The sequence below is a fragment of the Streptomyces sp. NPDC012466 genome (assembly GCF_042955215.1).
Taxonomy (GTDB): domain Bacteria; phylum Actinomycetota; class Actinomycetes; order Streptomycetales; family Streptomycetaceae; genus Streptomyces.
Genome location: NZ_JBIBEQ010000004.1, coordinates 434,890 through 491,724, shown reverse-complemented (window position 1 = coordinate 491,724; position 56,835 = coordinate 434,890). Strand labels below are relative to the sequence as shown.

At 70.0% G+C, this 56,835-nt stretch carries 46 protein-coding genes and 10 pseudogenes (2 of these 56 cut by a window edge); 22 read left to right on the top strand and 34 right to left on the bottom strand.

Annotated elements, in window-relative coordinates; genetic code table 11:
• The 10 genes from ACFY9E_RS18210 to ACFY9E_RS18165 all read right to left on the bottom strand — a co-directional run.
• Positions 1-492: the 5' end (the start) of a carbohydrate-binding protein gene (locus ACFY9E_RS18210; RefSeq protein WP_390984770.1), read on the bottom strand. It extends 2,346 nt beyond the left edge of the window; 492 of the gene's 2,838 nt are visible here — the first part of the coding sequence; it begins with the start codon at positions 490-492; its stop codon lies off the left edge, out of view.
• A gap of 629 nt (positions 493-1,121) precedes the next feature.
• Positions 1,122-1,757: an LUD domain-containing protein gene (locus ACFY9E_RS18205; protein WP_390984768.1), complete on the bottom strand. Its 636-nt coding sequence runs from the start codon at positions 1,755-1,757 to the stop codon at positions 1,122-1,124.
• Positions 1,754-3,253 (bottom strand): LutB/LldF family L-lactate oxidation iron-sulfur protein, encoded by a 1,500-nt coding sequence (locus ACFY9E_RS18200; protein WP_390984765.1) that lies wholly within the window; start codon positions 3,251-3,253, stop codon positions 1,754-1,756. Before ACFY9E_RS18200 ends, ACFY9E_RS18205 begins: the two co-directional genes overlap by 4 nt.
• Positions 3,250-3,990: a heterodisulfide reductase-related iron-sulfur binding cluster gene (locus tag ACFY9E_RS18195; protein ID WP_390984762.1), complete on the bottom strand. Its 741-nt coding sequence runs from the start codon at positions 3,988-3,990 to the stop codon at positions 3,250-3,252. Before ACFY9E_RS18195 ends, ACFY9E_RS18200 begins: the two co-directional genes overlap by 4 nt.
• Positions 3,981-4,880, bottom strand: coding sequence for an amidohydrolase family protein (locus ACFY9E_RS18190; RefSeq protein WP_390984760.1), 900 nt, complete (start codon positions 4,878-4,880; stop codon positions 3,981-3,983). Before ACFY9E_RS18190 ends, ACFY9E_RS18195 begins: the two co-directional genes overlap by 10 nt.
• A 5-nt stretch (positions 4,881-4,885) precedes the next feature.
• Positions 4,886-5,197: an L-rhamnose mutarotase gene (locus ACFY9E_RS18185; RefSeq protein ID WP_390984758.1), complete on the bottom strand. Its 312-nt coding sequence runs from the start codon at positions 5,195-5,197 to the stop codon at positions 4,886-4,888.
• Complete coding sequence (locus ACFY9E_RS18180; RefSeq protein ID WP_390984756.1) at positions 5,194-6,204, bottom strand: aldo/keto reductase; 1,011 nt, start codon at positions 6,202-6,204, stop codon at positions 5,194-5,196. Before ACFY9E_RS18180 ends, ACFY9E_RS18185 begins: the two co-directional genes overlap by 4 nt.
• Positions 6,201-6,974, bottom strand: a complete 774-nt coding sequence (locus ACFY9E_RS18175) for an SDR family oxidoreductase (protein ID WP_390984753.1) — start codon at positions 6,972-6,974, stop codon at positions 6,201-6,203. The genes ACFY9E_RS18180 and ACFY9E_RS18175 overlap by 4 nt, the downstream gene beginning before the upstream one ends.
• Positions 6,971-8,308 (bottom strand): enolase C-terminal domain-like protein, encoded by a 1,338-nt coding sequence (locus tag ACFY9E_RS18170; protein ID WP_390984751.1) that lies wholly within the window; start codon positions 8,306-8,308, stop codon positions 6,971-6,973. The genes ACFY9E_RS18175 and ACFY9E_RS18170 overlap by 4 nt, the downstream gene beginning before the upstream one ends.
• An 11-nt stretch (positions 8,309-8,319) precedes the next feature.
• The gene (locus ACFY9E_RS18165; RefSeq protein ID WP_390984749.1) at positions 8,320-9,171 is read right to left on the bottom strand and encodes a fumarylacetoacetate hydrolase family protein; all 852 of its coding nucleotides are present in this window, start codon (positions 9,169-9,171) and stop codon (positions 8,320-8,322) included.
• An 860-nt stretch (positions 9,172-10,031) separates the two neighbouring features.
• Here ACFY9E_RS18165 and ACFY9E_RS18160 point away from each other — a divergent pair.
• The 7 genes from ACFY9E_RS18160 (at position 10,032) to ACFY9E_RS18130 (ending at position 18,282) form a co-directional block, all read left to right on the top strand.
• Positions 10,032-11,084, top strand: coding sequence for a substrate-binding domain-containing protein (locus ACFY9E_RS18160; protein ID WP_390984746.1), 1,053 nt, complete (start codon positions 10,032-10,034; stop codon positions 11,082-11,084).
• Positions 11,085-11,213: 129 nt separating this feature from the next.
• The gene (locus ACFY9E_RS18155; protein ID WP_390984743.1) at positions 11,214-12,809 is read left to right on the top strand and encodes an ATP-binding cassette domain-containing protein; all 1,596 of its coding nucleotides are present in this window, start codon (positions 11,214-11,216) and stop codon (positions 12,807-12,809) included.
• 2 nt (positions 12,810-12,811) lie between these two features.
• The gene (locus ACFY9E_RS18150; RefSeq protein WP_390984741.1) at positions 12,812-13,855 is read left to right on the top strand and encodes an ABC transporter permease; all 1,044 of its coding nucleotides are present in this window, start codon (positions 12,812-12,814) and stop codon (positions 13,853-13,855) included.
• 107 nt (positions 13,856-13,962) lie between these two features.
• Complete coding sequence (locus ACFY9E_RS18145; protein WP_390984739.1) at positions 13,963-14,664, top strand: FCD domain-containing protein; 702 nt, start codon at positions 13,963-13,965, stop codon at positions 14,662-14,664.
• Between the two features lie 102 nt (positions 14,665-14,766).
• Positions 14,767-15,003, top strand: coding sequence for a hypothetical protein (locus ACFY9E_RS18140; protein ID WP_390984737.1), 237 nt, complete (start codon positions 14,767-14,769; stop codon positions 15,001-15,003).
• A 638-nt stretch (positions 15,004-15,641) separates the two neighbouring features.
• Positions 15,642-17,594, top strand: coding sequence for an alpha-L-fucosidase (locus tag ACFY9E_RS18135; RefSeq protein WP_390984734.1), 1,953 nt, complete (start codon positions 15,642-15,644; stop codon positions 17,592-17,594).
• A 472-nt stretch (positions 17,595-18,066) separates the two neighbouring features.
• Positions 18,067-18,282 carry a sugar nucleotide-binding protein gene (locus ACFY9E_RS18130; protein WP_390985120.1) on the top strand — a complete coding sequence of 72 codons (216 nt, stop codon included), beginning with the start codon at positions 18,067-18,069 and terminating at the stop codon, positions 18,280-18,282.
• A 129-nt stretch (positions 18,283-18,411) separates the two neighbouring features.
• Here ACFY9E_RS18130 and ACFY9E_RS18125 read toward each other — a convergent pair whose 3' ends face one another.
• From ACFY9E_RS18125 to ACFY9E_RS18070, 12 genes are all read right to left on the bottom strand, one after another.
• Positions 18,412-19,134: an FCD domain-containing protein gene (locus ACFY9E_RS18125; RefSeq protein WP_390984731.1), complete on the bottom strand. Its 723-nt coding sequence runs from the start codon at positions 19,132-19,134 to the stop codon at positions 18,412-18,414.
• The gene (locus ACFY9E_RS18120; RefSeq protein ID WP_390984729.1) at positions 19,125-20,192 is read right to left on the bottom strand and encodes an aldo/keto reductase; all 1,068 of its coding nucleotides are present in this window, start codon (positions 20,190-20,192) and stop codon (positions 19,125-19,127) included. The genes ACFY9E_RS18125 and ACFY9E_RS18120 overlap by 10 nt, the downstream gene beginning before the upstream one ends.
• Positions 20,193-20,199: 7 nt before the next feature.
• A complete protein-coding gene (locus tag ACFY9E_RS18115; protein WP_390984726.1) occupies positions 20,200-21,294 on the bottom strand; it encodes a PfkB family carbohydrate kinase in 1,095 nt (364 codons plus the stop codon).
• Positions 21,291-21,923, bottom strand: coding sequence for a bifunctional 4-hydroxy-2-oxoglutarate aldolase/2-dehydro-3-deoxy-phosphogluconate aldolase (eda, locus tag ACFY9E_RS18110; protein ID WP_390984723.1), 633 nt, complete (start codon positions 21,921-21,923; stop codon positions 21,291-21,293). The genes ACFY9E_RS18115 and eda overlap by 4 nt, the downstream gene beginning before the upstream one ends.
• Positions 21,920-22,681, bottom strand: a complete 762-nt coding sequence (locus tag ACFY9E_RS18105; RefSeq protein WP_390984720.1) for an SDR family oxidoreductase — start codon at positions 22,679-22,681, stop codon at positions 21,920-21,922. Before ACFY9E_RS18105 ends, eda begins: the two co-directional genes overlap by 4 nt.
• Positions 22,678-23,721, bottom strand: a complete 1,044-nt coding sequence (locus tag ACFY9E_RS18100; RefSeq protein WP_390984718.1) for an alcohol dehydrogenase catalytic domain-containing protein — start codon at positions 23,719-23,721, stop codon at positions 22,678-22,680. The genes ACFY9E_RS18105 and ACFY9E_RS18100 overlap by 4 nt, the downstream gene beginning before the upstream one ends.
• Positions 23,718-24,149 carry an RbsD/FucU domain-containing protein gene (locus tag ACFY9E_RS18095; protein ID WP_390984715.1) on the bottom strand — a complete coding sequence of 144 codons (432 nt, stop codon included), beginning with the start codon at positions 24,147-24,149 and terminating at the stop codon, positions 23,718-23,720. The genes ACFY9E_RS18100 and ACFY9E_RS18095 overlap by 4 nt, the downstream gene beginning before the upstream one ends.
• Positions 24,143-25,042 (bottom strand): amidohydrolase family protein, encoded by a 900-nt coding sequence (locus tag ACFY9E_RS18090; protein WP_390984713.1) that lies wholly within the window; start codon positions 25,040-25,042, stop codon positions 24,143-24,145. The genes ACFY9E_RS18095 and ACFY9E_RS18090 overlap by 7 nt, the downstream gene beginning before the upstream one ends.
• The gene (locus tag ACFY9E_RS18085; RefSeq protein WP_390984711.1) at positions 25,035-26,360 is read right to left on the bottom strand and encodes an enolase C-terminal domain-like protein; all 1,326 of its coding nucleotides are present in this window, start codon (positions 26,358-26,360) and stop codon (positions 25,035-25,037) included. The genes ACFY9E_RS18090 and ACFY9E_RS18085 overlap by 8 nt, the downstream gene beginning before the upstream one ends.
• Positions 26,361-26,454: 94 nt before the next feature.
• Complete coding sequence (locus ACFY9E_RS18080; protein WP_390984708.1) at positions 26,455-27,495, bottom strand: ABC transporter permease; 1,041 nt, start codon at positions 27,493-27,495, stop codon at positions 26,455-26,457.
• Positions 27,488-29,053: an ATP-binding cassette domain-containing protein gene (locus ACFY9E_RS18075; RefSeq protein WP_390984706.1), complete on the bottom strand. Its 1,566-nt coding sequence runs from the start codon at positions 29,051-29,053 to the stop codon at positions 27,488-27,490. Before ACFY9E_RS18075 ends, ACFY9E_RS18080 begins: the two co-directional genes overlap by 8 nt.
• Positions 29,054-29,100: 47 nt before the next feature.
• Positions 29,101-30,165 carry a substrate-binding domain-containing protein gene (locus ACFY9E_RS18070; protein WP_390984703.1) on the bottom strand — a complete coding sequence of 355 codons (1,065 nt, stop codon included), beginning with the start codon at positions 30,163-30,165 and terminating at the stop codon, positions 29,101-29,103.
• Positions 30,166-30,608: 443 nt separating this feature from the next.
• Between ACFY9E_RS18070 and ACFY9E_RS18065 the strand changes: the two are divergent.
• The 3 genes and pseudogenes from ACFY9E_RS18065 to ACFY9E_RS18055 form a co-directional block, all read left to right on the top strand.
• Positions 30,609-31,814 (top strand): annotated as a pseudogene (locus ACFY9E_RS18065) (alpha-L-fucosidase); the annotation flags it as partial.
• 513 nt (positions 31,815-32,327) lie between these two features.
• Positions 32,328-34,559 (top strand): alpha-L-fucosidase, encoded by a 2,232-nt coding sequence (locus tag ACFY9E_RS18060; protein WP_390984701.1) that lies wholly within the window; start codon positions 32,328-32,330, stop codon positions 34,557-34,559.
• A gap of 168 nt (positions 34,560-34,727) precedes the next feature.
• Positions 34,728-35,005: pseudogene (locus ACFY9E_RS18055) on the top strand (RICIN domain-containing protein); the annotation flags it as partial.
• On the opposite strand, the gene ACFY9E_RS18050 reads toward ACFY9E_RS18055, so the two are convergent.
• A complete protein-coding gene (locus ACFY9E_RS18050; protein ID WP_390984698.1) occupies positions 34,995-35,135 on the bottom strand; it encodes a hypothetical protein in 141 nt (46 codons plus the stop codon). The pseudogene ACFY9E_RS18055 and the gene ACFY9E_RS18050 overlap by 11 nt on opposite strands.
• Positions 35,136-35,368: 233 nt before the next feature.
• Between ACFY9E_RS18050 and ACFY9E_RS18045 the strand changes: the two genes are divergently transcribed.
• Both ACFY9E_RS18045 and ACFY9E_RS18040 read left to right on the top strand, forming a co-directional pair.
• Complete coding sequence (locus ACFY9E_RS18045) at positions 35,369-36,472, top strand: SPFH domain-containing protein (protein WP_390984696.1); 1,104 nt, start codon at positions 35,369-35,371, stop codon at positions 36,470-36,472.
• Positions 36,469-37,401, top strand: a complete 933-nt coding sequence (locus ACFY9E_RS18040) for a hypothetical protein (RefSeq protein WP_390984693.1) — start codon at positions 36,469-36,471, stop codon at positions 37,399-37,401. The genes ACFY9E_RS18045 and ACFY9E_RS18040 overlap by 4 nt, the downstream gene beginning before the upstream one ends.
• Positions 37,402-38,351: 950 nt before the next feature.
• Here the strand turns inward: ACFY9E_RS18040 and ACFY9E_RS18035 are convergent.
• Positions 38,352-39,623: a helix-turn-helix domain-containing protein gene (locus ACFY9E_RS18035; protein WP_390984691.1), complete on the bottom strand. Its 1,272-nt coding sequence runs from the start codon at positions 39,621-39,623 to the stop codon at positions 38,352-38,354.
• Between the two features lie 243 nt (positions 39,624-39,866).
• The gene (locus ACFY9E_RS18030; protein WP_390984688.1) at positions 39,867-40,430 is read right to left on the bottom strand and encodes a hypothetical protein; all 564 of its coding nucleotides are present in this window, start codon (positions 40,428-40,430) and stop codon (positions 39,867-39,869) included.
• A gap of 538 nt (positions 40,431-40,968) precedes the next feature.
• On the opposite strand from ACFY9E_RS18030, the pseudogene ACFY9E_RS18025 reads away from it, so the two are divergent.
• Positions 40,969-41,182: pseudogene (locus ACFY9E_RS18025) on the top strand (transposase); the annotation flags it as partial.
• Here ACFY9E_RS18025 and ACFY9E_RS18020 read toward each other — a convergent pair.
• From ACFY9E_RS18020 to ACFY9E_RS18010, 3 genes and pseudogenes are all read right to left on the bottom strand, one after another.
• Positions 41,151-41,342, bottom strand: a pseudogene (locus ACFY9E_RS18020) (MerR family transcriptional regulator); the annotation flags it as partial. The pseudogenes ACFY9E_RS18025 and ACFY9E_RS18020 sit on opposite strands and share 32 nt — an antisense overlap.
• Before the next feature lie 98 nt (positions 41,343-41,440).
• A pseudogene (locus tag ACFY9E_RS18015) lies at positions 41,441-41,548 on the bottom strand (CBS domain-containing protein); the annotation flags it as partial.
• Positions 41,549-41,784: 236 nt separating this feature from the next.
• Positions 41,785-42,402: a hypothetical protein gene (locus ACFY9E_RS18010; protein ID WP_390984685.1), complete on the bottom strand. Its 618-nt coding sequence runs from the start codon at positions 42,400-42,402 to the stop codon at positions 41,785-41,787.
• 826 nt (positions 42,403-43,228) lie between these two features.
• Between ACFY9E_RS18010 and ACFY9E_RS18005 the strand changes: the two are divergent.
• Positions 43,229-43,495 (top strand): annotated as a pseudogene (locus tag ACFY9E_RS18005) (transposase); the annotation flags it as partial.
• Between the two features lie 689 nt (positions 43,496-44,184).
• On the top strand, positions 44,185-45,738 hold the full coding sequence (locus ACFY9E_RS18000) for an alpha/beta fold hydrolase (protein WP_390984682.1): 1,554 nt from the start codon (positions 44,185-44,187) through the stop codon (positions 45,736-45,738).
• Positions 45,739-46,234: 496 nt separating this feature from the next.
• On the opposite strand, the gene ACFY9E_RS17995 is transcribed toward ACFY9E_RS18000, so the two are convergent.
• Positions 46,235-46,660: a hypothetical protein gene (locus tag ACFY9E_RS17995; protein ID WP_390984679.1), complete on the bottom strand. Its 426-nt coding sequence runs from the start codon at positions 46,658-46,660 to the stop codon at positions 46,235-46,237.
• A 252-nt stretch (positions 46,661-46,912) separates the two neighbouring features.
• Here ACFY9E_RS17995 and ACFY9E_RS17990 point away from each other — a divergent pair, with 252 nt between their 5' ends.
• Positions 46,913-47,104 carry a transposase family protein gene (locus ACFY9E_RS17990; RefSeq protein WP_390984676.1) on the top strand — a complete coding sequence of 64 codons (192 nt, stop codon included), beginning with the start codon at positions 46,913-46,915 and terminating at the stop codon, positions 47,102-47,104.
• Positions 47,105-47,453: 349 nt separating this feature from the next.
• Positions 47,454-47,693: pseudogene (locus tag ACFY9E_RS17985) on the top strand (transposase); the annotation flags it as partial.
• A 62-nt stretch (positions 47,694-47,755) separates the two neighbouring features.
• On the opposite strand, the gene ACFY9E_RS17980 reads toward ACFY9E_RS17985, so the two are convergent.
• Positions 47,756-49,003 (bottom strand): amidohydrolase, encoded by a 1,248-nt coding sequence (locus ACFY9E_RS17980; RefSeq protein WP_390985118.1) that lies wholly within the window; start codon positions 49,001-49,003, stop codon positions 47,756-47,758.
• Between the two features lie 469 nt (positions 49,004-49,472).
• On the opposite strand from ACFY9E_RS17980, the pseudogene ACFY9E_RS17975 reads away from it, so the two are divergent.
• Both ACFY9E_RS17975 and ACFY9E_RS17970 read left to right on the top strand, forming a co-directional pair.
• Positions 49,473-49,721: pseudogene (locus tag ACFY9E_RS17975) on the top strand (sigma-70 family RNA polymerase sigma factor); the annotation flags it as partial.
• A gap of 775 nt (positions 49,722-50,496) precedes the next feature.
• On the top strand, positions 50,497-50,874 hold the full coding sequence (locus tag ACFY9E_RS17970) for an anti-sigma factor antagonist (RefSeq protein WP_390984674.1): 378 nt from the start codon (positions 50,497-50,499) through the stop codon (positions 50,872-50,874).
• 1,093 nt (positions 50,875-51,967) lie between these two features.
• Here the strand turns inward: ACFY9E_RS17970 and ACFY9E_RS17965 are convergent.
• The 3 genes and pseudogenes from ACFY9E_RS17965 to ACFY9E_RS17955 form a co-directional block, all read right to left on the bottom strand.
• Positions 51,968-52,363: a DUF3618 domain-containing protein gene (locus ACFY9E_RS17965; RefSeq protein ID WP_390984671.1), complete on the bottom strand. Its 396-nt coding sequence runs from the start codon at positions 52,361-52,363 to the stop codon at positions 51,968-51,970.
• The gene (locus ACFY9E_RS17960) at positions 52,360-52,788 is read right to left on the bottom strand and encodes a phage holin family protein (protein ID WP_390985115.1); all 429 of its coding nucleotides are present in this window, start codon (positions 52,786-52,788) and stop codon (positions 52,360-52,362) included. Before ACFY9E_RS17960 ends, ACFY9E_RS17965 begins: the two co-directional genes overlap by 4 nt.
• A 317-nt stretch (positions 52,789-53,105) precedes the next feature.
• Positions 53,106-53,491: pseudogene (locus ACFY9E_RS17955) on the bottom strand (DUF2382 domain-containing protein).
• An 813-nt stretch (positions 53,492-54,304) separates the two neighbouring features.
• Between ACFY9E_RS17955 and ACFY9E_RS17950 the strand changes: the two are divergent.
• Positions 54,305-54,433 (top strand): annotated as a pseudogene (locus ACFY9E_RS17950) (hypothetical protein); the annotation flags it as partial.
• Between the two features lie 73 nt (positions 54,434-54,506).
• Positions 54,507-54,689 carry a hypothetical protein gene (locus ACFY9E_RS17945; protein ID WP_390985152.1) on the top strand — a complete coding sequence of 61 codons (183 nt, stop codon included), beginning with the start codon at positions 54,507-54,509 and terminating at the stop codon, positions 54,687-54,689.
• Between the two features lie 415 nt (positions 54,690-55,104).
• Here the strand turns inward: ACFY9E_RS17945 and ACFY9E_RS17940 are convergent, their stop codons facing one another.
• Positions 55,105-56,550, bottom strand: a complete 1,446-nt coding sequence (locus ACFY9E_RS17940) for an FAD-dependent monooxygenase (RefSeq protein ID WP_390984668.1) — start codon at positions 56,548-56,550, stop codon at positions 55,105-55,107.
• A gap of 169 nt (positions 56,551-56,719) precedes the next feature.
• Between ACFY9E_RS17940 and ACFY9E_RS17935 the strand changes: the two genes are divergently transcribed.
• A protein-coding gene (locus ACFY9E_RS17935; protein WP_390984665.1) for a TetR family transcriptional regulator crosses the window boundary here: on the top strand, positions 56,720-56,835 show its 5' end (the start). Its footprint extends 484 nt past the window's final position; 116 of the gene's 600 nt are visible here — the first part of the coding sequence; the start codon lies at positions 56,720-56,722; its stop codon lies beyond the right edge, outside the window.

The window sequence follows — 56,835 nt, the reverse complement described above, 5'->3', positions numbered from 1 at the left end:
CTGGTTGAGCGTGAAGTCGGCGTTGAGCGTGAACCGGGAGAGCCGGTTGACGCCCTGCCACGTCGACCAGTTGCCGCCGGTGGTCGGGGCGTCGCCGCCTGGTGTGGACAGCGGCGGGGCGTAGTAGAGGTAGATGTGCCGGTTGGTGGCGAAACCCGGGTCGATGCCGATGCCCTGCAGGCCGTCCTCGTCGTGGGCGTACACGGGGATGCTGCCGATCACCTTGGTGGTGCCGCCCGCATCCGTGCGGCGCACGGTCCCGTTGCGAGCGGTGTGCAGCACCGACCGGTCGGCGAGTACGGCCAGCGACATCGGCTCACCGACCTCCGCCACCCCGCGGGCCAGTTGGACCTGCTGGAAGTCGGCGGGGTTGATCGGGTGCGCCGAGGCCGGTGTCGCACTGGACAAGACCGCGCTGAGAGCGGCCGCGACCAGGAGCAGAGCCGAACCGATGGCCGGCCAACGCGCGACCGCAGCCCTTCCGACGATCATGAGCATGACAATGCACTCCCCTTCCTGAACAGGTGGCTGCCAGGCTTGGGGCGCGCGCTGCCGCGCCGATGCCGTAGCGGTTCGGCCCGCTGGGTGTGCTTCAGCAGGCCACTACGCCGAGCGGGGGCAACCGCTCGGAAACATGAGAAGTCGATGGCTACCGCGCTGTCGGGTCACATCGACGACCGTGACGGTCCACCGACAAGGCTAGAAGACTTCAGCCCGATGTGTCCATACTCCCTTCCGGACCAGCCAGGCTTCTGGTCTCTTGTGGAGGAAACGACGAAGGGCCCGACCCGGTCTCACCTTCGCTCCCGTACGGCCGACGTGACCGTACGCGTGGCGACGACCAGAGTCCGTTCCGCGAGCCGCTGACCGGCTGGAGGCGCGGGTTTTGCTGAAGGCGGCCGCCTTGTCCGATCGTGAGCGAAGACGACGGTCACGCGATCGTTCTTCGGTGGCTGGCAACGGCATTGCCGCGTCCTCGCCGACCTCGCCGACCTCGCCGACGCACCACGCCGCCCCCGGGACCCCGGGCCCATTCTCAAGCCCGGGGTCTCGTGCGCCGGTTCGGGACGGGCGCAGTCGCACGGACCGCGTAGGCCGCTGGCAGGTAGGCGATCAGGCCGCTACGTGGCCGCGACGACGATGATGTCCAGCGTCCGCGGGCCGTGCACACCCTCGACCCGGTCGAGCTCGATGTCACTGGTCGCCGAGGGACCGGACACCAGTGTCAGAGGGCGGTACGGATCGAGTCGGCTCAGCGCCTCGGGCACGTCGGGGACGATCTGGTCCTCGCGGACCAGGCAGATGTGCTGGTCCGTCAGGAGGGTCAGGGCCCGGCGGCCCTGGCCGGGGCCGTGGTCGAGGATGACGGTCCCGGTGACGGCGATGGCGGTCGCGCTGGTGGTGAGCACCGCGTCCGCCGCGTCGAGCTGTCCTGGCGTCAGCGGCGGAGTGTCCTCCAGCAGCGTCCAGGGTCCCTCGGGGATGAGATCGGCGGGCAGGCCCGGCGGGACGACCAGCGCACGTGCGCCGGTGCGTGCCAGCGCGTCTTTGACCGCGGCAGCGGCACGTGCCGCCGGAACGACGACCACCGTGGCGCGGTATTCGGCAGTGCGTTCGCTGAAGAGTTGGACGATGTCCGGCCCCGTGTGGTTGTTGCGGTGACCGTGTGGGGGTGGTGGGCCGCCGGGGTTCTCGGAGCGGGGCACGTCGGTCAGTGCGTTTCTGACCGCCCGCAGCACGGTGTCGCGGCCGCTCATCGGCGTCCCTCTTCTTCCGTCGTCGTACGGCCTTGTGTTTCGTTCAAGGTTTTGGTGCGGCGCCACCACGCGCGCAGGGACTCCCGGGCTGGTGCCGGCGTGTCGCGGGTGCCGGTCCAGCGGGCCAGCGGACCCGGCAGGGAACCGATGAGGCCGTCGCGGGCGACGAGGCGGGCGCCGAGTGCGGCCAGCCGGTGGGCTGCCGCGAGCCGCTTCGGGGAGGACATGACCCATCCGGCGGCCTTCATGGCCAGTGCCTCGGCGGTGGGCAGGAGCCGGCTGCGGCGTTTGGCCTCCACGGCCTCGGCACGCAGATGGACCAGCACCTCCGGAATGTTGATCTTCACGGGGCAGGCGTCGTAGCAGGCGCCGCACAGGGTCGAGGCGAAGGGCAGTGAGGCCGCGTTCTCCACTCCGACGAGCTGCGGGGTCAGTACGGCTCCGATCGGTCCGGGGTACACGGAGCCGTAGGCGTGGCCGCCGGTGCGCTCGTACACCGGGCAGACGTTCAGGCAGGCCGAGCAGCGGATGCAGGACAGAGCCTGCCGGCCCACCTCGTCGGTCAGGGTGGCGGTACGGCCGTTGTCGAGCAGCACCAGGTGGAATGTTGTGGGGCCGTCGCCTTCGGTGACGCCGGTCCACAGCGAGGTGTACGGGTTCATCCGCTCGCCGGTCGAGGACCGTGGCAGCAGTTGGAGGAAGACGTCCAGGTCGGCGAAGGAGGGCAGGACCTTCTCGATGCCCATGACGGTGATGAGGGTGTCCGGCAGGGTCAGGCACATCCGGCCGTTGCCCTCCGACTCCACGACCACCACCGTGCCGGTGTCGGCGGCCGCGAAGTTGGCGCCGGAGACGGCGACCTTGCACCGCAGGAACTTCTCGCGCAGATGCAGCCGGGCGGCTTCGGCGAGATCGCGTGGATCGTCGCCGAGGCCGTCCGGGGCCGGTCTGCCCCACTCCCCCATCTCCCGCAAGAAGATCTCCCGGATCTCGGAGCGGCCCCGGTGGATGGCGGGTACGAGGATGTGGGACGGGCGGTCACCGCCCAACTGCACGATGAGCTCGGCGAGATCGGTCTCGTAGGGGCGGATGCCCGCTTCGGCGAGCGCCTCGTTGAGGCCGATCTCCTGGGGGGCCATCGACTTGACTTTGACGACCTCACGCTCACCGGTCGCCTTCACCAGGTGGGTGACGATGCGGTTGGCCTCGGCGGCGTCCGCGGCCCAGTGGACCGTGCCCCCGGCGGCGGTCACCGCCTTCTCCAGCCGCAGCAGATGGTGGTCGAGGTGGCGCAGGGTGTGGCGCTTGATGGCCGCCGCCCTCTCGCGCAGCTCCTCCCAGTCGTCGAGTTCGGCGGAGACCGCCAGCCGCTTGTCGCGGATGGTTGCGGTGGCGCGGCGCAGGTTAGCGCGCAGTCGGGTGTCGGCGAGCGCGGCGCGCGCGGCCTCGGGAAAGGCCGGCGTGCCCAGCCATACGACGTTGTCGGCGCCGCTCACCGTGTGTCCCCTTCCGTGGAGGCCAGGATCTCGGCCAGGTGCAGGGTCCCGATGCCCGTACGGAGCCGGGACAGGCCGCCGCCGATGTGCGTGAGGCAGGAGTTGTCGCCCGCGCACAGGAACTCGGCTGCGGTGCTTTGGACGTGGCGCATCTTGTCGGCCAGCATGGCGTGGGAGACCTCGTGGTTCTTCAGGGCGAAGGTGCCGCCGAAGCCGCAGCAGGAGTCGGCGGCGGGCAGCTCGACGAGGTCGATGCCCCTGACGGCGCGCAGCAGGCGCAGTGGCCGGTCACCGACGCGCAGCATGCGCAGCGAGTGGCAGGTCGGGTGGTAGGTGACGCGGTGCGGGAAGTAGGCGCCGACGTCGGTGACGCCGAGGACGTCGGCGAGGAGTTCCGACAGTTCGTACACCGTGGGGACCACCTCTTCCACGGCCTCGGTGAGGGCGGTGTCCCCGTACTGGGCGGCCACCACCCGGTGGTGGTCGCGCACCATGCCCGCGCAGGAGCCGGAAGGGGCGACGACGGCGTCGTAGCCCGCGAAGACCTCCGCGAAGCGGCGCACCATCGGCAGTGTCTGCGCGCGGTAGCCGGTGTTGAAGTGCATCTGTCCGCAGCAGGTCTGGCCCTGCGGGAACTCCACGGTGTGGCCGAGCCGTTCCAGCAGGGCGGTCACCGCGCGGCCGGTGCTCGGGAACATGGTGTCGTTGAAGCAGGTGATGAACAGAGCTATGCGCATGGTGTTTCCTGGGGTGGGCCCGGGGATCCGGTGACGGTCAGGCCGTAGGTCCGCACGGCGGTGCCGGTGAAAACCTGGTGGCGTTCCGCGGAGGTGAGCTGGGCCGTCAACTCGCGGGCTGCTGCGATGACTTGAGCGTAGTCGGCGGCGAGTCGGCAGACGGGCCAGTCGGAGCCGAACATCAGCCGGTCGGGGCCGAAGGCGTCCAGGACGGTGTCGGCGTACGGCTTGAGATCCCGTGTGGTCCAAGAGCCCCAGTCGGCTTCGGTGACCAGGCCGGAGAGTTTGCAACGAGTGTTGGGGAGGGCGGCGAGCCGTCGGGTCTCCTCGGCCCAGGGTGCGAGGGCGCCGGACGCGATGGGCGGCTTGCCGAGGTGGTCGAGGACGAACGTGAGGTGTGGAAGGCGCGTGGCGGCCTCGGCCGCGGCCTTGAGCTGGTGGGGCTTGACCACGAGGTCGTAGACGAGTCCCGCTTCGGCGACCGCGGTCAGACCACGCAGCACGTCGGGGCGCACCAGCCAGCGGGGGTCCGGTTCTGCCTGTACCTGGTGGCGGATGCCCACCAGGTACTCGCCTCCCGGGCCCGCCCGCAACGACGCGAGCTGGTCGGCGACATCGGGTGCGGTCAGGTCCGTCCAGCCGACGACACCGGCGACCAGATCGCTGCACGCGGCCAGCTGAAGAAACTCCGGGGTCTCCTGCGGCACGGTGATCGTCTGCACCAGCACAGTGGCGGTGACCCCGGCCGTGCGGGCCTCCGGCTCCAGGTCGGCGAGAAGGAAGTCGCGGCGCAGCGGCGCGAGTTCGGGGCCGCTGATCCAGTCCTGATCGCGGACGGACAGGTCCCACACGTGATGGTGCGCGTCGACGACGCCGGGTTCGGTCTCCACGCGGCTCACAACCGCCACACCACCGGGAGGGAGGCGTCCGTGCCCTGCGACGAGTAGTCGTGGACGACGTCCAGCAGCTCGGCCATCCGGGCCTGCCAGGCGATGTTGACCGGCAGCTTCTCCAGTTCGGCGATCATCGCCGCGTAGTCCTCGACCTCCAGGACGTGGAACAGGTCCGTGCCGCTGCGCCAGATCGTCCACTCGCTCGCCCCGGCGGCCCGGATGGCAGCGGTCAGCTCCTCGGGCACCTCGCGGTGGGCGGCCTCGTACTCCTCGATGCGGTCGGCGCGGACCTTGGTGTGCAGGGCGACCCTCATGACGGCTCCTTCGACGGCGTGGCTGCGGGTACGGGGGTGGCCGGGGGCAACAGCCCCTCGGCGCGCAGCTCGTCCCACAGCGCGCCCGGGATCGGGCGGCGTAGCTGCTCGAGGGTGTCGCGTACCTCTTCGGGGGAGCGGGCGCCGGTCAGGACGCCGGCGACCGCCCGGTGGCCGAAGGGGAAGTGCAGAGCGGCGGCGCGCAGCGGGACTCCGTGGCGTTCGGTCACCTCCAGCAGGCGCAGTGCCCGGTCGAGCACCGGCCGGGCCGCCGGGGCGTAGTCGTACGTGGCGCCGGGGCGCGGGGCGGTGAGCAGCCCGGAGTTGAAGACCCCGCCGATGACCACGCTCCGGCCGCGGGCGGCGGCCTCGGGCAGCAGTTCGGCGAGGCCGCCTTGGTCCAGGAGGGTGTAGCGGCCGGCCAGCAGCACCACGTCGATGTCGGTCTCGCGCAGGAAGCAGGCGGGCAGCGCCGACTGGTTCATGCCGACGCCGATCGCCCCGACCACGCCTTCGGCCCGCAGCCGCTCCAGCGCCGGGTAGGCCTCGGTGAGGGCCTGCTCGGCGTGGTCGTCCGGGTCGTGCAGCAGGGCGATGTCGACACGGTCGAGGCCGAGGCGGTCCAGGCTGGCCTCCAGCGAGCGCAGCACTCCGTCGGCGCTGAAGTCCCAGATACGGCGGTGGGTCGCGGAGACGGCGAAGCCGTTCGCGAGGTCGTCGCCGGGGCCGTCGTCCTGGTTCGGTACGAGCAGCCGGCCCACCTTGGTGGAGACGGTGAACGTGCCCCGGGGGCGGCCGCGCAGCGCGGCGCCGAGCCGCCGTTCCGACAGGCCGAGCCCGTAGTGGGGTGCGGTGTCGAAGGTGCGGATTCCGGCGTCCCAGGCCGCCTCCACGGTGGCGAGGGCGGCCTCGTCGGTGACTGGCTGGTAGAGGTTGCCGATGCCCGCGCAGCCGAGTGCGAGTTGCGTGACCTGCACCGCGCTGCCGCCCAGCGTGGTGGTTTTCACGACTGGGCCGTCGGGCGCAGTCGCAGTCCCTGCACGCCGCCGTCCACGGCGAGTACGGTGCCGGTGACGGAAGCGGCGGCGGGACTCGCGAGGTAGACGATGGCGGCTGCCACCTCGTCGGCGGTGACCAGGCGTCCGATGGGCTGCCGGGCGCCCAGGGCGGCGCGCTCGGCCTCGGGGTCGTCCGCGGCGTCGAGGAGCCGGGCCACCCAGGGGGTGTCGGCGGTGCCGGGGTTGACGCAGTTGACGCGGATGCCCTCGCGGACGTGGTCGGCGGCCATGGCCAGGGTCAGGGACAGCACGGCGCCCTTGCTGGCGGAGTACAGGGCCCGCTGCGGGAGGCCGGCGGTGGTGGCGATCGAGCCGGTGTTGACGATCGCCGCAGTGCCCGGACGGGCAGCGGCAGCACGCCGCAGATACGGCAGGGCGGCGCGGGTGGTGCGCACCATGCCGAGGACGTTGACGTCCAGGACGCGGTGCCACTGCTCGTCGGGGTTGTCCTCCACCGTGCCGACGGCGCCGATGCCCGCGTTGTTGACGAGGATGTCCAGGCCGCCGAGCCGCTCGGCGGCCTCTGCCACGGCGGCGCGCACCGAGGTGTCGTCGCTGACGTCGGCCTTGAGGGCGTGCAGCGGCTCGGGCACACCGGCGGGTTCGAGGTCGAGTACGGCCACCGCCGCGCCCTGCGCGGCCAGCGCGCGGGCTGTGGCGAGTCCGATGCCGGACGCGCCGCCGGTGACGAGGGCCGTGAGCCCTGACAGGTCGGTCATGAGGCACTCTCCTGCTGGGCGCGGTCGGCGGTCCAGAACGTTCCGTCCGGGAAGTCGTAGGCGGCGATGGACTCCTCCCGCATGGTGGCGGAGAAGCCCGGGGCGAGGGGGGCGGTGTAGTGCCCGTCGCGCATCACCACGGGTGCGGTGAAGTGCTGGTGGAGGTGGTCGACGTACTCGATGACCCGGTTCTCGGTGGTGCCGGACAGGGCCAGGTAGTCGAACATCGACAGGTGCTGCACCAGCTCGCACAGCCCCACCCCTCCGGCGTGCGGGCAGACGGGTACCCCGAACTTCGCGGCGAGCAGCAGGATTGCGAGGTTCTCGTTGACTCCGCCGACCCGGGCCGCGTCGATCTGCAGCACGTCGATGGCGTCGGCCTGCAGGAGCTGCTTGAAGACGACGCGGTTCTGCACGTGCTCACCGGTGGCGACCTTGACGGGGCCGACCGCCTTGCGTACGGCGGCGTGTCCGAGGATGTCGTCGGGGCTGGTGGGCTCCTCGATCCAGTACGGGGCGAACTCGGCGAGCGCGTTGGTCCACTCGATCGCCTCGCCGACGTTCCAGCGCTGGTTGGCGTCGACGGCGATGCGGATGCCGTCGCCGACCGCGGCACGAGCGATGCGCAGCCGCCGGATGTCGTCCTGGAGGTCGGCGCCGACCTTGAGCTTGATCTGGGTGAAGCCGTCGGCGACGGCCTCCTTGGCCAGCCGGGTGAGCTTGTCGTCGGAGTAACCGAGCCAGCCGGGCGAGGTGGTGTAGCCGGGGTAGCCGCGGTTCAGCAGCACGGTCTCGCGCTCGTCGAGACCCTCGCGGCCCTTGCGCAGGAGGGTGAGGGCGTCCTCGGGGGTGAGGGCGTCGGCGATGTAGCGGAAGTCGACCTGGGACACGAGCCACTCGGGGTCGGCGTGGGCGAGCAGGCGCCACAGTGGCTGACCGGCCCGCTTGGCGGCCAGGTCCCACACGGCGTTGACGACGGCGCCGATCGCCATGTGCATCACGCCCTTCTCGGGGCCGAGCCAGCGCAGCTGACTGTCGCCGATCAGGTCGCGGCTGAGCGAGCCAGGATCGGCGCACAGCTCTTCCACGGAGCGGCCCACGACGTGGTGCCGCAGGGCGCCGATCGCGGCGACCTGCACGTCGTTGCCGCGTCCGATGGTGAAGGTGAAACCGTGGCCCTCGAGGCCGTCGCGGGCGTCGGTGCGCAGCACGACATAGGCGGCGGAGTAGTCGGGGTCCGGGTTCATCGCGTCGGAACCGTCCAGTTCCCGGGAGGTGGGGAAGCGGACGTCGTAGGTGTCGACCGCGGTGATCCGGGCTGAGATGGCAGTCAAGGGGGTGCCTTTCACGCTTGGCCGAAGGTCTGGCGCTGGCTGCCGAGCCTGTCGACGGAGAGTTCGACGGTGTCGCCGGGGCGGAGGTAGGGCGTGCCGGGCAGGCCGAGGGCCACGCCCGCGGGGGTACCTGTGTTGATCACGTCGCCGGGCTCAAGGACCATGTACTGGCTCAGGTAGGACACTATGTGGCCGACCGGGAAGATCATGTCGCTGGTGTGCCCGTTCTGCCGCTTCACGCCGTTGACGCTCAGGTGCAGTCCGAGGTCCTGCGGGTCGCCGACCTCGTCGGCGGTGACCAGCCACGGGCCGAGCGGGTTGAAGGTCTCGCAGGACTTGCCGAGGTCCCACTGCGGCGAGTACTCGAGCTGGTACTCCCGCTCCGACACGTCATGACTGATCGCGTACCCGGCGATCACGTCCCGGGCGGCGTCGGGGCCGTCCAGGTAGCGTGCCCGGCGGCCGATGACGACCGCCAGCTCGACCTCCCAGTCGGTCTTGACCGAGCCACGGGGGACGAGTACCTCGTCGTAGGGCCCGACGACGGTGCCCGGGTCCTTCATGAACACCACCGGCCGCTCGGGGATCGCCGCGCCGGTCTCGGCGGCGTGGTCGCGGTAGTTCAGACCGATGCACACGATCTTGCCGGGGCGTGCGACGGGCGGGCCGATCCGCAGGCCGTCCGCGTCCAGTGCGGGGAGGTCTCCCGCCGCGATGGCGGCACGGGCACGGTCGATACCGTCCGAGGCGAGGAACGCGGCGTCGACGTCGCGGGTCACGCAGGAGAGGTCCAGCAGCCGGCCGCCGTCGGTGCGGACAGCGGGCCGCTCTTCGCCGGGGGCACCGACTCGTAGCAGTTTCACTGGCAGTTCCCTTGCCGTAGGTGGTTTTCGAAAGGAAGGTGGCGGCCGGTCGTACGGGCCGTGCCGCCCGGCCGCGCCCCGACCGGGCCAGTAGGGAGCTACAAGCTCCCGCCCTACCCCCAGTCATCGGATGTATGGCGGCAGCGCGACTGTAGACGCAGACGAGCCGACTGACAACAAATACCTCGGATGTTTCTCCCTGCCGTTGTCAGTTCGCCCGAATTTGCCGGGACTTGACTCCGGCATCATGGAGGGCCAGGGCGGCGCGCGGAGGTTTCATCGGATGCCTGAAACGTCGGCAGTGTGCGGCAGGCATCGCTGGTGGGGGCCCCGCGAGACGGCATGCAGAGCATCCCCGGTGCGGGTGACAGGTCCCCGGGCACGCCCCTCAGCCGCCGCTGCGGCTCAGCGGCCGCAGACGCCGTTGCGGAACCGTGAGCCGGTGCCGGTCCCTGCCGCCCGACCGGAGGACTGGGCGAAGCTGCAGGTCACGAAGGGGTCCTGGCGGGTTGCCGACTCCTTCTGGCGGGGCTGCGGAGCCTTGCGCCGTCGTGCTGCGCAATTCAGTGGCGGCGGAGGCTTGTCAACGTCGGCAACGTCGTCGTAACGTCCTCGGCGTCCGAGAGACATCGGAGGAATGGATCACATTCTTCCGGAATGGGAACTGCGCGCGCTTGACCTCTGTCGCTCGGCACCGGCTGTTCCTCACTTCCGTGCCCATCGGGCGCGGTCCGCACTGCCTCGGTGCCGGGCCACCTTCTGCCCGGCCCGCGTACTCGCCCGTCATCCTCGGCCGGCGCATACGCCTCCCTCCCCGCTGCCCCGCAGTCCTCCGCCCTGCCAAAGGAGACACCACGGCCATGAAGCTCGCTCGCACCCGCTCCACCGCCACAGCCGCCACCGCCGTGCTCGCAGTCCTCGCCCTCGCCACCGCGTGCAACCGCAGCGGCTCGGAAGCGGTCGGCTCGGGCGGTGACAAGCCGGCCATCGGCATCGACCTGCCGCGTTCCGACTCCGACTTCTGGAACTCCTACGCGCAGTATCTGAAGACGGGCATCAAGACGGACGGCATCAACGCCCTGCCGATCAGCAACTCGCAGAACGACGTCACCAAGCTCGTCGCCAACGTCCAGGTCTTCGAGAACACCGGAGCCAAGGCCGTCGTCATGGCACCGCAGGACACCGGCGCCATCGCCTCCACCCTCGAATCCCTCGCTGGGAAGAAGATCCCGGTGATCAGTGTGGACACCAGACCCGAAAAGGGCGACGTCTACATGGTGGTCCGCGCCGACAACCGGGCGTACGGCACCAAGGCCTGCGAATTCCTCGGCAAGCAGCTCGGCGGCAAGGGCAAGGTGGCCGAGTTCCAGGGCTCCCTGGACTCCATCAACGGACGCGACCGCTCGGAGGCGTTCGCCGAGTGCATGAAGACCAAGTTCCCCAAGATCAAGGTCTTCGAGCTCCCCACCGACTGGAAGGGTGACGTCGCCTCCGCCAAGCTCCAGTCGCTGCTGGCCCAGCACCCGGACCTGAACGGCATCTACATGCAGGCCGGCGGCGTCTTCCTGCAGCCGACCCTGGCCCTGCTGCAGCAGAAGGGCCTGCTCAAGCCCGCCGGGCAGAAGGGCCACATCAGCATCGTCTCCAACGACGGCATCCCGCAGGAGTTCGACGCCATCCGCAAGGGCCAGATCGACGCCACCGTCTCCCAGCCCGCCGACCTCTACGCCAAGTACGCGCTGTACTACGCCAAGGCCGCCGCCGAGGGCAAGACCTTCAAGCCGGGTGCGACCGACCACGACTCCACCATCATCAAGCTGCCCAACGGCCTGGAGGACCAGCTGCCCGCCCCGCTGGTGACCAAGGACAACGTGGACGACAAGTCCTTGTGGGGCAACTCCGTCGGACAGTGACCGGCAGGCACCGACGCCGCAGCCGGGGACCTCGCCCCTCCTCCCCCGGCTGCGACTCCCGCCCCGGATCCGGGTCCACTGCCCGCTCCGCGGTCCCCCACCATCCGTACCCGAAGGACGGTACCCACCATGGCGGACACCGCCACCACCCCGGCGGCCGGCTCCGGAACCCGGGCCCCGGTCGCCGAGGCGACCGGCATCAGCAAACGGTTCGGCGCCACCGTCGCACTGCGCGACGCCCGCATCAGCATCGCCGAGGGCGAGTCGCACGCCCTGGTGGGACGCAACGGCGCCGGCAAGTCGACGCTCGTGTCGATCCTCACCGGCCTGCAGCAGCCCGACACGGGCTCACTACGCTTCTCCGGCGCGCCGGCGCCCGCCTTCGGCGACATCGACGCCTGGCGCTCGAAGGTCGCCTGTGTCTACCAGCGGTCCACCATCATCGGTGAGCTGACCGTCGCCGAGAACCTCTTCCTGAACCGGCAGAGCCCCGGCGCGGTGCGCCCCATCCGCTGGAAGGACCTCAGGCAGCGTGCGCAGGAGCTCCTCGGCGAGTACGGCGTGGCCGTCGACCCCGCCGCCCGGGCCAGGGACCTGACCGTCGAACAGCGGCAGTTCGTCGAGATCGCCCGCGCGCTGTCCTTCGGCGCCCGTTTCATCATTCTGGACGAGCCCACCGCCAAGCTCGACGCCCGCGGCATCGGCCGTCTCTTCGACAAACTCCGGGACCTGCAGGAACAAGGCGTCGCCTTCCTCTTCATCTCCCACCACCTGCAAGAGGTGTACGACCTGTGCACCACGGTCACGGTCTACCGCGACGCGGCCCACATTCTGACCGCGCCCGTGGCCGAACTCGGTCACCGCTTGCTCGTGGAGGCCATGACCGGCGAGGCCGCCTCCGCGGCCACCAGCCCCGCGAGCGCGTCCCCGACCGCACCGGCCGACGGGGCGGAGCTGCTGCGCATCGACGCCCTGACCTTGTCCGGCACCTGCGAGGACCTCTCCCTCTCGGTGCGCTCCGGCGAGGTGGTCGGGCTCGCAGGAGCGGCGGCCAGCGGCAACGTACAGGTGGGTGAGGCCGTCGCCGGTCTGCACCGCGCCACGAGCGGCCGCATCTCGGTCGGCGGCAGGAACGTGCGCACCGGCAGCGTGCCCTCCGCCCTGGCCGCCGGAGTGGGCTTCGTCCCCGAGGACCGGCATCTGCAGGGCCTGGTCAACAACCGCAGCGTGGCGGAGAACGCGACCCTCACCGTCACCGACCAGCTCGGCCCGTTCGGCGTCGTGCTGCCCGCCCGCACCCGGGCCTTCGCCCAGCACATGATCCGTGACCTCGACATCAAGACCCCGCAGGCCGCCACCCCGGTCTCCGCGCTCTCCGGCGGCAACCAGCAGAAGGTCGTGGTCGCCCGCGCCCTGGCCACCGACCCGCACGTGCTGGTGGCCATCCGCCCCACCAACGGTGTCGACGTCAAGTCCAAGGAGTTCCTTCTCGGCCGGATCCGACGGGCCGCCGAGGAGGGCAAGGCCGCGCTGATCGTCTCCGACGAACTGGACGACCTCAAAGCCTGCGACCGGGTCGTGGTCATGTTCCACGGACAGGTGGTCGCCGAGTTCGACCGCGGCTGGAAGGACGAGCACGTCGTCGCCGCCATCGAGGGCGTCGCCGACACCACCACCCCACTCGCCGCGTCCACGGCGGCCGGGACTCACCAGCACGGAAGGTAGACATGTCCACCACCACAGACGTCACGGAGCCCGTACCGAGGACGACGGCGCCGGCCGCGGCGGACTCCACCGGGCGCCGGCTGGACCTCGGCCGTTTCCGTGAACTGTCCCTGATCCCGGCCATCCTCGTGCTGGGCCTGATCGGTTTCATCGTCTCGCCGGCCTTCCTCACCGCCGACAACCTCATCGGTGTGGCGCAGCAGTCCACCGAACTGAGCCTGCTCGTCCTCGCCACCGCCCTCATCCTCATCTGCGGGCGGATGGACCTGTCCCTGGAGTCCACCATCGGCGTGGCCCCGGTCATCGCCGTATGGCTCGTCCTGCCCACCAGCGGCGGGCGGTTCAACGGGCTCGGGCTCTTCCCCGAGTGGATGGCCATCCCGCTGTGCCTCCTGGTCGGGGTGGCGATCGGCGCCCTGAACGGCTTCCTCATCCTCAAGCTGCGGCTCAACGGCTTCATCGTCACTCTGGGCGGGCTGACGATGTTGCGCGGTCTCCAGGTCGCCCTCTCCGAGGGCCAGTCGATCGTGGACCTGCCGTCCTCGTTCACCTACCTCGGCAAGGCGTCCTGGTTCGGCGTCCCGGCAGCCATCTGGATCTGCGCGGTGCTGTTCGCGGCGGGTGGCAGCGCACTGGCCTGGCTGCGGCACGGCCGGGCGCTGTACGCCATCGGCGGCAACGCCGAGGCCGCCCGCACCGCCGGCATCCGCGTCGACCGCATCGTGTGGGCCGTCCTCATCCTCGGCAGCCTGCTGGCCGCGTTCGCGGGCATCCTCTACAGCGGGCACTACGGCTCCATCTCGGCGACGCAGGGCAGCGGCTGGATCTTCCAGGTCTTCGCCGCGACCGTCATCGGCGGGGTGAGCCTCAACGGTGGCAAGGGCTCCGTGTTCGGCGCCCTCACCGGTGTCCTCACCCTCCAGCTCGTCGTCAACGTCATGACGCTCGCGGGCGTACCGGCGCTGTGGAACCAGTTCCTGAACGGCGCCATCATCATCGTCGCCCTGATCATCTCGCGCTTCGCCTCCGGCGAGAAGCAGGACTAGTGACGGCCCGCGCGGCGCTCCGCCCCGGCCCGGTGCCGCGCGGCGCGGCGCGGCGCGGCGCGGCGCGGCGGAACCTCTCCCCTCCCCCGGCACAGGAAGGCACCCTCGTGGCACTCACCGACGAGGCGATGGACAAGATCAAGGCGATGATCGTCGCCGGTGAACTGGCACCCGGATCCCGCCTGCCGAAGGAGGAACTCCTCGCCGCCCAGCTGGGCCTGTCCCGCAACTCGCTGCGCGAGGCCGTCCGCGCGCTCACCGCGATGCGCATCCTCATGGTGCGGCAGGGCGACGGCACCTACGTCTCCAGCCTGGAGCCCCACCTCCTCCTGGAGACGCTGTCCTTCGCCTCCGACGTCTCCCAGGGACGGACCGCCCTGCAACTGATCCAGGTGCGCCGGCTGCTGGAGCCGCAGGCGACCGGGCTGGCCGCCGCGCTGCTGACACCCAAAGACCTGCGAGAGCTCGGAGACATACTGGAACGGTCCAAGTCGGCCGCCACCGTCGAGGAGTTCGTCGCCCACGACATCGCCTTCCACGCAAGGATCATTGAAGCCGTCGGCAACCCGGTGCTGTCCATGCTGCTGCGCGTGCTGTCCACCAGCACCCAGCGCGCCCGCATCGTCCGGGGCAGCCAGACCCGGCGCGCCGTGGACAACGCGCACCGGGACCACCAGCAGATCCTCGACGCCCTCCGGGCACGCGACGCCCTGCTCGCCGCCTCGGCCGCGACGGTGCACATCACCGCCGTCGAGCAGTGGCTGGCCACCAGCCTGACCGATGCCCCTGAGGAACCTCTCACCGGCTGACCGCCCTGCCCGCCCCGCTCCCGCCACCGCCCGATCCCCCTCCCACGCCGCTCCGGCGGCGGGCCACCACCTCCCCCAAGCCGCAGCCGGTACACGCTCGGCGTGATCCACGCCGACGGGCGCCGCCCATGTGGACCGGGGCCCGCATCCCCGATTTCCCCCACCATCGCGGTCTTCCTCGACGGCACCTCCAAGGGCACCGTCAACGCGTTCTCCGCGAGCCGCCAGGCCCAGCAGACCGTCTACTCCGTCAGCGGGCTACCGGTCGGACGGCACACCCTCACCCTCACCAAGACAGGAGGCGCCTACATGGTGATCGACCGGTTCGATGTGGGCTGACCGCACGGCGGCCACCGGCCGCGCCACACCGCCCGTGCCGGACCCGCCGGCACGGGCGGTCCGCCACCGCGGCGGCATCCTGCGACACGCACAGAGTACGAGCCCAGCGTGCACGCGCACGACGACGTTCCCCGGGGGGCCGGCGGCGCGTGGCGCGGTCCTGGAGTCACTCACGCCCGGCCTCTGTGAGCGCGTCCGCAGAGGCCCGCCTCCCCAATTCACCCGATCTATCGACTGATCGCATGGCGTTTCGGTGCCTTGCCCCTGACGCCCTAGCGCATCCAACCAGCTCTGTCCTTGAATTCTTGTCGAGGCACTAGACAGATGCCAGATCGATGCCCGTTAATACATCCGATGTCACTCCGGTCAACCCGAACGCCGAGCCGCAAACCTCGGGCTGTCCTGCGAGCACTCGGGAGGAGACTGCGTCGGCGTCGATCACCCGCCGACGATGTCATCGGGCGCCCGCCCTGCCCGCAGGTTCCACGGGAGCGCCGTTCCTCAGCCTTTGCGGCATATCCGTCCCCCAGCGGGTTGCAGATGCCTCCGGCAGGGCGCGTCCCGACACCCAAGCAAACGTCGAATGTCATCTGAGTCTCGTCACCGCAGTCAATGCCATCCGCACACAGGAGTGGGCCATGTCCTCATCAAGAATGACTCGCCGTACGTTTCTCGGTGCGGCGGGCGCGGCGACCGCCGCGACCGCCCTGCCGCTCGTCCCCGGCTTCTCCGGTTTTCTGCCGCAGGCCGCCGCCGCGGACGCACAGACCAACCTGAGCAAGATGGTCGACATGCGGTTCGGTATGTTCAACCACTTCAGCCTGGGCACGTTCACGAACCAGGAGTGGGCCGAACCCAACCAGAGCCCCACCCTCTTCGCTCCCCCGAGTGTCAACTGCGCGCAGTGGGCCGACGCGGCGGTCGCCGCGAAGATGAGGTACGGCATCCTGACCACCAAGCACCATGACGGCTTCGCCCTGTGGCCGAGCGCCTACGGCACCCAGAACGTGGCGAACAGTTCCTACAAGCAGGACGTGGTCCGGGCGTACTGCGACGCCTTCCGGGCGAAGGGGCTGAAGGTCGGGTTCTACTACTCGATCTGGGACCGGACCTTCGGCGTCGAGGCGTGGGAGAGCCGGCACAAGGTGACCGGCCTCGAGATCACCGATGCCATCCAGCCCGGTGACATGACCTTCATACTCGGTCAGATTCGCGAGTTGCTCACCAACTACGGCACCATCGACATGTTCATGACCGATGGTTACGCATGGCAGATGGGGCAGCAGGCCGTCTCCTACCAGAGGATCCGTTCGCTGGTCAAGGAGCTGCAGCCGGACTGCGTCATGATCGACATCGGCGGGCTGTCGGAGCCCTTCCTCAGCGACGCGATCTTCTTCGAGGAGCCGCTGGGCGTGACGGCGCCGACGGGCAATACCTACGCCGGAATGCAGGGGCAGACCATCAGCAACGGCTGGTTCTGGCACCCCTCCACCCCGACCGAGGGCCTGATGAGCAAGGGCGCGATCCTCTCGCACCTGGCCGACCTGGAGCCGAAGTACACCTCGTTCATCCTCAACTGCCCGCCCAACCGCAACGGCTTGCTGGACACCAACATCGTCAACCGGCTGGCCGAGGTCGGCGCGGCATGGAGCCCCGACACCTCCAGGCCGCCGCTGCCCACCCAACTGCTGCGCGCCGAGCACCCCGTCACACCGGTCAACGCGTACGCCACCGCCTTCCGCACCGGCGAGGACCCGCTCCGCGCCATCGACGGACTCAGCGACATCCGCTACGAGACCTGCTGGTCGACCTGGGGACTGCCCTCGCCCCTGCCGCACTCGATCACGATCGATCTGGGCGGGGTGTGGAGCAACGTCTCCACCCTGGAGTACCTGCCCAAGCAGTGGAACCGCAGCAACTCGACCGACGGCGACATCACCTCGTACACCATCTCCACCAGCACCGACGGCACGAACTTCACCCAGGTCGCCACCGGCACCTGGGCCGGCAACCGCGCCACCAAGGTGGCCGAATGGCCCGCCCGCAACGTGGGTTTCGTACGGATCCAGGCCAACGCGGCCACCGGCGGCTACGTCAACATGGGCGGCGTCCACATCGGCGGCCGGACGGCCAAGCCGGCACTGGTGTCCACCACGCTGCCCGGCGACGGCACCGTCTACCGGCTGGTCGCCCGGCACAGCGGCAAGGTCGCCGACGTGGAAGGCGGCGGCACCGCCAACAGCACCAACCTCCACCAGTGGCCCTGGCTCAACAAGACGAACCAGAAGTGGACCTTCGCCAAGACCGGCGACGGCTACTACGAGATCAAGGGTGCGGGCAGCGGCAAGCTCATGGAGGTCGCGGGTCTCTCCCGCGCCGACGGCGGCAACGTGGCCATCTGGTCGGACGCCAACGCCCCCCAGCAGCACTGGGCCGTCACGCCCACCGGTGACGGCCACTACTTCCTCATCAACCGCTACAGCGGACTCTGCCTCGCCGTCGACGAGGGCAGCACCGCCGACGGAGCCAACATCGAGCAGCAGCCGTACGCGTCACTGACGCGGCAGCAATGGCAGATCACCCCCTCCTGACCCCGCCCTCCGTCGCCGCTCTTCCTCAACGGCCTGCTGTTGAGGAAGAGCGGCGACGGTCGTCAGCGGACGCGGGGCACCTGATCACCACCACCCTTCTTCGGACCAGCTCCTGGCTCCGGTGCGGCGGCGTTGCCACGTTGACTGAAAGGGTGGGATGATCTTCGGTTTGATCACGCTGGAGGGGGCGTCGCTCGTGGAGAATGCGTCGCCGTCGTACAAGGGTCACCGTTACCCGGTCGGTCAACGCGCCTCCGACAGGACGCCGACGAGGAAGCCACAGCCAAGCAGGCCACGGCAGCGACGTACGCCACCAGGCTCGGCGACGCCGCCCAGGCCGTCTGGTACCCCCTCGATCTGCGGGACGCCAGCCGCCTGGACGCCGTCATGAGCGAGCCCGCGTCTCGTCATCAACGCATCGAGCGGCGGGTCCGACTGGGCCGTGACGGCACAGGCCCCCATCCGGCTCGCAATGACTGCGGCAAGACAAGGTGTCCGCCTCGTCCACGTTTCCAGTGATGCCGTGTTCTCTGGGGCCCGGGTCCACTACGCCGAATCGTGCCTGCCTGACCCCATCACCCCTTACGGAGCGGCGAAGGCGGCGGCGGAGACGGGGATCCTCGCCGTGCACCCGGAAGCTGTAGTCGCCCGCACGTCGCTGATCATCGGCGACAAGGCGGTCGTGTGAGGCATGGGGTTCCCGTCCCTGTCGGCGGGGCGTCGTCGCCCGGCGTGCCGTGGTCGGGAACAGGTTCTTGACGCCGTCGGTGGCTCCGCAAGGCGGCTTCTGCCAGACGGAAGAGCGTCTCGGGAAGGGCTAGAGCCCTGTGGTCACGCCCCACGGAAGGGCCTCACCCGAACGCAGGTGGTCCTTGAGCCACAGCTCGGTGTTGCTGACGTGCAGCAGTGCGGCGGCCTGGCTGAGGGAGGCGTCGCGGACGGACAGGGCCCGGAAGATCGCCTCGTGTTCGGCGAGGGTCCGGCCGGAGGCCTGGGTGTCGACCAGGCCGCGCCAGATGCGGGCGCGCAGGGTGCGCCCGGAGATGCTTTCCAGGAGCGTGAGGAGCGTTTCGTTGCCGGTGGCCGAGATGACGGCGCGGTGGAACGCGGCGTCGTGAGCGTTGAGCCGTTCCACGTCGTCCTGGGCTTCGCGCATGGCGTTCAGGTGCTGCTCGACCTCGGCCAGCTGCTCGTCGGAGATCCGGGTGGCGGCCAGTGCGGTGGCGATCGGTTCCAGGAGCCGTCGTACCTCGATGAGGTCCTGCAGCGCGGCGGAATCGCCCTGCAGCAGTTCCACCGCACCGCCGAGCCCCTCCAGGAGCAGGCTCGGCTGCAGGCTGGTCACGTAGGTGCCGTCGCCCCGCCGGACCTCCAGGACCCGGGCGACGGCCAACGCCTTCACGGCCTCCCGGGCGAGGTTGCGGGAGAGGCCCAGCTGAGCGGCCAGCTCCGGTTCCGGCGGGAGCTTCGAGCCCGGCGGCAGCGCTCCGCTGCGGATCAGCTCCCGGATCTGCACGATGGCCTTGTCCGTCAGAGACACCGCGCGCTCCTTCCGGGCCCGTGCGCCGCGGGCACGTCCGATCTGATGAGTCCCTGGGCGCGGAGATCGTCCCAGAGCCCGTCGGGGACGTACCGGCGGTGGAGTTCTGCGTTCCGTACGACCTGCTGCGGATTTCGCATACCGAGGGTGACGTTGATGATACTGCGGTGGGTGTAGGGGAAGGCGATCGCGGCGGCGGGCAGGGTGGTGCCGTGCGCCGCGCAGACGTCGGCGATCGCCCGAGCGCGGTCGAGCAGCTCCGGCGGGGCCTCCTGGTAGTCGTACTTCATGCCCTCGGTGGGGTGGTCGCGGGAGAGCAGCCCCGAGTTGAACACGCCGACGGCCACCACGCTCTTGCCGAGTTCCTCGGCGGCGGGCAGGACGTCGTCCAGTGCCGACTGGTCGAGGAGGGTGTACCGGCCGGCCAGCATCACCACGTCGGCCGCGGTCTCGCGCAGGAAGCGGGCGAGCATGGCCGACTGGTTCATTCCGGCGCCGATCGCGCCGATCACTCCCTGGTCCCGGAGCTCTGCCAGGGCCGGCATGGCCTCCTCGGCCGCCTGCGTCCAGTGGTCGTCGGGATCGTGCAGGTAGACGATGTCCAGGCGGTCCAGGCCGGTGCGTTCCAGCGTGTCCTCGATGGAGCGGAGCACTCCGTCCCGGCTGAAGTCCCACTGCCGGCGCAGGTCGTCGCGCACCACGAAGCCCTCGGTGTCGGTGCCGCGCGGGTGCTCGTTGGGCACGAGCAGGCGGCCGACCTTGGAGGAGACGACGTACGCGTCACGTGGCCTGTCCGCCAGCGCCGCCCCCAGGCGGCGCTCGGAGAGACCGAGCCCGTAGTGCGGTGCGGTGTCGAAGTACCGGATGCCCGCTTCCCAGGCCGCCTCGAGTGCGGCCTGCGCGTCGTGGGCCGGGGTGACTCTGTAGAGGTTGCCGATGACGGAGGCCCCGAAGCCGAGTCCGGTGAGCTCGACAGGGGTGCTCGCGACCTTCCGGCGCCCGATGTTGTGCGGTGTCAACTGTGCTCCTTGGGAAGCGGCGACGGCGTGAGCGCTCATGGGTCTGTCACCTTCTGACGGCGGCCGAGGCGCCTGCCATGAGTGCCTCGACCTCGGCGAGCGAGGCCATGGACACGTCGCCCGGGGTGGTCATGGTGAGGGCGCCGTGCGCGGTGCCGTAAGCCAGGGCACGGCTCAGTCCGGCGGTGTCGAGGTCGGCCATGGGTGCGGCACGGCCCGCCGGTTGGGCCTCGTCACCGTCGAGGGTCAGCAGTGCGTAGATCAGGCCGGCCGCGAAGGCGTCGCCCGAGCCGATGCGGTCCAGGACGTGCAGGCCGGGCAGTTCCGGGCCGCGGACGAAGCCGGTACGGGGCGACCAGGCCGCCGAGGACCAATCGTTGACGCCGGCCGAGGGCACGTCCCGCAGGGTGGTCGCGAGCACCTCGGCCTGGGGCAGCAGCGCGGCCACTTCGCAGAGGGCGTCCCGCACCTCGTCCGCCGCGACGCGTACCGCGCCCGGGTACGGCCCTGCCAGCCCCAGGGCGCCCACCACGACGTCGGCGTGGCGGGCGAGGCGCAGGTCGACCTCGCGGGCGGCCTCGGCGCCGCCCCTGCCGGCCCAGAGACTGGGGCGGTAGTTGGGGTCGTAGGAGACCCTGACACCGTGCCGTCGAGCTGCCGCCATGGCCTCGTCCGCGACGTCCACCGTAGTGTCCGACAGACCGGCGAAGACGCCGCCGGTGTGGAACCAGCGCGGACCCGGGGAGAAGACCGCGTCCCAGTCGACGTCCCCCTTGCGCAGCTGCGAAACGGCGGTGTTCGCGCGGTCGCTGACGCCCACCGCGCCCCGGATGCCGTAGCCGCGCTCGACGAAGTTGAGGCCGTTGCGGGCGGTGCGGCCGATGCCGTCGTCGGGCACCCAGCGGATGAGGGAGGTGTCGACGCCGCCCTGGAGGATCAGGTCCTCGACGAGCCGCCCCACCTGGTTGTCGGCCAGGGCGGTCACGACGGCCGTACGCAGGCCGAAGCAGCGCCGCAGTCCGCGGACGACGTTGTACTCACCGCCGCCTTCCCAGACCTGGAAGGTGCGGGCGGTGCGAATCCTGCCCTCGCCCGGGTCGAAGCGGAGCATCACCTCGCCGAGGGCCACCACGTCGTTCACGTCGCGCTCCCGTGCACGGCCTCGGCGGTCAGCCGGCGGATCTCGTCGTACTCGCCGCGCTCCAGATGGGCGGGGGTGGCCATCCAGCTGCCGCCGACGGCGAGGACCGCCGGGACGGCGAGGTAGGCGGGCAGGCGCGGAGCGTCGATGCCGCCCGTGGGCACGAACCGTGCCTGGGGGAAGGGAGCCGCGAGGGCGCGCAGCATCGGGATGCCGCCGAGCGGTTCGGCGGGGAAGAGCTTGACGGTGTCGAGGCCGGAGCGCAGGGCGCGCATCAGCTCGGTCGCGGAGGCGATGCCGGGCACCACGGGCACGCCCAGCTCACGGCACTTGGCGACGACGTCCTCGTCGAAGCCGGGCGAGACCACGAAACGGGCTCCCGCCGCCACGGCACGGTCCACCTGCTCGGGCGTGAGGACCGTACCGGCGCCGACGGTCAGCCCTCCGTGGGCGGCCATCGTCTTGAGCACCTGCTCGGCGTCGGGGGTGCGGAACGTGACCTCGGCGCACCGGGCGCCGCCCGCCGCGAGCGCGTCGGCCAGCGGGCCGGCCATCGCGGCGGCGGGCACCGTCAGCACCGGCAGCACGCGGGCGCCGTCCAGCACGGCGGCCAGGTCGGTGCCGGTCATCGGCCGAGCCATCCGCCGTCGACGGGCAGGACGACGCCGTGGACGTAGGCGGCGGCGTCCGAGGCGAGGAACACGGTGGCGCCCGCGAGGTCGTCGGCGCTGCCCCAGCGGGCGGCCGGGATGCGGTCCAGGATGGCCTTGCTGCGCACTGGGTCGTCCTGGAGGGCCTGGGTGTTGTCGGTGGCGATGTAGCCGGGGGCGATGGCGTTGACGTTGACGCCGTGCGGGGCCCACTCGTTGGCCAGGGCCTTGGTCAGTCCGGCGATGCCGTGCTTGGCGGCGGTGTAGCCGGGGACGGTGATGCCGCCCTGGAAGCTGAGCAGCGACGCCGTGAAGACGATCTTTCCGTGGCCGCGGGCCACCATCGACGCGCCCACCGCGCGGGACAGGGCGAACTGTGCGTTGAGGTTGACCTGGAGCACCAAGTCCCAGTCCTCGTCGGTGTGTTCGGCGGCCGGGGCGCGGCGGATGGTGCCCGCGTTGTTGACCAGGATGTCCACCGGGCGCTCCCGTCCGGCCAGGTCGGCGCCCAGGGCGCGGACGGCTTCGGGGTCGGCGAAGTCGGTGCGGATCGCCTCGAAGGTGCCGCCCGCGGCCAGGACGTCCTTCTCCACGTCGCTGCCGGTGTCCTCCAGCTGGGCGCTGACGCCGATGACGTCCGCGCCGGCCTCGGCGAGGGCGCGGGCCATGGCACGGCCGATGCCGCGCCGGGCCCCGGTGACGACGGCGAGCCTGCCGGTCAGGTCGAAGGCGTTCACTGGATGGCTCCCTGGGAGTCGTCGGTGCAGTCCACGAGGATCTTCATCACGTCGCCGCCGCCCTCCAGGGCCTCGAACGCGTCGGGCGCCTGCGCCAAGGGGACGACCTTGCTGATCAGCTGCTCGGCCGGAACGGTGCCGTCGGCCACCAGGGTCACCGCCCGCTCGAAGTCGGTGCGGTCGTACAACCGGGCGCCCACGAGGGTGAGTTCGCGCCAGAAGAAGCGGTGCAGGTTCACCTCGCGGGGCCGGGGGTGGATGGCCACGAGGCACAGCCGCCCGCGCACCCCCAGCACGTCGACCGCCGTGTCCACTCCGCCCTGCGCGCCGGACACCTCGAAGGCCACGTCCGCACCGGCGTCGCCGGTCCACTCACCGACCAGCTCCAGCAGGTCGTCGGTGGCCGGGTCCCAGGTCATGAGCCCCAGCTTCTCGGCGAGCCGCCGACGGTGGGCGCTCAGCTCGACGACCCGGACCTCGGCTCCGGCGGCGCGGGCGACCAGGGCGATGAGGATGCCGACGGGACCGCCGCCGACCACGACGGCCTTCTCGCCCGAGCGGACCTGGGCCCGGCCCACGTCGTGCACGGCGACCGCCGTCGGCTCGACGAGCGCGGCCCGGTCCAGAGCCAGAGTCTGCGGCAGCCGGATCAGCGTCGAGGCGGGCACAAGCCAGCGCTGCTGCATCGCGCCCGGCGAGTCGATACCGATGAAGTCGAGGTGCTGGCAGATGTGCTGGTGGCCGGCGCGGCAGGCCGGGCAGGTGTCGTCCCAGCGCAGCGGCATCACGGTGACCGCGTCACCGGGCGACCAGTCCTCCACTCCCGCACCCACCCGCACGATCCGGCCCGACATCTCGTGGCCGAGGACGGCGGGCGCGGCGACCCGGGCGTCCATGTCGCCGTGGAAGATGTGCAGATCGGTGCCGCAGATACCGACGTAGGCGGGGGCGATCTCCACCTGGCCGGGGCCGGGGGGCGGGCTTGCGGCGGGCGCGGTGTCCAGGGTGCGGGCGGCGAGGTAGCGGACGGCGAGTGTCATCTCAGGGTCCCTTCGGCGCGGACGCCGATCGTGAGCAGCAGGTTGGCGTAGGTGCGGATGTCAGCGGTGACGACGACGAGGGCCAGGTCGGGCGAGCGGGCGGCGTCGTAGAACGCGAAGCGGCCGAGCGTCTCGACGGGGACGGGCGCCAGCATCGAGCGGTACTCGGCGATGGCGGGCGGCTCCGGCTCGCCCTCGGGCGGCACCATCACGTGCGCCGACTCGACGGGCAGAGCCCGCAGCAGGACGTCGAGCACGGTGGTGACGTCCAGCAGACCCGGCGCCAGGTTGAGATGGACGGTCCTGGCGCGCGGGCCGGTGGCGGTGCTCGCCGGATAGTGGCCGTCGGCGAGCAGGACCCGGGCGCCGTGCCCGGCGCCCGCCAGGGCTTCGAGGATGCCCGGGTGCAGGAGTTCGGTCATCAGCATGCGGTGCGCTCCTTCCTTCGAGCGGGGTCGAGGCCGTAGAACCTGGTGGCGGTGCCGGCGAGGACCGCCTCGGTCTCGGCGGCGGAGCAGCCGTCCAGGAGTTCCCCGACGGTGGCGGCCCAGCGGTTCCAGCCGCCGGCCAGGACGCAGACCGGCCAGTCCGAGCCGAACATCAGCCGGTCCGGGCCGAAGGCCGCCAGCAGGACCTCCCACACCGGCCGGATGTCGTCGACGATCCACTTCTCGTGGTCGGCCTCGGTGATCAGTCCCGACACCTTGCATCGCACGTGGGGGTGCGCGGCCAGCCGTCGCACGCCCCGCTCCCAGTCGCCCAGGCCACGTCGGACGATGGGCGGTTTGCCGGCGTGGTCGAGGACCAGGGGAAGGCCGGGGAGGCGTTCGGCCAGGCGGATCGCCTGGGGGAACTGGTGGTCGCGGATCAGCAGGTCGTACCCGAGGCCGCGTTCGGCCACCGCCCGTAGTCCCCGCTCCACCGAAGGCCGTTGCAGCCAGGTGGCGTCGGACTCGCCCTGGACGAGGTGACGTACGGCCCGCAGGTACATGCCGCCGGGCCCGGCGCGCAGCGCGTCGAGGATGTCGCCGATCGCCGGGGACGTGAGGTCCGCCCAGCCGACGACCGCGCCGATGAGCGGGTCGCCGTCGGCGAGGGCGAGGAACTCGCGGGTCTCCTCGACCGACGCCACGCACTGGACAAGCACCGTGCGCTCCAGCCGCCGACCCGCGATCGTCCTGGTCGCGGCCGTGCGCAGGTCGTCGGTGCCGAAGCTGCGGCGCAGGGGCTCGTGTCCGGGCTCGTCGAGCCAGGACTGCGGCCGGATGTCCAGGTCCCACACGTGGTGGTGGGCGTCGATGAGGACCTGGGCGTCAGACACGGGCCGTCCACACGGGGCCGTCGGGGTAGGTGTACTCCTTGAGGGACTCGGGGTGCATCTGCGCGCTCAGCCCCGGCAGGGCCGGCGCGAGGTAGTGGCCGTCGGCGATGCGGACCGGGTCGACGAAGTGCTCGTGCAGGTGGTCGACGTACTCGATGACGCGGTCCTCGGTGGTGCCGGAGACGGCGACGTAGTCGAACATCGACAGGTGCTGCACCATCTCGCACAGGCCCACCCCTCCGGCGTGGGGGCAGACCGGCACGCCGAACTTCGCGGCGAGCAGCAGGATCGCGATGTTCTCGTTGACGCCGCCGACCCGGGCGGAGTCGATCTGCACGATGTCCACCGCGCCGGCCTGCAGGAGTTGCTTGAAGACGACCCGGTTGGCGATGTGCTCACCGGTGGCGACCTTGATCGGGCTGACGGCCTTGCGGACGGCGGCGTGGCCGAGGATGTCGTCGGGGGAGGTGGGCTCCTCGATCCAGTACGGGTCGTAGGGGGCGAGGGCGCGCATCCAGTCGATGGCGGGCTGGACGTCCCATCTCTGGTTGGCGTCGACGGCGATGCGGATGTCCGGCCCGACCGTCTCACGGGCGGTGCGCATGCGCCGTACGTCGTCCTCCAGGTCCGCGCCGACCTTCAGCTTGATCTGAGTGAAGCCGTCGGCGACGGCCTCTCGGGCGAGGCGGGCCAGCTTCTCGTCGGAGTAGCCGAGCCAGCCGGGGGTGGTGGTGTAGGCGGGGTAGCCGCGCTCCAGCAGACGGGCGACGCGCTCCTGGCGGCCGGGCTCGGCACGGCGCAGGATCTGAAGCGCCTCCTCGGGGGTGAGGGCGTCGCTGAGCCAGCGGAAGTCGACCTGGGCGACCAGGTCCTCGGGGGACATCTCGCCGAGGAAGCGCCATACGGGCTTGCCCGCGCGCTTGGCGGCCAGGTCCCAGGCGGCGTTGACGACCGCGCCGGTGGCCATGTGGATGGCGCCCTTCTCCGGGCCCAGCCAGCGCAATTGGGGATCGTGTACGAGGGAGCGGGAGAACGCGCCGAGGTCGGCGCAGACTTCCTCGACCGAGAGGCCGACCACGTGCGGGGCGAGGGCCGCGATGGCGGCGGCCTGTACGTCGTTGCCGCGGCCGGTGGTGAAGGCGAGGGCGTGGCCCTCCAGTGCGTCGCCGGCGTCGGTGCGCAGGACGACGTAGGCGGCGGAGTAGTCGGGCTCGGGGTTCATGGCGTCCGAGCCGTCGAGGTGTTCGGAGGTGGGGAACCGCACGTCCAGGACGTCCAGGGCGGTGATGCGGGCGGATGCGGGCAGGGTGGAGGACATGGCGGCAACTCCTGTGAGGGCAAGGGGGAATCGGGCCCCTTGCGACGAGCGGTGAACGCGGCGTGGGACGGGCGGCCGGCGACGGCCGCCCGCGTCAGTCTTGGACCTTGCCGCCGGTGATGCGGGAGATGGCGAGGGCGACCAGGATGATCAGGCCGTTGAGGGCGCCGATCCACTGGGCGGGGACGCCGCCGAGCGTGAGCACGTTCTGGATCATGAAGAGCAGCAGGATGCCGCAGAACGCGCCGAACATGGTGCCCTTGCCGCCGTTGAGGCTGATCCCGCCGATGACGGCGGCGGCGAACACGGTGAAGATGTATCCGTTGCCCTGCGCGGAGGCGACGGAGGCCAGCCGTCCGGAGAGCAGCAGTCCGGCGAGTGCGGCGAGCACGCTGCCGGTGACGATGACGATCCACAGCACCCGGTCGGTGCGGATGCCGGCCGCCTTCGCCGCGTCGACGTTGCCGCCGATGGCGTACAGCGAGCGGCCGAAGCTGGTCCATCCGAGGACCACGATGGCGACGGCGAACAGGGCCAGGCAGATCCAGATGGAGGCGGGCATTCCGAGCCACTGCGCGGTGCCGGGGTAGAGCATCGACTGCGGCAGCTGGAAGAACGTCTGGCCGCCGGAGATACCGGTGAGGATGCCGCGCAGCACGATCAGCATGCCGAGGGTGACGATGAAGCCGTTGAGGCCGAAACGGATGATCAGCAGTGAGTTGATCACGCCGACCAGCACGCCCACGGCCAGGGTGACGGGGATCGCCCAGGCGCCGGAGAGCAGGCCGAGTCCGTGTCCGGCGCCGGCCGGCACGACCAGCCAGGCCGCGACACCGGGCGCGAGGCCCATGGTGGACTCCAGCGACAGGTCCATCTTCTTGACGATCAGAATCATCGTCTGGGCGAGGACCAGCAGGGCCATCTCGGACATCGTCTGCAGGACGTTGATGAGGTTGTCCGTCTGCAGGAAGACCGGGTTGACGATCTGGCCGACGATCGCGATGACGACGATCGCGGGGACCAGCGCGAGGTCGCGCAGCCGGGCCAGGGGGATCCGGCCGCCGAGCAGCGCGGTGCGCCTCTGCTTCGGTTCCGCGGCCTTGGCGGCTGTGTCCGCGAGGACGGTTTCAGGCATTGAGGTCCACTCCTTCCATCGCGGCCACGAGGTCGTGGTCGTGCCAACCGCGGGCTATCTCTGTCGTGACCCGGCCCTGGAACATCACCAGGATCCGGTCGCACATGCGCAGGTCGTCGAGTTCGTCGGAGGCGATGAGCACTCCGGTGCCGGTCCGGGCGGTCTCCTCGACCTTGCCGAGGAGGAATTCCTTGGAGCGCACGTCCACGCCCGCGGTCGGGTTGATCAGCACCAGCAGCCGCGGGTCGTCGGCCAGGGCGCGGGCCATGACGACCTTCTGCTGGTTGCCCCCGGACAGGGAGGAGACGGGCAGATCAGGGCCCGGCGTCTTGATCGCCAGCTTCTCGATCATGTTGTCGGCGAGCCGGTCGCGTCGGTCACGGCTCAGGAGGCCGTTTCTGCCGAGCCGGTGGGGCACGGACAGGGTGGCGTTGTCGGCGATCGACATGCCGGGCACGAAGCCCTGGTGGTGCCGGTCCTGGGGGACGAACCCGGCGCCGGCGGCGAGCGCGGCGGGCACGCTGCCCGGACGGGGCCGCCGCCCGGCGATCTCCACCTCGCCGGTGGCGGCCGCCCACAGCCCTACGACGGTCTCGGCGACCTCGGTGCGTCCGCTGGCGGCGGCACCGGCGAGACCGACGATCTCGCCGGCGCCTACCTGGAAGGTGACGTCTTCGTACGTGCCGTCCCTGCCCAGATCCCGCACCGACAGCGCGGGAGCCGCGGCGGGGTCGAGGGTGCTCGAGCGCACCTCCTGCCGGCCGGCGGCCGTCTCGCCGGTCATGGCGGCGACCAGCTCCGTGCGGGGAAGGTCCGCGACGGGGGCGGTGACGATGTGCCGGGCGTCGCGGAACACCGTCACCATGTCGCAGATCTCGTAGACCTCCTGCAAGTGGTGACTGATGAACAGGAAGGTCACGCCCTGGCGTTGCAGGTCGCGGATGCGGTCGAAGAGCCGGTTGATCGCGGCCGCGTCGAGCTGTGCGGTGGGCTCGTCGAGGATGATGAACCGGGCCCCGAAGGACAGCGCCCGGGCGATCTCGACGAACTGCCGCTGCTCGACGCTGAGTTCACCGGCCGGGGACTGCGGGTCGACGTCCACCGACCAGGTCGACAGCAGCTCCTGCGCCCGGCGGCGTACGCCGGCCCAGCTGATCAACCTGTTGGGGCCGTGGTGGTGACGGTTCAGGAAGAGGTTCTCCGCGACGGTCAGCGTGGGGATGATCGTCGACTTCTGGTAGACGCAGGCCACGCGCTGTCGCCAGGCGTCACGGTCGCTGAGCCGGGGGGCGGGGCCGCCGCCGAAGGTGACCGTTCCCTCGTCGGGGGCGTGCAGGCCCGTCAGAACGGAGACCAGGGTCGACTTGCCGGCTCCGTTGCGGCCGACGAGCGCGTGGGTCTCGCCTGGCCGGATGGTGATCCGGGCGCCGTTCAGGGCCACGGTCGGACCGAATCGTTTGACTATGCCCGTCGCCTCGACGACGGGCGGTGTCGCGGAGGCCCGCCCGTCGTCCGCCGGGGCGGGCGCGGGGGTGACTGCTCGCTCCCCGTCTCTCATTTCAACCGCCTTGTAGTGGTGAGCCGCTGGATGCCTGAGAGGGCCGGTCAGCCGAGGTTGTTGCCCCACAGCGACTTGTCGTCACTCTTGACGCTGGGCACGCCGCCGTAGGTGCCGCCGTCCGCCGTGACCAGCGGAGCGGAGAGCTGGTCCTCCAGCAGGCCGTCGCGGACCTGGATGATGGTGCTGTCGTGGTCGGTCTTGCCGGGCTTGAACTTCTTCCCGTCGATCGCGGCCTTCAGGTAGTACAGGGCGTACTTGGCGTACGCGTCGGCCGGCTGGGAGACGGTGGCGTCGATCTTGCCCGCGGCGATGGACTTGAGCTCCTCGGGGATACCGTCGTTGGAGACCACGAACACGTGCTTCTTGTTCTTCGGGTCGACCAGCAGACCGCGCTGCTTGAGCACCTGGAGCGTGCCGGACAGGGCGAAGCTGGACTGCATGTAGACGCCCTTGATGTCCGGGTGGGCGGTCAGGTCGGTCTGGAGCTTCTGCGCGGCGACCGCGCCGTCCCAGTTGGTGGCCTCGCCGAACACCTTGATGCCGGGGTAGTTCTTCTTCATGCAGTCGTTGAACGCCTCGGTGCGGTCACGGCCGTTGATGGAGTCGAGGCCGCCCTGAAGCATCACGACCTTGCCCTTGCCGCCGAGCTTGGTGCCGAGGTACCGGCAGGCCTTCTCGCCGTAGGCGCGGTTGTCGGCCCGCACCACCATGAACACCTTGCCGCTGTCGGGCCGGGTGTCGACGGTGACGACCGGGATCTTCTTCGCCTCCAGCTGCGCCAGCGTCGGCGCGATGGCGGCGGTGTCCTGCGGCGCCATCGCGATGCCCTTGACGCCCTGGCTGATGAACGTCTGCGCGTTGGCGGTGAGCTTGGCGACGTCGTTCTGGGAGTTCGTGGTCTTCAGATCCAGCCCCAGCTCCTTGGCCGACTGAGGCGTGTACTTGATGTACGAGTTCCAGAAGTCGGTGTCGGAACGCGGGTAGTCGACGCCCACGAGCGGCTTGTCGCTCGACGAGGCGGCGGTGGTGGAGCCGCTGCTGCAGGCGCTGAGCAGCGTCAGTGCGCAGACGACGGAGGCGGTGGAGCCGAGTGCGGTTCTCAGTCTCATGGGTACTTCCTCGCGCTGGTCCCGGAGCGGGGTTGTTACGCCGATGCGACGGCTGTGTGTCGTCGGCGGAGAGATGGGATGTTTATAGAGCGGAGGAAGTGAGGTTGTCTAGTGGGTGCGGCAACAGTGCTGGAGATGACCACTGGATGATCTCGACGCGGTCGCCGTTGGGCTTCCTGGGCGATTGATCCATCCCATCAATGATGCGCATTCGTGATGCACTGACGCTTGCGCTCGTACCGGTGTCCCGTACATCCGCTCGCGATGAGTCGTGCCGGTGGACGGTCGGCGGCCGAGCGGGTGGCGCAGCAGAACTCGGACGTGCGGCAGCGCCTTGGGTGTCGCGCTCCGGCTCTCCGCATAAACATGGCATGTCTACGGCAGAACGAACAGCCACTTACACAGACAAAACCTCACCTTCCGATCCCCGACCGAGTACTTTCATCCTCGTGGACTGTGCCCAGTGGGCGGCCGCCGCCGCGGCGGCGATGATGAGCTACGGCATCCTGACGACCAAGCACCATGACGGCTTCGCCCTGTGGCCGAGCGCCTACGGCACCCAGAACGTCGCGAACAGCTCCTACAAGCAGGACGTGGTCCGGGCGTACTGCGACGCCTTCCGGGCGAAGGGGCTGAAGGTCGGGTTCTACTACTCGATCTGGGACCGGACCTTCGGCGTCGAGGCGTGGGAGAGCCGGCACAAGGTGACCGGCCTCGAGATCACCGACGCCATCCAGCCCGCCGACATGACCTTCATCCTCGGGTAGATCACCGAACTGCTGACCAACTACGGCACCATCGATATGTTCGTCACCGACGGCTACGCGTGGCAGATGGGCCAGCAGGCCGTCTCCTACCAGCGGATCCGGGAGCACGTGAAGTCGCTCCAGCCGGACATCGTCATGATCGACCACGGTGGACTGTCCGTACCGTGGCTCGGTGACGCGATCTACTTCGAGGAGCCGCTGGGCATCACCGCGCCGGCCGGAAACACCTACGCCGCCACCCAGGGCCAGACGATCAGCAACGGCTGGTTCTGGCATCCGACCACGCCGACCGAGAGCCTGATGAGCAAGGACGCGATCCTGTCCCATCTGGCGGACCTGGAACCGAAGTACACCTCGTTCATCCTCAACTGCCCGCCCAACCGCAACGGCAGGCTGGACACCAACATCGTCAACCGGCTCGCCGAAGTCGGAGCGGCATGGAGCCCCAACACCTCCAGGCCGCCACTGCCGACGCAGATACTCCGAGCCGAGCACCCCGTGACACCCGTCAGCGCCTACGCGACCGGCTTCCGCACCGGCGAGGGACCGCTCCACGCCATCGACGGACTCAGCGACAGGAACTACGAGACCTGCTGGTCGACCTGGGGACTGCCCTCGCCCCTGCCCCACTCGATCACGATCGATCTGGGCGGGGTGTGGAGCAACGTCTCCACCCTGGAGTACCTGCCCAAGCAGTGGAACCGCTCCAACACCACCGACGGCGACATCACCTCGTACACCATCTCCACCAGCACCGACGGCACGAACTTCACCCAGGTCGCCACCGGCACCTGGGCCGGCAACCGCGCCACCAAGGTAGCCGAATGGCCCGCCCGCAACGTGGGTTTCGTAAGGATCCAGGCCAACGCGGCCACTGCTGGTCGACTACCTCGCCGCCCGCCAGTCAGCCCACTGAACGTGAACAACGCATCATGCCGGCTCCCTGACCGCTCCCCGTGGTCTGCTGCTCGGCAGGTACGACGACGGGCGCCCGCAGTGCACCAGCCGCACCACCACCCTCACCCGGACTGCCAGCGCTGCGGTCGCCAGCCAGCTCGCTTCGGCGCAGCATGGTCATCCGTGGACGGGCTGGTCGGCATCCATCCCATCAATGATGCGTACTCGTGATGCGCTGACGGCTTGCCTGTGGACTGCCCGTGTGGTGGCGCCCCCTGTGTCGGGTGCCCAGACATTCCATGTTTGCTGCCACTGCAACGCGCTGATAGCGCCTATATGTAGACAAAAGCCAATGCTGATACAGGTTTTCATCCCTGCACACCCATTGACATCAGTGCGTCACATGGTCGAACTTCATGCGTAACCTCCGACGCTCCAGAACCGTCGGCGTCCCGCGTCTCCCCCCGTCCCCCTCGCCCCTACCTCAGGGATGTCCTCATGTCGCGTTCGCTCAACAGACGCCAGTTCCTGTCCGCCGCCACGTGTGTGGCGGCGGCAGCCATAGCAGGGGGTGGCCTGGGCGCCGGCGTCGCCCAGGCGGCGCCGAGCACCTACACGCCCGACTGGAACTCGGTCGATCAGCACCCGCCGGCTCCGGAGTGGTTCCAGGACGCGAAGTTCGGGATCTACTTCCACTGGGGCGTCTTCAGCGTTCCCGCCTTCGGCAACGAGTGGTATCCGCGGACCATGTATCAGGCGGGCGACAGCGTCAACCGGCACCACATCGCGACCTACGGCCAGCCCTCGGCATGGCCGTACCACAACTTCATCAACGGGGCGAAGGACCTGGCGGGCAACTTCGTGCAGTTCGCGCCCAAGCTGAAGTCGGCCGGCGGGAACTTCGACCCCAACGAGTGGGCGCAGCTGTTCGTCGACGCGGGCGCGAGGTTCGCGGGGCCGGTCGCCGAGCACCACGACGGCTATTCCATGTGGAACAGCCAGGTCAACGAGTGGAACTCGGTGGCCAAGGGCCCCAAGCTCAACCTGCTGCAGCTGTTCACCACGGCGATCCGGGCCAAGGGCCTCAAGCTGCTGGTAGCCATGCACCACGCGTACCACTACAACGGCTTCTACGAGTTCGCCCCCGCCCAGACCGACCCCAGCCTCAAGAAGCTCTACGGCCAGCTCGGTGCGGCCGCGGAGAACCAGCTCTGGTACGACAAGCTCAAGGAAGTCATCGACCTCGCGCAACCCGACATCCTGTGGCAGGACTTCAAACTGGACGCGGTCGACGAGACGCAGCGCCTGAACTTCCTGTCCTACTACTACAACCAGGCCAACGCCTGGGGCCGTGAGGTCGTCGCCACCTACAAGGACGGGTTCAACGGCAAGGGCGAGGTCTTCGACTACGAGCGCGGTGGGCCGGGCGACCTCACCAGCCCGTACTGGCTGACCGACGACAGCATCTCCAGCTCCAGCTGGTGCTACACGCAGGGCATCGGCTACTACAGCAGCCAGCAGATGCTGCACTCGTTCCTCGACCGGGTCAGCAAGAACGGCAACGTGCTGCTGAACATCGCGCCGATGGCCGACGGCACCATCCCCCAGGCGCAGAAGGACATCCTTCTCGGCATGGGCGACTACCTGAAGCGCTTCGGCGAGTCGGTGTACTCGACCCGCGCCTGGACCGTGTACGGCGAAGGCCCGACGAAGATGGGCGGCGGCGCCTTCACCAATCCGACGGCCGGCACCGCACAGGACATCCGCTTCACCCGCAACAAGGCGGCCAACGTCCTGTACGCCACCGTCCTGGGCTGGCCCGGCAGCTCAGTGACGATCAAGACGCTCAGCTCGGACCGCATCAACCTCTCCTCGCTGACCTCGGTGAAGCTGCTCGGCTCCACTGCCGGCACCTACATCGACCTGCCCGCACCCACGCAGACTTCCTCCGGCCTGACGGTCACCCTGCCGTCCTCGGCGCCGTACAGCGCGGGCGCCTACGTCCTGAAGCTGGCCTTCTCCGGCACCATCCCCGGCATGCTGCCGCTCGCCGGCGCCGCCGCCTTCACAGACGTCAACTACACGGGCGGCTCGGCCCCGTTGCCCGTGGGCGACTACACCGCGGCCGACCTGAGCGCGGCCGGACTGGGCACCCGCACCATCTCCAGCCTGCGTCCCGCCGCCGGTTACCAGGTGATCGGCTACTCCGGCGACAACTTCACCGGCACCGCCTGGACCTTCACCGCCGACAACCCGGACCTCAGGGTCACCGGCAACAACGACCAGATCACCTCGCTCAGGGTCCAGTTCAATCCGTCGAGGTACTTCCGGATCAGCAACGTCACCAACGGTCTCGCCCTGGACAGCGGCGGCAACGTCGCCTCCGGATCCAACCTCAAGCAGTGGAGCTGGGACTCCAGCAGCAACCTCCAGTGGCAGGCGGTCGACGTGGGCGGCGGCTACTACAAGCTGGTCAACCGCACCAACGGCATGGTCGCCGACGGATGGGGCAACACCGCCGACGGCTCCCCGGCCCAGCAGGCGCCCTGGAACGGCGGCCCCAACCAGCAGTGGAAGATCACCGCCCGGGGCGGCAACAGCTACACGATCGCCAACCGCACCACCGGCCTGGTCCTCGACGGCGGTGGCAACGTCACCTCGGGCTCGGTCACCAAGCAGTGGACCTACGGCAGCAGCAGCAACCTGCAGTGGACCTTCACGGCGCTGTGACTCCCGCAGCGCCATGACTCACAGCCGCGGCGGGCACGCTCTCGGGCCTGCCCGCCGCCTCCACCGCCTCACCCCCGAACATCACAGCCACCCGGCCGGGAGTACACCCATGTCGTCAGGGAGAAGACTGTCCCGTCGTACCCTGCTGGGCGCCGCGGGCGCCGCTGTGGTCGCGACAAGATCAGGAACGTCAACAGCGGCAAGCTGATGGAGGTGGCCGACCTCTCCCGGGCGGACGGCGGGAACGTCTCCCTCTGGGGGGACGCCAACGCCCCGCAACAGCACTGGGCGATCACGCCGACCGGCGACGGTTACTTCTGCCTCACCAACCGGCTGAGCGGACTGTCCCTCAACGTAGACGGGGCTCGACCGCCGACGGCGCCGACATCAACCAGTCCACCTACCGCCGCGCGCCCGAGGAGCAGTGGCAGATCATCACCGTGTGACGGTCCCGACGACGGGCGACGTCATCACCGACGCCCGTCGTCGGCCGGCTTTGGCCATGGAGCCCGGGACGGTCTCGCCGTCCTGGTCGACGCCGGGGCCGAAGGTTCCCATGGACACGTCGATGCGCATGCAGGCAGTGCAGTAGCAGTGCGGACGGACGAGTTGTCCGCGGTGGCCGCGCAGGCGATGTGGTCGCGTCGACCGGCACTTGGCCCCTGGGCCTGCTCATCGAGCGAGCACAGCTCCCCTTGGCAATAGACATCGCGTCACGTGTCAGTTGTCGTCCACTTGACGACAAGAGAAGGGGTGGCTATCTTCCCTCTTATCGTCCCAGTGACGAGAAAAGGGATTGGGGGGCCTTCATGGCCGACATCACCCGGCGCCTGGGCTGGCGCCATCTACGCGGCGCTCCGACGACGCATGTCCGCCACCACCGTTCCGGCAAGCTGGTGCACGACGGGCCGGGGCTCAGCTTCTGGTTCCGCGCGTTGAGCGCAGCGCTTTCCGAAGTGCCGGTCGACGACCGGGAGTTGGCCATGACCTTTCATGCCCGCACAGGTGACTTCCAGGACGTGACGGTGCAGACCACGGTGACGTACCGGATCAGCGACCCGTCCATAGCCGCCGCCCGCCTGGATTTCTCCATCGACCCGGACACCGGGATCTGGCGCGGCGCACCGCTGGAACAGCTCGGTACGCTGCTGACGGAGACGGCGCAGCAACACGCGCTGGACGTCCTCGCGCGCACGTCGCTGGCGTCTGCGCTGATGGACGGCGTGACGGCGGTACGGGAACGGGTAGCGGCGGGGCTGGCCTCAGAACCACGGTTGCCGGCCACCGGCATCGAGATCGTGGCAGTCCGGGTTGTCGCACTGCGCCCCGAGCCGGAGGTGGAACGCGCGTTGCGCACTCCCGCGCGTGAGCAGATCCAGCAGGAGGCCGACCGGGCGACTTACGAGAGGCGAGCGGTGGCCGTCGAGCGAGAGCGGACGATCGCGGAGAACGAACTCGCAAGCAAGATTGAACTGGCCCGCCGCGAGGAGCAGCTGGTCGAGCAGCGGGGTACGAACACCCGGCGAGAGGCAGAGGAGAACGCGGCCGCGGACAAGGTGCGGGCAGAGGCAGAGGCCACGCGTTCGGTGCGGCTTGCGGAGGCGGAGGCCGCACGCGCGGTGAAGCTGGCCGAGGCTGAGGCGCAGCGCACCGAGCGGCTGACCCGGGCGGAGGCGGCGCGTACGGTGCAGCTCGCTCGAGCCGAGGCGGAAGCGGCGCGCGAGGTCGGCGAGGCGCGGGCACAGGCGCAGGCGGCCTGGCTGCGGGTGCACGGAGAGGTCGACGTGGCCACCCTGCACGCGCTCACCGGGACGCGGCTCGCGGAGAACCTTCCGCACATCGCCAGCGTGACGGTATCGCCGGACATCGTGACCGGCATGCTGGCGAGGCTCGGCATAGGAGACCGGGGATGAGCCTGGCCCCGCGGGCCGTGCTGGTCCACCGCACCACGGAGTACGAGGAGTTGGTTGCCCGGCACGGCACGCACGGCCAGGCCGCCTTCTTCCTTTCCTCGCGGGGTCGTGACATCGAGGAGATCGCCGAGCGTCACCGGCGCACGAGACGCGCGCTCGCGGAGGTGACAGCCGCCGTCCCCCTGACGTGGCGCCAGAGTCAAGTGGAACGAAGGGACCTGGACCGGTTCCTGTTCGCCCCCGATGACGTGGTGGTCGTCGTCGGCCAGGACGGGCTGGTCGCGAATGTCGCCAAGTACCTCGCGGGACAGCCGGTGGTGGGCGTCGACGCCGACCCGCACCGCAACCCGGGCGTCCTGGTCCGCCACCGGCCCGCCGACGCGCGAATGCTTCTGGCAGCCGCGCTAGCCGCCCGCACAGGCACCGGCACAGGCACCGGCACGACCGAGCTGACCATGGTCGAGGCCGTCGCCGACGACACCCAGCGGCTGCTGGCGCTCAACGAGATCTACGTGGGCGCCGCCAGCCACCAGACCGCCCGCTACCGCCTGGGCTTCGACGACGGACGCGGTGCCGTCGAGGCCCAGGCTTCCTCCGGTGTGCTGGTGGGCACCGGTACGGGGGCCACCGGCTGGGTCCGGTCGGTATGGCAGGAGCGGGGCGGTGGTAGGGCGGACGGCGACTTGCGGCTGCCGGGCCCCACGGAGGAGCGGCTGGTGTGGTTCGTGCGGGAGGCGTGGCCCTCCCCCACCACCGGCACCTCGCTCGTGGCGGGCGAGCTGGTGGGGGGCAACCGCCTGGCCCTCACCGTCGAGTCGGAGCGCCTTGTCGCGTTCGGCGACGGGATCGAGACCGACGCGGTGGAGCTCACCTGGGGCCAGCGTGTCCGGGTCGGGGTATGCGAGCAGCGCCTGCGTCTGGTGGGGTGAGCGACAGCCTCACAGCCCAGGCCAGCATCCCGAACTCCGCCCCCGCAGACCCGCCACCAGTGCGGCGCACCCAGTCCAGGTTGTGCCGGCGGGCGTCTTCGAGATCCGGGCTGATGTCCGTGGCGGCGGGGAGGTCGAAGTCCATGTCCTGTGGCACGGGTCCTCCCGGAGCCGTAGAGGGCGCCGCGCCGCGGGTGTGGGAACGTCATGCGCCGGCGGCCGGGGTCGTGAGGTCGAGGGCCGACGGCCCGGCGGCCCCAGCACCCGACCGGGTAAGGGAGAAGTCCATAGACTCGCTGACGCTCCCCGGTGTGCGAAACGCTGCGATGTCGCGGATCCGGGTCCGGATCCGCGGGTAACCGTCCCGGATCATCTGCGGTGTGGGGTCGTCCGTCCATACGACGCCCTCGGTGGCCCCCAGGAAGGTCCGGGCGGTGCGGCGGCCGGCCGCGTGGAGGAGCTGGCCGGTGCAGCGGGCGCTCTCATGGGCCGGCCACGCCATCACCCGTGCGACGTGCCGGGCGGGGAACAGGTCGTTGAGCAGCGCGGTCGTTCGTTCGTCGTCCCGGACCGCCCCAGGGACATGCGGGTCGCCGCGGTGGGCACGACTGCGTTGACCTTCATGCCGTGCGCGGCGCCTGCCGCTGCCGAGGAGGCGGTCAGCCCTGGCACGACGCCTTTACCCCCGGCGTACACGCTGAGCCCCGCGCCGAACAGGGCGTCGGAGCACGTGTTGACGATCCGCCCGAGCCCGGCGGCGTGATCCTTGGCGATAACCGGATTCCTGTCACCTCGTGCGCACCTCCGCCCGGTCTCCAGCCGGATCCCTTCACGCGCGGCCCGCCGCTCAGCAGTCAGGTCCCCACCATCCGCATACCGCATCACACCGGCATACCGCAGGAATCACCCAACGTCACCACCCGAAGGCAACCCGAAAAGGTCAGTAGCTGTCAGTGGCTGTCGAGCGGGACCCAGGCTCGCTTTCCCGCGTCGTTCCTGCCATACCAGTAGTGCGGCATGCCCTTGATACTGGTGGTGTGGAACGGGCTGCCGTCGTCGTCGATGCGGATCGTGCCGGTGCGGCCCTGGGAGGACCAGTCGAGTTCGAGGTACCAGCGGGCGTCGTAGGCCTGTGTCGTCGCGTGGACCTCCAGCACCTCCGGGTCTTCGGCGGAGACACGGTACGGGAAGCGTACGGCCGGGATGGTGTGCCCGCCGTCGGCACCGTTCGCGCCGTCCTTCGGCTGGGCCAGGGGGTGGTCCTCGTCGAGGTTCACGGTGAAGTGACGGGGAGTGAGGTCGCTGCCGCAGCCCTGGCCCATGGAGTAGGCGTTCCCGCCGGCGGGAGTGCCGCGGCTGACGACCCGGACGTGGATCGCCTTCAGGACCACGGCCGTGGACGACCGCCCCTGCACCGAGATCTGCACCTTCGTCTGCCGCCCGTGCACCGCGCCCTGCGTCGTCGCCCACATCTCGGCGTCCTGCGGAAACGGCGGCGGAGGCACCTGCGCGGACGGCTTGTCGAGGACGTAGTCGTGGTCGCAGCCCTTGTCCCAAACCAGGGAGTCGACGCTCCAGGTGAGGGGCGGGGCGGCGGCGGGCTCGCTGGCCGACGGTTGCGCCGAGCGGCCGGGTGCGCCGGCGGCGGTTGGCCCGGTGGTCCTCCCGGGGCTCATGGAGCGGGACGACGCGTCCGTCCCGGAGGAATGGCCGTCCGAGAGGGCGGACAGACCCGCGACGGTGATGACGAGCAGTGCGCAGACGGCGGTGGTGGACGCGAGGACCCGTCGACGACGATGGGTGGAGCCCGCGCGGTCGCCGTACCTGTCCCGGTCCCTGCCGCCGTCCCCCTCTGCGTCCCCGTCCCCGTCTGCGTCCGTGTCTCTGCCCCTACCCCTGTCCGTGTCCGTGTCCGTGTCCGGTGCGCGTGCCGGAACTGCTGCCTCCGGTGAGTCGGCCGTACGCACCCGCTGCCGGGCCGCCACCGCTGACAGCCACAGCCGGTGCAGTTCGAGCCGCTCCTGAGGCGTCGCCCCGCAGAAGGTCGCGAGCCGCTCGACGGGCGCGAAGTCCTGAGGAACGCCCTCGCCTGCGCAGTACCGGTGCAGTGTGGAGGCGTTCATGTTGAGCTGGCGGGCGAGGGAGCCGTAACTCCGACCGGTGCGGGTTTTGAGCTGACGCAGCAACGCCGCGAACTCCTCGGCATCGTCCCTAACCGACATCGTTCCCCTGTCGTCCGCCTGTGATTCCGTATCCCAGGCCCTGATATCACTGCACGTCAGGTGGGCGTGGGATGGTTCCTCGTTGCCCGAAGGACGGCAGTCGTCGCGCCGGCCCCCGATGGTCGACGACGTCCGATACGCAGACGCCGACGGCCGCGTTCATGGCCGCCGCGCGCTGGCCTGGCCGCTGCCCAGCCGGACGGGGCACCCGCCCCGTCCGGCTGGGCGGGGCGGGCTCAGCCGTCAGTGGGCGCTCTTGGTCGCGATGTCGCTGATGTGGTTGTACCGCTCCACCAGTACGAAAAGCTTGGTCTCTTGCGTGTTCCTCCCACTGCCGAAGGTCAGCGTGACGGTGACCTCGTGTGCGTGCCCCAGGGTGCCGTTGTCCGTCACGGTCCACCGCGTGGGGACGTTCTGGGCACGCAGAACGCCGTCCGCCCCGTTCTCCTTCTCCCAGGCGGCCAGCCGCTTGGCGAAGTCTGGCGTCAGGTAGTGCGTGCGGAGCGCCTTGGCCAGCGCGGCGTCCGGGTTCTCGTAGTCGCCCTTCGCGTCGATGTACGCGCCATAGAAGTCGGCGACCCGGGTCACCACATGTCCGGACGTACCGGTGACCGACTTCGGTGCCGCGGCGGCCGGCTTCGCGGCCGTGCCCGACTTCGAGGAGGCGGCGGGCACCTTCACGACGGTATGGACGGACGCCTGCGCCGATCCCTGCGCCGACGCGCCGAGCCCGACGGCCAGGACGAGGCCGACGGCAGCCACGCGGAGGCTGCTCGGACGACGGCGTGCGGGGGACTTCCTGTTCATGTGCGTCTTCTTTCTCTGATCCGTGTGTGAGTGCTCGCGGCAGGCTCCGGCTTTCCCCCGAAGACGTCTGCGCCGTTCACCACCACGTCCTGCGCCCGATCCCGATCCCGGTCGCCGAACTCCGCACCTCCGGTGCCCGGGCACACAGGTGCCCGGTGCGAAGGTGCGGGGTGGATGTCGTCGCCGTGCCACTGCCGGGGCGGTGCTTGCGCCTCGGCCGGTACGACACCCAGAGCTTCGAGGACACCCGGAGTCCCCCACAACAGCAGCCCCCTCATCCCCGACGACAGAACGATCCCACCCACGTTGACCTGCGGAAAAGGGAGTATCGGGAATGCCCTGGGACGCGTGGCCAGTCCCCTGCGGGACCGTCCGGGGGCATCGTGCTTCGGCTCACGAGCCGCGGGCCCTTCTCGCGGGCCCCTTTCGCCGGCCCCAGCCGCGTGCTGATCGGCGCGCACGATCACCCAAAGAGGGCACAACGCCTCTGCACCATGGGTCGCGGAACAACGAAGGGCGTACCGGGCCGGGCAGAGCCAAGCAGCACAACGCGAAATACCCCAAGGCGGTCAAGAAGATCGTGGACGATGCGGACGAGCTGCTGGCGTTCTACGACTCCCGCCGAGCACTGCATCCGTCTACGGACCACGAATTGCATCGAGTCGACGCCCGCTACCGTGCGGCTGCGGACCAAGGTGACGAAGGGGGGCGGCAGCCGGGCCGCCGGGCTGGCGATGGTTTTCTCTGCACTGCCAGTGCTTCGGCGTGCGCCGCGGCGACCTCGAGAAGCGAGAGCTCGCGGTCCACGACCTTGCGGATCGTGGGAAGGTCCAGTCCCAGTTCGCGCAGAGTCCGCACGAGGTCCAGGCGTGCGACGGCGTCGATGCCGTAGAGGCGGTAGCCGGCCGGGCTGCTGTGAAGGCCCACACTGTCGGAGAAGTGATGACGCGTGAGGTCATCCAGGCATACCGGCAGACGAAGTTCAGGGACCTCGTACGGCTGCTCAACCGGCGCAACAGGTCGCGGCGGGTGGCGATGCCGATGAGCCGGCCCTCCTCGTCCACCACGGGCAGCCGCTCGATGTGGTGACGCTCCATCATTCGCGCCGCGTCCGGCAGGGGTCGCTGGTCTTCCTGCGCTCGGACGAGGACATCCGCCGACAGGTGACCGCCGAGATCCTGGTCGGCGCGCTCGGTCTGCCCTCCGACGCGGTCGCCGTGTTCGTCCGGGACGGCGTGGTCACGATGAAGGGATGCCTGCAACGCCGGAGCGACGTCCCCCTGGCGATCCGGTCGGCCTGGCGGCTCGAAGCCCCGATGGATCACCACGTGGTGATAAGCCATCGGGCGAGGATTCAGGCGCGACGTTCCTCAGCGAGCTGCTCCAGTACCTCGATGTCTGGTACGTCGAAGGCCGGTATCCGCAGCCACCGGAAAGGGAAACCGTATGCGCCGGCTTCGCGGTCGCGGAACTCCATACGCAGATACGCGCCCAGCTCGTCCTCCTCGACGCTGGCGTGAACGAAGCTGTAGCGCAGCACTGTGATGTCTTCCCACGGTATGTGAGTGTCCTGGTGGCGCAGACCGTCCCCGTGAGCGGTCAGCGGACCGAACTCCACCTGGCCTCCCGCCGCCAGAGTGGCTTTGGCCTTGGTCAGCTGCACTTCGGTCACATGGGTATGGATATGAGCCATCAGTGGCCAGATGGAGGAAGGGGGGCGATCGGCGATCTGGCCCGTGCGGAAGAGGGCACCTGGGGTGGTAACTGGTGGATCAGCCAGTCGGGATGTCACAACCGTGCCGTCGGCGAACTCCAGCCGCTGAATGTAGACCCACTGTGTGACGACCGCGCCGCCCTCCGCGGAGTGCCCCTCGAGATCATTGGCGAACCACACGTGAGTGATCTCCGTCCACGGATACATCCGAGGGGCGAGGGCCGCCCGCACATCGCCGCCGTCGTCCCCGATCAGCATGACACCGCTGTCGTGCACGCAGAGCAGTACCGTCCGCGGTCCGTCAGGGGCGTCGACCTGCCCGGGCAGCCTTCCGTGCTCGGGCCCCGTTGACGGGTCCTGCTCCATGGGGACGGCTCTGGCGCCTTCTGATCTCCGGTTTCTCCCCCACCAGCGAGCCATCCGCCACCTCTCCCAGGTTCCACGGTCCCGAGCCCTGATCGCCGACCATTGCCCGGCACACTACCGCCAGCAGCCTCCCCGGACCCGGGCCATTCCATTTGGCCGCCGACACCTTCCGCCAGGCCCTGACCGCAGACGGCGGCTCCCGCGGCACACGGTCATCGACTTCCGGGACGTCGCCTTCATCGACTCCAGCGGCTGGAATGGAGACCGCGAGCGCGCCTTGAACTCCTCACGGCGTTCACGCTGGGGCAATCTTGGCATTTTGCGGCGGCATGGTTGCCGTCGTATGGGTGGTGTCAGTCATCGCTACCAACTCGTACCGATGCTCTACGCGGCACGGGTCAACGGAACTGCTCTCTCGGCGCCGTTGTCTCACCCGTCCTGCTCGTACTAGTTGCCTCTCTGCTTTCGCGTCGGCACACGCAGAAGCACGCTTTCGGACCATTGCAGTGACGCCTCTGCCAACTTGAAACCGCAGGTCCAAGGCTGATGTGAAGGCGTGAGGTCTTTGGTTGGCCTGTGCCCTTGCCACTCGCCTTGCGCATCGGGCACCGGCCGCTCCCGTATCGGCAGGGGCCGGCTCTACGTCGCAGGACGCTATGGCGTCCCGTCCTTGCTCCGCTGCCGTGCCTGCTCCCGCCGCTTCACTTCACCGAGATCGGTCGAATGGCCCGCCGGCCAGGTCGCTCCGACGGATTACTGGTTATCGGACCTGCCCGTCACGACACCGGTCGCGGACTTGGTGCGGTGGGCGAAGATGCGCTGGCGGATCGAGCACGACTACCGCGAACTCAAGCACGGCCTGGGCCTGGACCACTTCGAGGGCCGCACCGAGCGCGGCTGGCACCACCACGTCACCCTCGTCACCGCCGCCCAGGCCTTCCTCACCCTCCGGCGGCCCAACCCAGAAGCCCACACGCCGGCCTGACCCTCTACCAGGTCCTCGACATCCTTCAGGACCTGCTGAGGTACTGGACCGGCACCTGCACCACCTGCGGCCGCCCCCTCACCAGCAACAGAGCCAGAACCTAACGAAGCACTACGAGAGCCTGTCCGGTCGATCACGTCTCCGTGTTCTTGGCGAAGGACGGATTTCGGTGCACAAGGGCGGCGTGGCTTTACCGTCGGCCTGTTGACGGACTCACTGAGCCGCCAGCGGGCGACTGGCCGGTGGAGTGGCCTTGTTCACGACGATGGGCTCTGGCACAACTTTCGTGAAGTCGAGCCGATCCTTGGCGCCAAAGGCCGGTAGTCCCAGCGAACCGGCAGGTCAGCGGCTTGCTCGGACGCGGGTACGTACTCGGCCGACACAGTTTCACGGAAGTGTGCCAGAGCCCGAGATCGGACAGCACCCGGCAGACGCCCTGATCCGACCGTGACGTAGGGCCGCCACACGCCCGCCACCGCACACCCAGCAGCCCGGCGTCCAGCACAAGCCGGGCCGGACCGCAGGAAGAGTCGCGTCAGCACGGGGCGGTCTAAATTTCTGGGCACTCTCGCGAGCCGAGTTGTCGGAGGCGGCTTGTACCCTGCACCCATTCGACGATCGGACGATCACGGGTACGGGCATGCGGGCACGGGGCCTGGGCGTCCAGGGGCGGGAGCGCGGGGATTTCAATGAGTGACGCACATCCGATACGAAGCCGCAGACCGGGCCTCTCGGTCGGTACGCGCATCATCGCCGTGGTCGTCCTCGCCGCGATCGGGGCCGTCGGCGCCTGGCTCCAGCACGACGCTCCCGGCCGGAGTGCGGAGCCGCGTACGGAGTTCACAGCGAACAACCCGCCCGCCGGTCTGCCCACCGCGCTCACCACCGGCCAGCACCTCCACTGGTCCCGCTGCACCTCGCCGCCCACCGCGCGCACGGGCTACGACTGCGCCGCCATGAAGGCCCCCCTCGACTACCGGAAACCAGACGGCAGGACGATCGACGTCGCCCTGATCCGCCGCAAGGCCACCGGCCCGAACGCCCGGCGCATCGGCTCGCTCGTCCTCAACTTCGGCGGCCCCGGCGTGTCCGGCGTGAGCGGACTACCCGAACACCTCAACCAGTACAAACCGCTCCTCGACCGCTACGACCTGGTCTCCTTCGACCCGCGCGGCGTTGGCGCGACCATCCCCGTGCGCTGCGGGAAGACCGCGGACGACACCGGCTACGACGGCGCCGACGCCTGCGCCGAGCACTCCGGGGCGCTCCTCCCGTACATCGGCACCTCGCACACCGCGCGCGACCTCGACCTGATGCGCTACCTCCTCGGCGACGAGCGGCTGCACTACTTCGGCGTCTCGTACGGAACGGCGCTCGGCGCTGTCTACGCCCACCTGCACCCGTCGCACGTCGGACGGCTCGTCCTCGAAGCGTCCGTCGATCCGACCGAAAACCTCGACGAGGAGCAGGTGTCGCAGGTCAAGGCGGTCCAGGCGGCGTTCGACCGGTTCGCTGCGCACTGCGCGGCCCGTATCCGCCACTGCCCGACCGGCGACGGGCCCGAAGAGGCCGCGCGACGCATGGCGCGCCTGGCCGACCGCCTGGAGAAGAAGCCCGCCCCGGCCGGCGGCGGAAGGAACCTCGACGCCGACGCCCTCGCGTTCGCCGTCAGCGACCATCTCGACCTCGGCACAGACGGCTGGTCGCCGCTCGCCAAGGCCCTCACCGCGCTGATCGACCACAACGACGGCCGTCCGCTGAGCAAGGGCGCGGACGACATCGGCTCCGCCGACCACGCGGCGACCCCGCGCGACAGCAGCCGCGCCGCCCAGACCGCGATCACCTGCGCGGACTCCAGCCTGCGCCCCGGCTTCGAACGCCTCGAGAGGGACGAGGCCCGCGTCAAAGCCGCCTCACCCGTCTTCGGCGCGGCCTGGTCCACCGGCGTCTACCTCTGTTACGACTGGCCGTTCGACGGCGAGCGCGCCACGCCCCAGGTGAACGCCGACGGCGCGGCCCCCGTCCTAGTGGTCGGCGGCACCGGCGACCCGACTACCCCGTACCCCGGCGCCCGCCACATGGCCCGCGCCCTGGGCGCCGGTGTCGGCGTGCTCCTGACGGCCGAGGAGGAGGGCCACGGCACATACCCGCAGAACCGCTGCGTCAGGGAGACGGTCGACCAATACCTCCGCACGGGCCGCGCCCCGGCCCCGGGGACGGTGTGCCGGGGCAGCATGTCCTAAGGCCCGTACGGATCCGCCGGGCAGCCGTCAGCACACCGGTTCGCTCGCCGGGCCCCTGGCGTGGCGGCGTACGGCGGAAGCCTGTCGCCGGGTCGATCGCCTGAGGCGTGATCGCCGCTGTCCAGTGCACCTGGCTGGAAGGTCGGCGGCTGGCCCGCCTGGGACTTCACTGACCCCACCCCGCGGCCGTGCCCCGCATGCGGCACTGAGATGGAGGTCCTGCTGGTCCTGCTGACCATCGCCACGTTCGAAGAAGGCGACGATGAGGGGCGCAGCTGGTCCCTGTCCGAGGCCCAGTTGCTGAACCGTCCTCCAGATCGGAGCACTTCATCGACCCCAACCAGCCCACCGCGGTCCAGATCGGCCGCAGCTACAGGCAGCAGCTGTACGTCTGCCGTCTCAACCAGGGATCTCAAACACTCACTCAAGGTTCAACGCGTGTGCCATCGAACTGGGATCACCACGGTGCGGGCCTTCCGGAGTGAGTGGCTCAAGGTCAACGCAGCAGTTCCTGCAGGGTCGCGCGGGTTTCGGCTATCCGCTGCCTCCAGGCTGCGCTGCGCAGGGTGGCGAAGTCCCACGCGACGACGGGCTCGGCGCCGCTCGCACAGTATCCGTAGACCGAGGAGGCTATGTCCTCGGTAAGGAGGTGGTCGTAGTGGAACGACCCCTCGAAGCCGGCCCAGGCCACGGCTCGACCGTCCGCGCACAGGCGGCGCAGGGCCTCGCACGTGTAGGTGGACAGGGCGAGAGAGGTGTCGTGGAAGGTGAGGTCGTACGACATGAGGCCAAGCGACGCGATCGCTGCCGGCTGCTCCCGCAGCATGTAAGGGCGCACCTCGTCGGGTGCGAGTCCGCCAAGGTGGAACGTCTCCGGCGGCAGCGGTTCGTTGCCCGCCCCGATGACGAACACGGTCACCATGGCGGAACCTGCGAAGCAGAGACCTTCTTGTACCTCGTTCACGGTTCTTCTTTCTTGCTGTTCACGGCTCGGCATCCTCAGCCTCGCAGGGGAACGAGGCGTGCCCCGGGTACTCTCCGAGCCTCCGAGGGTGCGTCCTGTGTGCCACCGGGTGCCGTCGAAACTCGGATTCTGGCTCAGCTTTCGTGCGGTGGCCACGGTGAGTGACGGCTGAGCGTCTCCGGCGGATGCGAAGTCGCCCGAAAATCGACGGTGGTGCGGTCGGTGGACGTGGATATCGAGAACGTGCGCCTTGACGCGCAGGGCACCGCTGCCGACGCCGCCTACCCGGGATGCGGAGTCTACTCGACCCGGGTTCACAGCTCCTACCTGCGAATTCTCGCTGATGTCCCAAGCGCCGGACGTAGCGTCATACTCCGGCTGCGGGTCCGGCGATTCCGGTAGGGAACTCCAGGTGCCCACGGCAGACGTTCGTGGAGCAGATATCCGGCCTCACTCGCAGGCATGGCCAGCGCACCGAGCGGACGGGCCAGTTTCAAACTGGGTCGACCCGGAGGACTGGAAACAGTGGCGGTCCATACTCACCCGCCTTCGCGCAGTTCTTGCCCCGCCGCCCCCTTCCATCGCTCTCGAAGGGCACCAGGCCCTGCGGGTGACCGTCCGCTCGAGCACCAGCTCGGGCCGGGAACGGCAGGGACGGAACCTTCAACAGCGACTCGGCAGCGACGAGTTCGCCGACGGTCACCCTCCTGCCGTCGACGGTGCGGCGGCGCTCGTCCATCCGGGCGGCCAGTACCTCAACCTGACCATCAAGCCGGTCAGCCGCCCCAAGGACGCCTCCGGCTTCGTCGTGCTGCCCCGCCGCTGGGGCGTCGAAAGGTCACTCGCGTGGATCATGCGCGCACGCCGCCACGCCCGCGACTACGAACGGCTCATCCAGCACTCCGAAACCCTGGTCACCTGGGCCGCCATCACCCTCATGCCCCGGCGCCTGGCACGAAAAGGCGCCACCCCCGGCTGGACAAGGAAACCGGTGCCTGCAGAGGGCTGAGCCCCCGGCATTCGCGGGATGGGCGTGATGGCAACGCCAGCAGGTCAGCCAGTCGGCGCTGGCTGGGTCCGCCTGGCAGGCCCTGCGCTCCTGTGGGTGCGCTCCGCGATCCAGCGCGCCATCGCCCGCACGCCGACGCCGATGGCGCGCTCATCCGGGGCGAAGTCGGGGTAGTGCGGATAGCTCGTTGTGATGGGTGTGCCAGGGGCATGGACGCCGAGGAAGGTGTATGTACCGGGGATGCGGTCCAGGAAGAGGGCGAAGTCCTCGCCGCTGAAGGGCGGGAAGGCGGCACAGAGCTCGGTGACCTTGTCCTTGCCGACGGTGCGGCGCAGGTGGTGGGCGAGCAGGCGGGCGTCGCGTTCCGGGCAGACCATGGCCGGGAACGGCTCAGCGGGGAAGCTCACCTCGGCCCCCGCATATGGCATGGCCACTCGACGAATGCTTTCGCGCACCTCCGCGTACCGCTCCTGCGGCCAGCAGCGATAGGACACACTCACCTTGGCCTCCTGGGCTTTTGCCCTGACGGCTACGAACCGGGCCAGCGGCCCGTCGGGCGTCTGGGCCTCAGCGATGAGCCGCTCCAGGTCCGCTGGGGTCTGTGGCAGAGTCACAGTTGCGAGCGCGCCGATGTCGACGGCCAGGCGCCGCGCCGCATCGCGTGCGTCCGGTCCGGAGAGGGTCACTTCCGCCTTGTCCTGGCCCGGCATCCCGTAGCCCGGAGTCACGGCGAACTGGCCGACGGGGAACGGTCCGCAGTGCAGCGCATGGATTTCCTCGACGTCCTCGCGCTCCAGCACACCTGAGTCGATCAGTGCGCGGGCGCCGGACAGCGTCTCCTCCGCGGGCTGGAAAAGGAAGACCACCGTTCCGCTCAATTGCTGCCGCAGCCGCGCCAGGACCCGGGCGACGCCGATACTCACCGTGGTGTGGATGTCGTGTCCGCAGAGATGGGCCGGCGCGGGACCTCCTCCGACGATGTCTTTGGGCGGAACCGCGTCCATGTCCGCCCGGTAGGCAACGGTCCGGCCTGGACGCGAGCCCTGCAGGACCCCGACGACTCCGTGGCCGCCCACTCCGGTGGTGACGTCCAGTCCCGCCGCCCGCAACTCGCGGGCCACCACAGCGGCCGTGCGCTGTTCCTGCCCCGGGGCCTCAGGGTGCCGATGGATGTCCCGCCGCAGCTGAATCAGCACGCGGTCCAGACGCGCCGCCTCGGCGGCCACCGCCTCCTGCTTCACCGGCTCTCTCCACCCACCCGCGACGGCCTTTCCCATGCCTCCCCACACCATTCCCGCACTGGCTGCCGCTGTGCTGGCCAATAACGTGCGGCGCGAGAGAGCGTGCTCTACGGGACGATCCACTGCTACCCCTTTGACTCAAGTCGTCTTCTGGGACACACGATCGCCGCGCACCGATGCCATTGCCCATCCGGTGAGCCACCCCTTGGCGGTGGGGATAACCACACCATGGGACATCGCCGCGATGAGGTTGATGCTCCTCCGGTCTCGGTCCCTGATCGTTCGGAGAGAGCCAGGTCCAGACCGAAACGATGAACACCGCTTCGGTGGCCGGTCAGGGTTCAGAAACGCGTACTCAGCTTGTTCCTCTTCTTCCGGCCTCGAACGGTGTCTCGTACTGAGTCGCTCACCTGGGGGTTTGCCGGACGTGGGGGCGGCCTTCGTCTGATCCTGTGCTCCGACCAAGGTGCACGTGACCGAGACGAAGGCCGTGAGGGTGAGTCTGCTGCCTGATGACGGCGAGGACGGCGAGACGGCCCTGGCCGACTTCATCGGCAACGACGACCGCGCGCTGGAACTGGTGGAGGGTTTCCACGTCCTCGCCCCGATGATCGCCGACCTCGACGAGCGCTCGCGCAAGATCCTGCACTGGCGGTTCGTGGAGGAACTGACCCAGGCCCAGATCGCCGAACGGCTCGGCGTCTCCCAGATGCACGTCTCCCGACTGCTGTCGCGCACCCAGGCCCAGCTCCGGAAGGGCATGCTCACCAACAGGTCCTCGAACACGGTCAGGGCGCGGCGCTGCCCGACGTCCTTCTCGGGGAACTGCACGCGGCGCTGGCCCGCCATGCTGCCTCACGCCCTGTCTGACTGGGGGCAGCCTGCGTCGTTTACAGGGGTGGGCGTCCGGCGATGGCGCCGCCGGGGTGTCCAGGAGAGCGATGCGGGCGGTGATGCGCTTGCCGACCGGCTCCCGCTGCGCTGCGAAGCCCTGGGCGACGGCCATGACGATCTCCAGACCGTGCTGGCCCACCCGTCCCTCATCGCCGGCCCGCGCTACTGGCAGTACCGGGTCGCAGTCCCACACCACCGCCTCGACCGCGTCGCCGGCGCTGCGCAGGTCCATCAGCACCGGGCCCGGCGCGTACTTGCGGGCGTTGGTGACCAGTTCGCTGATCACCAGCTGGGTAAGGTCCATGGCACCCTGCGAGACGGGCAGGCCGTACTCGGCCTGGACGCGGGTGAGGAAGCCGGCGGCGAGGTGATGGGTGACGCCGTCGCGGGCGCCGCCGACGGCGCGGGCGATGGACGTGCCGTCGCCTTCCAGGGCCACTGTGGTGTGTATGGCTTGCTCATCCGGTACCGCGCTGTCCGCACCCACCGGGGGTGCTTCCCTCGCGGCTCGCTTCTCCTGCCCCGTTCACGCCCCCGCGCGCACCCGCGCATGCGTGGTACACGCTTTACGCCCTCGATAGGAAGGCATTACCCGGGCTGTGCAGGGCAGCACTGCTGGGTGAGGGTCCTGGTGTGCCAGGATCACCCACATGGCTGAGGGAAAGATGGCGGACACCGGACAAGCCGCGCAGCCGGCCCGGCTGTCGGTCGTCTCCACCGACACCGACGGCATCCGTGTGCTGACCCTGACGGGTGAGATCGACCGCGACACCGGGCAGGCGCTCCGCCAAGCCCTGGACGCCTCCGGCGCTCCCCGCCCCCGCATCGTGGTCGATCTGAGCCGGGTCACCTTCATGGACTCCACCGGCATCAACATCTTCGTCGCCGCCCACCGCACCCTCACCGAGGCCGGCGGCTGGATACGCCTGGCCGCACCCACTGAAGCCGTGATGCGCCTCCTGCAGATCGTCGGCGTCGACGCCGTCATCGACTGCCGCGACACCCTCCGCCAAGCCCTCGGCAACTGACCTATCCCCCGTACCGGCCATGCGCTACCCGACCGGCTCAGTGCTTATGGTGATGGCGCTGGGGCAGGTAGAGGGGACTGAGCTGGCGCCAGTAGCCGCGCACAAGGTCTTCGGCCTCTTGCACTGCCCCCTGAGCACAGGGCCCGTCCGTCGGCGGGCGTTGCTCGGCCTGAGCCGCGGTGGAGCCCGTGCGCCGGACATCCCTCAGCGCCGTCCAGCGCCAGGCACGGCGGGATACCGCAGCCGTGCGCGGCCTGCCGCTTCGGCCCGCCAGGCACCAGCGCGCGAACAGTATCGCTGCCACCACTGACGATGCGCTGGCGGCATAGACCTCTTGACCGGCCACTGGCTCCTCCTGCCGGACACCCCTACGGACCGTGCCGGGTTCATGTGCCCCGGTATCGCATCGTCAACGTCACCGCTGGGCCAAGAAACCCTCACATGCCATCGCCGTGTGGTGTGGGGTCGGCACTCAGACGGCCAGCGGCACGTTCGCCGAGCCTGCTCGACCCGGCCCGGCGTGGCCATCGTGGCCCTGGTCATTCCTCGGCGAGTGGGGCAGCCCGGAAACGCTGGACGTCACGCGGGTGGAAGCCGGCGTCGACGTCGCCCGCGCCACCCCGCACGTCTGCACCGCGCCCGCCCCGTCTTCTCCCCGCCAGCGTTCCCCCTGAGGTCGCCTCCTCGCTGACGGCGGCGCAGCGCGGAGGCCCCGGCCCCGCGCAACCCGGCTGAGCGCGCCCTGATCCCCGGCTGCATCCGCGCTGCCCGTCCCGCCCTCCCACTCCTCGACTCCAGCCAGGGGCATGGGCAAAGCGGCCGCAAAGGGGCTGTCAGGGTCTGACCACGCCCGTGCGGTGGGGCTGGGCAGAACTTCGGGATGCCGGAACGGCTCGCGCATGAGAAGTCGCAAGTGTTGGCGCAGGGGCTGAAACTCCCGCTTCGCCGCTGCTGTTCTCGATCGTGTATGCCCTTCGGCGTACCAGGCCGCAGGGGCCTGGTACGCCCATGTTTGAACAGGCTTCATGCGAGCATGCCGCTGACGGCGCGAGAGCGAGGCCGACCGGCTTGTAGGCAATCGTTCAGGCTTTCATCACCCCTTGCGCCGGCACATCAGCCACAGCACGACCCCGGTACCTGCGGCCGCGAGCATCAGGGTGCGGTTGTCTCGTGCCATCTGCGCTCCCTGGGCTGCCTTGTGCCGCACTGGTTCGGGTGCCCTTTCCTGGAGCAGGTGCGTAGCCTGCGCGGCCTTGGCCCGGGCCTGCCCGGCGGCTTGAGCGGCTTTGTCCTTCACCGGGTCGGGAAGCTTGTCCTGCACCCGAGACGCAGTTTCGGCGGCCTTGGCCTTCAGCTCCTCGGCCTTGGCGTCGGCCTTGGCCGCGAGTGCCTCGACCGTCTGCCCGAGCGCCTGGCGGGTCCCCTCTACCTGCTCGCGCAGCTGCTCAGGGCTGGAAGCGGTCTGCTCGTCATGGGGCGGCTGGGTCATCGGTGTGCACTCTCCTTGATCTCGGCCACGTCGGCCTTCACACTGTCGATCGTCTGCTCGGGTGTGGGCGGTGCGCCTTGCTTTACTTGCCTCTTGCCACTCAGGGCCATGACCGCCGCGATCGCGCCCAGGACAGCGGTGACGATCAGAGCGGCGGCCCACACCGGCAGCGGCACGGCCAGCGCGGCGATCGCGGTGGCGACCAGCGCCTGCAACATCAGGAAGCCGACTATCCCGGCGCCGCCGAACAGTCCGCCGCCTTTGCCGTAGCGCTTGCCCTTCTCCTTCATCTCCGCCTGCGCCAAGCGCAGCTCGCCGCGCACCAGCTCCGTCAGCTGCTGCGACGCCCGCTGCACCAGTTCGCTCACCGGCTCGTCGCTGGTGTGCGTACCCCTGTGGTCGGGGCCGGCAGGGGGTGGCTGCATGGTCGACACGGCGATCACCTCCCGTCCTCTTCTGTCCTTGTGGTCTGTGCCGACGGGCCGTCATGCGGCCTGTGGGCATGGTGCGCATGCGAGTACCCCGAACAGTCCAGATCAGGGCACCGATTGCGCCCGGGTTCCAGCGAGAGGGATTGGGCAGTGGGCGGACGGTTGCCCGCACGGTGACTTGGTACGTTGCGACGGCCGCCTGGCTGACATGTCCGCGTGTGGTCGGCAGTTGGGACTGTCGGGCATCCAAGCGCCGGCCCGCTCGTGCAGTCACCGAGCGGACCGGCGCGTCCAGGCGGGACGGGTCGCCCCTACCGGTCGCGCCGTTCCTCGACGCCTTCGGTGTCGAGGCGCTCCTTGCGGACCTGGCCGCGCACGGTCTCCGCGTCCGTGTATTCGTCGCTCGTCATCCGCACCCGCTCGACCGGCACCGTCTCGGTCTCGGTCTCGGTCTCGGTCTCGGTCACGGGGCGTTCCTCGTGGAGGGTGACCTCGTGCTCGGCCTCGGTGATGTCGGGCCCGGACAGGGCTGCATCCCGGTGTCGTCTGTGATCGGTTCGCGTTCGACGCGGACTTCCTCCCGGCGCACCGGCACGGTCTTTTGCACCTCTTCGGTCACGACGTACTTGCGCAGCCGCGCCCGGCCCACCTCGCGGCGTTCGGCGCCGACGTGCAGGCGCTCCTCCGAACGCGTCATGGCGTCATCACCGCCCACGCCGCTGTCCACGGAACGAGACATGCCGGTGGTGCCGCTGCGGGCCCAGCCAGCCTGGTCTGGCTGGTTGGGCTGGTCGGGCTGCTGCCAGGCCGTGTCCCAGTCGATGGCGTAGTGCAGCCGGCCCCGGGGCCTGAGCCTGGGGCGGACATCTGCCTGGCGCGCGTGGCGGCCGGTCGGTCGCCGCAGGCACTCCCTGCTCACCCGGCGCCCAGCACGTGAAGAAGCCGTGAACGATGTTACTAATCGTCTGCATCTCTGTGATAGGCGCCTGCAATCGCCAGCTATATGCCAATTGAGACCGGTTGACGGTCTGATGCACATCGGACCCGTGTGCGCACTGGCTCCGGGCCCCGGGCGCCAGGGCACGCCACCCCGGGCACCGCGGAGCCTTCACCCGAAAGTGAGTAACGGATCCCTGCGGCATATCGGGCCAGGGACCTGGACGTGAATAGAGGTCCCGTACCTGCCGGGCAGGTACGGGAGGAGGTGGAGCGTCGGGCAGGCCTTGCACCTGCATTTCCCCGCAGGAAGCGGGACGTCTTTCCTTAGACGACCAACGCATGGAGCGCAACCGCGCCAGCGACTACCCCTCAAGATCAACGTAGGGCAGGCGCGCCGGCAGTGCACTCCGGGGCCGTCCGGACGGGGGTCTCACGGCTCTCACCGCGACGTCTTGGGCCCGTGACCGAACCGTGCGGCGCACCGGGCTGCTCCGCTGGAGTGAACCGGCGGGCAGAGCCGCCCGGCCGGCCCTTCTCAGCCCTTATCGGTGGTGCCGTGATCAAGAACCTGATGCGTGCCGGGGCCGTCGCCGCCCTCGTCCTGTCCTCGACGTGTGTCACGGCCTCCGCCTCCGGCGAACCCAGCACCCAGCGGGCCGCCGTCGACTGCCCCTCCGGCTACGTCTGCATCTACCCCGAGATCAATTTCGGCGGACAGCCCTGGGTGCGGCGTGCCGTGGACGGCAGCGTGAAGGACCTGCCCTCCGCGATCCGTGACCCGCGGCAGATCGATCCGCAACAACTCCGACCGCACCGCCCGCGTGTACGAGAAGCGCAGCCACAGCGGCCGACACCTGTGCGTCACCCGCAGCGACGGCTCCATCCACGACCTGCGCGGCTACATCCTCAACGACCAGACCCGCTCCCCGAAAATCAACCGCAACGACTGCGGCTGACCTTCCCCCACCCCCTCATCCGGGCGCCCGATGCGTACGCAGCAGTCACCCCGCCCCGCAAGCATCCCCGGGCGGGGCTGATCCGCATGCGCGGGCGTGAAGGACGGCGGCACCGATACTGCCCTTCCGGACGAACGGCGACCATCGACGGTCACTGGCGGCTGCTGTCCGCATGGAGTGCAGTGCCCAAGACGCTCGTCTGGGACAACGAGGCCGGGGTCGGCCGCGGCAGGCTGACGGCAGAGTTCGCCGCGTTCGCTGGATCGCCGAGACGGCGAACCCGGCCACGGGCGGCGAGGCGGGCGTCGACCTCGGCGGAGCGGCCGAGGCCGTCCAGGGCCTCGCCCGGCCGTGAGGTGCGGCGCCCCTCGACCGCCTTGACCCCGCGACGGCGGGGTGATCCAGCCGAGAGGGCCTAGCCCAGATACCGGGCCACCGCTTCCTCGATCCCCGCCGCGTCCGCACCCTCCGCCGCCCAGGCCACGTATCCGTCGGGCCGTACCAGGACGGTCGTCCGGCGGTCGCCCGCCCAGCGCTCCACGGTCAGCCACCCCTCACGGACACCGGGGCCTTCGTACGTCCCGGGCGTGATCACCACGAACCGGCCGCCGCGCAGCGCCTCGTAGAGCCGGCCGTCCTTCAGGGCGACGTCGGGGACGCGGGTGCCAGTGAGGCGGTGGGCGCCGCGGGGGGCGGGGTAGGCGTGGCCGATCCCGGTGATCTGACCCAGGGCCTTGCGCTGGACTGGCGGGGCCATGTCGACGAACGCGGAGACGAGGGCGCGGGCGGCACGCAGCAGCGGATTCCGCGCGCGGGCCAGTCGGACCAGTCCGCCACTGCTGCGCAGCACCGCCCTGCCGACGGGGTGGCGCTCGGCTTCGTAGCTGTCGAGGAGCCCTTCGGGCGCCCGGCCCTGGATGGCCGCGGCGAGTTTCCAGCTCAGGTTGGCGGCGTCCTGGAGGCCGGTGTTCATGCCCTGCCCGCCCGCCGGGGAGTGGATGTGCGCGGCGTCCCCGGCGAGGAAGACCCGCCCGACCCGGTAGTGCGGTGCCTGGCGCTCGTCACTGTGGAAGCGGGAGAGCCAGCGGGCGTCGTGCATGCCGTAGTCGGTGCCCAGGGCACGGCGGGTGATCTCCTTGACCTCGTCGAGGTCGAGCGGGGCGTCGTCGGAGACCTCGTTGCGGCGGTTCCAGCCCATGACCCGGTACCAGCCGTCGCCGAAGGAGGCGATCATCGCGAAGGCGTCGCCGCGGCCGTTGACGGTGAGGACACCCTCGGGCTTCTCCGCCAGCCGGACATCGGCCAGGATCAGCGACTTGATGACGGAGACACCGGGAAAGTCCAGGCCGATCGCCTCCCGCACGGCGCTCCGGTGACCGTCGGCGCCAACGACATAGGCCGCCCGGCGGGTGACGACCGCCCCGTCCGTGCCGCGCACGTCGAGGTCGACCCCCTCGTCGTCCTGCCGCAGCCCCACGACCTCACTCTCGTACGTGAACTCGACCCCGGCCTCCCGGGCACGCCGCTCCAGGAGCCGCTCGACCTCGTACTGCGGGGTGATGAGCAGGAACGGGAAGCGCGAGGGCAGGGCGCTCAGATCGAGGGAGAGGCGGCGGAAGAGCCGCAGGCCGGTGATGGGGTCGCCGGTGGTGAGGAGTTCGTCGGCGAGACCGCGGGCGTCGAGCTGCTCCAGGGTGCGTGCGTGCACCCCGAAGGCGCGGGAGAGGTTGCTGATCTTGCGCGGCCGCTTCTCAACGAGTGTCACGGTGACGCCGGCTGTGGCGAGGTCACCGGCGAGGAGGAGGCCGGTGGGGCCGGATCCGACGACGATCACCGTGCGGTGGGTGGCGGTGCCGTTCATGGTGGCCTCCTGCTGCCAACGCTTGCTTGCCCTCGCCTGTTGCCAACGGATGTTGGCCAACGCTCGTTGACGAAGATAGTGAGGCGCCGAGGAGGATGTCAACAGCCGTTGGCAAACAACCGTTGGCGAACAGTTGTTGACCTACACCCGTTGGCCTACGCTTGTTGGCATGAACGGCAGCGACAGCACCCCAACGGTTCCCGGCTCCGGCGCCCCCCGCCGCTCCGACGCCACTCGCGGCGCGATCCTGGCGGCGGCCCGCGAGCGCTTCGCGACCGACGGCTA

Excerpts from the sequence above, each read along its gene's own strand:
- ACFY9E_RS18205 (WP_390984768.1), bottom strand. The coding sequence starts at position 1,757 with ATGAGCGGCCGCGACACCGTGCTGCGGGCGGTCAGAAACGCACTGACC.
- ACFY9E_RS18195 (WP_390984762.1), bottom strand. The coding sequence starts at position 3,990 with ATGCGCATAGCTCTGTTCATCACCTGCTTCAACGACACCATGTTCCCG.
- ACFY9E_RS18185 (WP_390984758.1), bottom strand. The coding sequence starts at position 5,197 with ATGAGGGTCGCCCTGCACACCAAGGTCCGCGCCGACCGCATCGAGGAG.
- ACFY9E_RS18175 (WP_390984753.1), bottom strand. The coding sequence starts at position 6,974 with ATGACCGACCTGTCAGGGCTCACGGCCCTCGTCACCGGCGGCGCGTCC.
- ACFY9E_RS18160 (WP_390984746.1), top strand. The coding sequence starts at position 10,032 with ATGAAGCTCGCTCGCACCCGCTCCACCGCCACAGCCGCCACCGCCGTG.
- ACFY9E_RS18155 (WP_390984743.1), top strand. The coding sequence starts at position 11,214 with ATGGCGGACACCGCCACCACCCCGGCGGCCGGCTCCGGAACCCGGGCC.
- ACFY9E_RS18150 (WP_390984741.1), top strand. The coding sequence starts at position 12,812 with ATGTCCACCACCACAGACGTCACGGAGCCCGTACCGAGGACGACGGCG.
- ACFY9E_RS18135 (WP_390984734.1), top strand. The coding sequence starts at position 15,642 with ATGTCCTCATCAAGAATGACTCGCCGTACGTTTCTCGGTGCGGCGGGC.
- ACFY9E_RS18130 (WP_390985120.1), top strand. The coding sequence starts at position 18,067 with ATGACTGCGGCAAGACAAGGTGTCCGCCTCGTCCACGTTTCCAGTGAT.
- ACFY9E_RS18120 (WP_390984729.1), bottom strand. The coding sequence starts at position 20,192 with ATGAGCGCTCACGCCGTCGCCGCTTCCCAAGGAGCACAGTTGACACCG.
- eda (WP_390984723.1), bottom strand. The coding sequence starts at position 21,923 with ATGACCGGCACCGACCTGGCCGCCGTGCTGGACGGCGCCCGCGTGCTG.
- ACFY9E_RS18100 (WP_390984718.1), bottom strand. The coding sequence starts at position 23,721 with ATGACACTCGCCGTCCGCTACCTCGCCGCCCGCACCCTGGACACCGCG.
- ACFY9E_RS18095 (WP_390984715.1), bottom strand. The coding sequence starts at position 24,149 with ATGCTGATGACCGAACTCCTGCACCCGGGCATCCTCGAAGCCCTGGCG.
- ACFY9E_RS18085 (WP_390984711.1), bottom strand. The coding sequence starts at position 26,360 with ATGTCCTCCACCCTGCCCGCATCCGCCCGCATCACCGCCCTGGACGTC.
- ACFY9E_RS18080 (WP_390984708.1), bottom strand. The coding sequence starts at position 27,495 with ATGCCTGAAACCGTCCTCGCGGACACAGCCGCCAAGGCCGCGGAACCG.
- ACFY9E_RS18075 (WP_390984706.1), bottom strand. The coding sequence starts at position 29,053 with ATGAGAGACGGGGAGCGAGCAGTCACCCCCGCGCCCGCCCCGGCGGAC.
- ACFY9E_RS18070 (WP_390984703.1), bottom strand. The coding sequence starts at position 30,165 with ATGAGACTGAGAACCGCACTCGGCTCCACCGCCTCCGTCGTCTGCGCA.
- ACFY9E_RS18060 (WP_390984701.1), top strand. The coding sequence starts at position 32,328 with ATGTCGCGTTCGCTCAACAGACGCCAGTTCCTGTCCGCCGCCACGTGT.
- ACFY9E_RS18050 (WP_390984698.1), bottom strand. The coding sequence starts at position 35,135 with ATGCGCATCGACGTGTCCATGGGAACCTTCGGCCCCGGCGTCGACCAG.
- ACFY9E_RS18045 (WP_390984696.1), top strand. The coding sequence starts at position 35,369 with ATGGCCGACATCACCCGGCGCCTGGGCTGGCGCCATCTACGCGGCGCT.
- ACFY9E_RS18040 (WP_390984693.1), top strand. The coding sequence starts at position 36,469 with ATGAGCCTGGCCCCGCGGGCCGTGCTGGTCCACCGCACCACGGAGTAC.
- ACFY9E_RS18035 (WP_390984691.1), bottom strand. The coding sequence starts at position 39,623 with ATGTCGGTTAGGGACGATGCCGAGGAGTTCGCGGCGTTGCTGCGTCAG.
- ACFY9E_RS18030 (WP_390984688.1), bottom strand. The coding sequence starts at position 40,430 with ATGAACAGGAAGTCCCCCGCACGCCGTCGTCCGAGCAGCCTCCGCGTG.
- ACFY9E_RS18010 (WP_390984685.1), bottom strand. The coding sequence starts at position 42,402 with ATGCTGATCGGGGACGACGGCGGCGATGTGCGGGCGGCCCTCGCCCCT.
- ACFY9E_RS18000 (WP_390984682.1), top strand. The coding sequence starts at position 44,185 with ATGAGTGACGCACATCCGATACGAAGCCGCAGACCGGGCCTCTCGGTC.
- ACFY9E_RS17995 (WP_390984679.1), bottom strand. The coding sequence starts at position 46,660 with ATGGTGACCGTGTTCGTCATCGGGGCGGGCAACGAACCGCTGCCGCCG.
- ACFY9E_RS17980 (WP_390985118.1), bottom strand. The coding sequence starts at position 49,003 with ATGGTGTGGGGAGGCATGGGAAAGGCCGTCGCGGGTGGGTGGAGAGAG.
- ACFY9E_RS17970 (WP_390984674.1), top strand. The coding sequence starts at position 50,497 with ATGGCTGAGGGAAAGATGGCGGACACCGGACAAGCCGCGCAGCCGGCC.
- ACFY9E_RS17965 (WP_390984671.1), bottom strand. The coding sequence starts at position 52,363 with ATGACCCAGCCGCCCCATGACGAGCAGACCGCTTCCAGCCCTGAGCAG.
- ACFY9E_RS17960 (WP_390985115.1), bottom strand. The coding sequence starts at position 52,788 with ATGCAGCCACCCCCTGCCGGCCCCGACCACAGGGGTACGCACACCAGC.
- ACFY9E_RS17940 (WP_390984668.1), bottom strand. The coding sequence starts at position 56,550 with ATGAACGGCACCGCCACCCACCGCACGGTGATCGTCGTCGGATCCGGC.